Annotated in this window: 47 protein-coding genes and 1 pseudogene (1 of these 48 running past the window's edge); 21 read left to right on the top strand and 27 right to left on the bottom strand. The window is 68.9% G+C overall.

Annotated elements, in window-relative coordinates:
• Positions 1–603, bottom strand: a pseudogene (locus HNV26_RS11165) (hypothetical protein); the annotation flags it as partial.
• 48 nt (positions 604–651) lie between these two features.
• On the bottom strand, positions 652–1,257 hold the full coding sequence (locus HNV26_RS11170; RefSeq protein ID WP_140861577.1) for a hypothetical protein: 606 nt from the start codon (positions 1,255–1,257) through the stop codon (positions 652–654).
• A 158-nt stretch (positions 1,258–1,415) separates the two neighbouring features.
• Between HNV26_RS11170 and HNV26_RS38325 the strand changes: the two genes are divergently transcribed.
• From HNV26_RS38325 to HNV26_RS11190, 5 genes are all read left to right on the top strand, one after another.
• Entirely contained in the window at positions 1,416–1,619 is a 204-nt protein-coding gene (locus tag HNV26_RS38325; RefSeq protein WP_253816456.1) for a hypothetical protein, read from the top strand.
• A 272-nt stretch (positions 1,620–1,891) separates the two neighbouring features.
• Entirely contained in the window at positions 1,892–2,026 is a 135-nt protein-coding gene (locus HNV26_RS38940; protein ID WP_301338426.1) for a hypothetical protein, read from the top strand.
• Positions 2,027–2,167: 141 nt separating this feature from the next.
• The gene (locus tag HNV26_RS11180; protein ID WP_171439906.1) at positions 2,168–3,295 is read left to right on the top strand and encodes a GAF domain-containing sensor histidine kinase; all 1,128 of its coding nucleotides are present in this window, start codon (positions 2,168–2,170) and stop codon (positions 3,293–3,295) included.
• A gap of 148 nt (positions 3,296–3,443) precedes the next feature.
• A complete protein-coding gene (locus HNV26_RS11185; RefSeq protein WP_171439907.1) occupies positions 3,444–4,025 on the top strand; it encodes a hypothetical protein in 582 nt (193 codons plus the stop codon).
• 279 nt (positions 4,026–4,304) lie between these two features.
• On the top strand, positions 4,305–4,610 hold the full coding sequence (locus tag HNV26_RS11190; protein WP_366816842.1) for a polyphosphate kinase 2 family protein: 306 nt from the start codon (positions 4,305–4,307) through the stop codon (positions 4,608–4,610).
• On the opposite strand, the gene HNV26_RS39255 is transcribed toward HNV26_RS11190, so the two are convergent.
• Positions 4,556–5,323 carry a transposase zinc-binding domain-containing protein gene (locus HNV26_RS39255; protein ID WP_366816843.1) on the bottom strand — a complete coding sequence of 256 codons (768 nt, stop codon included), beginning with the start codon at positions 5,321–5,323 and terminating at the stop codon, positions 4,556–4,558. The genes HNV26_RS11190 and HNV26_RS39255 overlap by 55 nt on opposite strands.
• A gap of 351 nt (positions 5,324–5,674) precedes the next feature.
• Entirely contained in the window at positions 5,675–6,082 is a 408-nt protein-coding gene (locus HNV26_RS11210; protein ID WP_253816458.1) for a DUF6289 family protein, read from the bottom strand.
• Between the two features lie 68 nt (positions 6,083–6,150).
• On the opposite strand from HNV26_RS11210, the gene HNV26_RS11215 reads away from it, so the two are divergent.
• From HNV26_RS11215 to HNV26_RS11230, 4 genes are all read left to right on the top strand, one after another.
• Positions 6,151–7,062, top strand: a complete 912-nt coding sequence (locus HNV26_RS11215) for a LysR family transcriptional regulator (protein ID WP_171439908.1) — start codon at positions 6,151–6,153, stop codon at positions 7,060–7,062.
• Positions 7,063–7,302: 240 nt separating this feature from the next.
• Complete coding sequence (locus tag HNV26_RS11220) at positions 7,303–10,143, top strand: hypothetical protein (protein ID WP_171439909.1); 2,841 nt, start codon at positions 7,303–7,305, stop codon at positions 10,141–10,143.
• Between the two features lie 891 nt (positions 10,144–11,034).
• The gene (locus tag HNV26_RS11225) at positions 11,035–12,231 is read left to right on the top strand and encodes an RICIN domain-containing protein (RefSeq protein ID WP_171439910.1); all 1,197 of its coding nucleotides are present in this window, start codon (positions 11,035–11,037) and stop codon (positions 12,229–12,231) included.
• A gap of 1,006 nt (positions 12,232–13,237) precedes the next feature.
• Positions 13,238–14,233: a deoxyhypusine synthase family protein gene (locus HNV26_RS11230; RefSeq protein WP_171439911.1), complete on the top strand. Its 996-nt coding sequence runs from the start codon at positions 13,238–13,240 to the stop codon at positions 14,231–14,233.
• 148 nt (positions 14,234–14,381) lie between these two features.
• Here the strand turns inward: HNV26_RS11230 and HNV26_RS11235 are convergent, their stop codons facing one another.
• A complete protein-coding gene (locus tag HNV26_RS11235; protein ID WP_171439912.1) occupies positions 14,382–16,517 on the bottom strand; it encodes an endonuclease in 2,136 nt (711 codons plus the stop codon).
• 121 nt (positions 16,518–16,638) lie between these two features.
• The gene (locus HNV26_RS11240) at positions 16,639–17,853 is read right to left on the bottom strand and encodes a methyltransferase (protein ID WP_171439913.1); all 1,215 of its coding nucleotides are present in this window, start codon (positions 17,851–17,853) and stop codon (positions 16,639–16,641) included.
• Between the two features lie 511 nt (positions 17,854–18,364).
• Between HNV26_RS11240 and HNV26_RS11245 the strand changes: the two genes are divergently transcribed.
• Complete coding sequence (locus HNV26_RS11245; protein WP_171439914.1) at positions 18,365–18,916, top strand: TetR/AcrR family transcriptional regulator; 552 nt, start codon at positions 18,365–18,367, stop codon at positions 18,914–18,916.
• 211 nt (positions 18,917–19,127) lie between these two features.
• Here the strand turns inward: HNV26_RS11245 and HNV26_RS11250 are convergent, their stop codons facing one another.
• Positions 19,128–19,478, bottom strand: coding sequence for a BP74-related protein (locus HNV26_RS11250; RefSeq protein WP_171439915.1), 351 nt, complete (start codon positions 19,476–19,478; stop codon positions 19,128–19,130).
• Between the two features lie 333 nt (positions 19,479–19,811).
• Between HNV26_RS11250 and HNV26_RS11255 the strand changes: the two genes are divergently transcribed.
• Both HNV26_RS11255 and HNV26_RS11260 read left to right on the top strand, forming a co-directional pair.
• Positions 19,812–22,481: a DEAD/DEAH box helicase gene (locus HNV26_RS11255; RefSeq protein ID WP_366816844.1), complete on the top strand. Its 2,670-nt coding sequence runs from the start codon at positions 19,812–19,814 to the stop codon at positions 22,479–22,481.
• Between the two features lie 140 nt (positions 22,482–22,621).
• On the top strand, positions 22,622–24,727 hold the full coding sequence (locus tag HNV26_RS11260; protein ID WP_171439916.1) for a serine hydrolase: 2,106 nt from the start codon (positions 22,622–22,624) through the stop codon (positions 24,725–24,727).
• Between the two features lie 634 nt (positions 24,728–25,361).
• On the opposite strand, the gene HNV26_RS11270 is transcribed toward HNV26_RS11260, so the two are convergent.
• The 5 genes from HNV26_RS11270 to HNV26_RS11290 all read right to left on the bottom strand — a co-directional run bounded on the left by HNV26_RS11270 (position 25,362) and on the right by HNV26_RS11290 (position 31,938).
• On the bottom strand, positions 25,362–26,090 hold the full coding sequence (locus tag HNV26_RS11270; protein ID WP_171439917.1) for a hypothetical protein: 729 nt from the start codon (positions 26,088–26,090) through the stop codon (positions 25,362–25,364).
• Entirely contained in the window at positions 26,087–28,051 is a 1,965-nt protein-coding gene (locus HNV26_RS11275; protein WP_216612106.1) for a serine/threonine-protein kinase, read from the bottom strand. Before HNV26_RS11275 ends, HNV26_RS11270 begins: the two co-directional genes overlap by 4 nt.
• A gap of 47 nt (positions 28,052–28,098) precedes the next feature.
• Complete coding sequence (locus tag HNV26_RS38340; RefSeq protein ID WP_253816462.1) at positions 28,099–29,136, bottom strand: hypothetical protein; 1,038 nt, start codon at positions 29,134–29,136, stop codon at positions 28,099–28,101.
• Between the two features lie 108 nt (positions 29,137–29,244).
• Complete coding sequence (locus HNV26_RS11285) at positions 29,245–30,000, bottom strand: Dickkopf N-terminal cysteine-rich domain-containing protein (RefSeq protein ID WP_171439954.1); 756 nt, start codon at positions 29,998–30,000, stop codon at positions 29,245–29,247.
• A gap of 192 nt (positions 30,001–30,192) precedes the next feature.
• On the bottom strand, positions 30,193–31,938 hold the full coding sequence (locus HNV26_RS11290; protein ID WP_171439919.1) for a sigma 54-interacting transcriptional regulator: 1,746 nt from the start codon (positions 31,936–31,938) through the stop codon (positions 30,193–30,195).
• Between the two features lie 226 nt (positions 31,939–32,164).
• On the opposite strand from HNV26_RS11290, the gene HNV26_RS11295 reads away from it, so the two are divergent.
• Complete coding sequence (locus HNV26_RS11295; protein ID WP_253816463.1) at positions 32,165–34,984, top strand: carboxypeptidase regulatory-like domain-containing protein; 2,820 nt, start codon at positions 32,165–32,167, stop codon at positions 34,982–34,984.
• Between the two features lie 59 nt (positions 34,985–35,043).
• Here HNV26_RS11295 and HNV26_RS11300 read toward each other — a convergent pair whose 3' ends face one another.
• The 4 genes from HNV26_RS11300 to HNV26_RS11315 form a co-directional block, all read right to left on the bottom strand.
• Positions 35,044–36,201, bottom strand: a complete 1,158-nt coding sequence (locus HNV26_RS11300) for an ankyrin repeat domain-containing protein (RefSeq protein WP_171439920.1) — start codon at positions 36,199–36,201, stop codon at positions 35,044–35,046.
• 366 nt (positions 36,202–36,567) lie between these two features.
• The gene (locus tag HNV26_RS11305; protein ID WP_171439921.1) at positions 36,568–37,095 is read right to left on the bottom strand and encodes a DUF1993 domain-containing protein; all 528 of its coding nucleotides are present in this window, start codon (positions 37,093–37,095) and stop codon (positions 36,568–36,570) included.
• Positions 37,096–37,315: 220 nt separating this feature from the next.
• Complete coding sequence (locus tag HNV26_RS11310) at positions 37,316–37,906, bottom strand: MPN domain-containing protein (RefSeq protein ID WP_171439922.1); 591 nt, start codon at positions 37,904–37,906, stop codon at positions 37,316–37,318.
• Positions 37,903–38,868, bottom strand: coding sequence for a 3-hydroxyacyl-CoA dehydrogenase family protein (locus HNV26_RS11315; protein ID WP_171439923.1), 966 nt, complete (start codon positions 38,866–38,868; stop codon positions 37,903–37,905). The genes HNV26_RS11310 and HNV26_RS11315 overlap by 4 nt, the downstream gene beginning before the upstream one ends.
• Positions 38,869–39,112: 244 nt before the next feature.
• On the opposite strand from HNV26_RS11315, the gene HNV26_RS11320 reads away from it, so the two are divergent.
• Positions 39,113–39,289, top strand: a complete 177-nt coding sequence (locus tag HNV26_RS11320) for a hypothetical protein (protein ID WP_253816464.1) — start codon at positions 39,113–39,115, stop codon at positions 39,287–39,289.
• 69 nt (positions 39,290–39,358) lie between these two features.
• Here the strand turns inward: HNV26_RS11320 and HNV26_RS11325 are convergent, their stop codons facing one another.
• The 8 genes from HNV26_RS11325 to HNV26_RS11360 all read right to left on the bottom strand — a co-directional run bounded on the left by HNV26_RS11325 (position 39,359) and on the right by HNV26_RS11360 (position 48,162).
• On the bottom strand, positions 39,359–39,508 hold the full coding sequence (locus HNV26_RS11325) for an ATP-grasp domain-containing protein (protein ID WP_171439924.1): 150 nt from the start codon (positions 39,506–39,508) through the stop codon (positions 39,359–39,361).
• A gap of 61 nt (positions 39,509–39,569) precedes the next feature.
• Positions 39,570–40,880 (bottom strand): hypothetical protein, encoded by a 1,311-nt coding sequence (locus tag HNV26_RS11330; protein ID WP_253816465.1) that lies wholly within the window; start codon positions 40,878–40,880, stop codon positions 39,570–39,572.
• Positions 40,881–41,040: 160 nt separating this feature from the next.
• Positions 41,041–41,907, bottom strand: a complete 867-nt coding sequence (locus HNV26_RS11335) for a sigma-70 family RNA polymerase sigma factor (protein ID WP_171439925.1) — start codon at positions 41,905–41,907, stop codon at positions 41,041–41,043.
• A 1-nt stretch (position 41,908) separates the two neighbouring features.
• Positions 41,909–42,373 carry a carboxymuconolactone decarboxylase family protein gene (locus HNV26_RS11340; protein WP_171439926.1) on the bottom strand — a complete coding sequence of 155 codons (465 nt, stop codon included), beginning with the start codon at positions 42,371–42,373 and terminating at the stop codon, positions 41,909–41,911.
• A gap of 207 nt (positions 42,374–42,580) precedes the next feature.
• A complete protein-coding gene (locus HNV26_RS11345) occupies positions 42,581–44,296 on the bottom strand; it encodes a B12-binding domain-containing radical SAM protein (RefSeq protein ID WP_171439927.1) in 1,716 nt (571 codons plus the stop codon).
• A gap of 156 nt (positions 44,297–44,452) precedes the next feature.
• Positions 44,453–45,805: a thioredoxin family protein gene (locus tag HNV26_RS11350; protein WP_171439928.1), complete on the bottom strand. Its 1,353-nt coding sequence runs from the start codon at positions 45,803–45,805 to the stop codon at positions 44,453–44,455.
• Positions 45,806–45,993: 188 nt separating this feature from the next.
• Positions 45,994–47,376: a PQQ-dependent sugar dehydrogenase gene (locus HNV26_RS11355; protein ID WP_171439929.1), complete on the bottom strand. Its 1,383-nt coding sequence runs from the start codon at positions 47,374–47,376 to the stop codon at positions 45,994–45,996.
• Positions 47,377–47,670: 294 nt separating this feature from the next.
• Positions 47,671–48,162 (bottom strand): DoxX family protein, encoded by a 492-nt coding sequence (locus HNV26_RS11360; protein ID WP_171439930.1) that lies wholly within the window; start codon positions 48,160–48,162, stop codon positions 47,671–47,673.
• Positions 48,163–48,630: 468 nt separating this feature from the next.
• Here HNV26_RS11360 and HNV26_RS11365 point away from each other — a divergent pair, with 468 nt between their 5' ends.
• Complete coding sequence (locus HNV26_RS11365) at positions 48,631–48,969, top strand: hypothetical protein (RefSeq protein ID WP_171439931.1); 339 nt, start codon at positions 48,631–48,633, stop codon at positions 48,967–48,969.
• 78 nt (positions 48,970–49,047) lie between these two features.
• Here HNV26_RS11365 and HNV26_RS11370 read toward each other — a convergent pair whose 3' ends face one another.
• The 3 genes from HNV26_RS11370 to HNV26_RS11380 form a co-directional block, all read right to left on the bottom strand.
• A complete protein-coding gene (locus HNV26_RS11370) occupies positions 49,048–49,935 on the bottom strand; it encodes a hypothetical protein (RefSeq protein ID WP_253816466.1) in 888 nt (295 codons plus the stop codon).
• 89 nt (positions 49,936–50,024) lie between these two features.
• Positions 50,025–50,945 carry a lamin tail domain-containing protein gene (locus HNV26_RS11375; protein WP_171439933.1) on the bottom strand — a complete coding sequence of 307 codons (921 nt, stop codon included), beginning with the start codon at positions 50,943–50,945 and terminating at the stop codon, positions 50,025–50,027.
• Between the two features lie 102 nt (positions 50,946–51,047).
• On the bottom strand, positions 51,048–52,034 hold the full coding sequence (locus HNV26_RS11380) for an alpha/beta hydrolase (RefSeq protein ID WP_171439934.1): 987 nt from the start codon (positions 52,032–52,034) through the stop codon (positions 51,048–51,050).
• Between the two features lie 336 nt (positions 52,035–52,370).
• On the opposite strand from HNV26_RS11380, the gene HNV26_RS11385 reads away from it, so the two are divergent.
• The 6 genes from HNV26_RS11385 to HNV26_RS11410 all read left to right on the top strand — a co-directional run.
• Positions 52,371–53,894: a hypothetical protein gene (locus HNV26_RS11385; protein WP_366816845.1), complete on the top strand. Its 1,524-nt coding sequence runs from the start codon at positions 52,371–52,373 to the stop codon at positions 53,892–53,894.
• A 189-nt stretch (positions 53,895–54,083) separates the two neighbouring features.
• A complete protein-coding gene (locus HNV26_RS11390) occupies positions 54,084–54,248 on the top strand; it encodes a hypothetical protein (protein ID WP_171439936.1) in 165 nt (54 codons plus the stop codon).
• A 153-nt stretch (positions 54,249–54,401) separates the two neighbouring features.
• A complete protein-coding gene (locus HNV26_RS11395; protein WP_090489884.1) occupies positions 54,402–54,923 on the top strand; it encodes an RNA polymerase sigma factor in 522 nt (173 codons plus the stop codon).
• Positions 54,920–55,654 (top strand): hypothetical protein, encoded by a 735-nt coding sequence (locus HNV26_RS11400; protein ID WP_366816846.1) that lies wholly within the window; start codon positions 54,920–54,922, stop codon positions 55,652–55,654. Before HNV26_RS11395 ends, HNV26_RS11400 begins: the two co-directional genes overlap by 4 nt.
• 31 nt (positions 55,655–55,685) lie before the next feature.
• Complete coding sequence (locus HNV26_RS11405) at positions 55,686–56,225, top strand: hypothetical protein (RefSeq protein ID WP_253816468.1); 540 nt, start codon at positions 55,686–55,688, stop codon at positions 56,223–56,225.
• A gap of 58 nt (positions 56,226–56,283) precedes the next feature.
• Positions 56,284–57,671, top strand: the 5' portion of a protein-coding gene (locus HNV26_RS11410) for a CHAT domain-containing protein (RefSeq protein WP_301338427.1). Its footprint extends 1,471 nt past the window's final position; the window shows 1,388 of its 2,859 coding nt (coding positions 1–1,388); its start codon is at positions 56,284–56,286; the stop codon falls past the right edge of the window.

Raw genomic sequence — 57,671 nt, forward strand, 5'->3', positions numbered from 1 at the left:
CCCCGCCCCCCGCCAGCCGAAGCGGCCTCCCCATGCGAGGCCGTCCGAGAACCCCGTCGTCGTCAGCGCGGAGACGGACACCGTCGAGCGACCCGGCCACGGCGCCGCGCGAGTCGGTGGGGATGACTCCTCGGCTGGGACGTCCTCCTCCACCGTCGTGTCGGGCGCTTCGGGGAGCGGTGGTGCCTCCTCGGCGGGAGGCACGACCTCCGAGGGCACCGGGGCGGGCTCCCGGGGACGCAGGGCCTCCGGGTCGATCATCAATGCGAGGACCAGCACGAGCCGACGCTCAATGTCCGCGCACGCGGGCGTGGCGGAGTCGATGTCGCGGCTGCCCAGGACGGTACCCCGAGCGTCCACGAGCGTGAGCCTCGCGGACCACCCCGACGAGGACGCCGGCTCCAGCACGCCATGGATGAGCACATCCGGCAGGGCCCCGAACACGGAGCGTCCCAGGCGAGCCTCCACAGCGCGCGCCAGGGGCGCCGCCTGGATGCACTCCGAGGGCGCATTCCAATGCAGTCCCCACCGCGCCGACGAAGGCGCTGGCGACGCGGTGGCGAGGAGCGGGAGGACCACCCCCAGGAAGAGGGGTGGGGTCATGAGGACACGCGGGCGCACTGGAGGTGGCTCATCCGGGTGACCTCTGTATCAGAGGTCGATTCCCCGGTTCCCCATCAGCTTGTTCGGCGCGAGCTTCACATCCGTCCCGTTGAAGATGAAGAGGGGGAGTCCAATCGCCACCAGTGCGCCGCCACCAATCAGCGAGCCCATGCCCACCTTGCGCAAGGTGTTGTCCTTCGGAAGGGATGAGTCGGAGGACACCGTGCCGTCGAGGGCCATCAGCACCCCACCCGCCACCGCCAGGGAGACGCCGAAGATGGTGGCGAGCCAGCCGGTGGTTCGCAGTCCGGAGCTGCCCGGGTCGACCTTCAGGGACACATCCCGCCCGTGGTCCAACAGCGTGAAGCGCCGTGAGGGCGTGATGCCAGACCCCGCAATGAAGAAGTCCGTCGTCGGGTCGCGAAGGGTGACGTCGCAGGGCATCATGCACTCGCGCTGGTAGTGGACGATGCCCACGGTGCCCGTACCTCTCGTGGTGGCGACGGTGCCGTATCCCTCGCTCGTGACGCGGAAGAGGCTGACCTCGGGGGCGTCGGTCTCGATGCGAACCCGCACGGTCTCATCACGGGGCGAGGACGGCGATTGGGCAAGCGACGTGGGCGCGACGAGACTCAGGGCAAGCAGCAGGCTCAAGGTGTTCCTCCAGACGGCGTGGGCAGCGTCGCCAGATGAATGGAGGCCGGCGCTCCGGATTTTGAAAGGCATTTGTCCGCCCCTTTCCTTGGCAAACGGGGGACCCCTCCGTAGTCAACGCGAACACAAGCGGGGGCCCCACTTCCAAGGAGCTGCCGATGCGTCGTCACCCGACTGTCCTCGTCACCGCCGCCACGGGGCGACAGGGCGGAGCCACGGCCCGAGCGCTGCTGGCGGAGGGCAGCACCTCCGTGCGCGTCCTGGTCGGCAATCCGGAGGCGCCTGGGACGCATACGTATAGGCGGGATAGAGGCGCTGTTGAGGGTGAGGGCTGGAGCGGAGGGGCCGAGGAGGGCCGCTGACGGGGCCTCCCGAGCGATGCTCTCGGCCGGTGGAGAGACCGATTGAACCCCCTTGGGGTACACGCCTGCCCAGGCCGCGCTCCCATCAGGTGCGTGGCAGGGGCCGCCGACCTGGTGGCTGTCTTGCGCCTCAACACCCCGCGGCCTGGGGGGGCCCTCGTGCCGGGGCCCACCTCGCACAGGCCGTGGGCAAGCCCAGGTGCTCCAGAATCGCCCGCACCCCGGGGGCCCCCTTCACGTACGCCAAGACCCGCCGCCTGCCTCCACACCTCATGCAGGCGAACACGTCGAGGTCGAACGTCCTCCTGAGCAACTCGGCCCAGTCCACTCGCGGCGTCTTCTCCTTCATCGGCTCCGTGCTGGCCGCCGCCTCAAGCCCCGCGCTCGCCTCCTGCGCACCTGCTTGAGGGAGCGCATGCGCGCGGAGAAGGCCGTGCGCTTCCTATCCGACGCGAGCGCGCTGCTCGCCGGGTCGCTCGACTACCCGACCACGCTCCAGCGCCTGGCTCGCCTCGTCGCGCCAACGTTCGCCGACTGGTGCATCGTCGATGTGGCCGAAGCGGACGGCAGGATTCGCTGGGTGGCCGGGTTTCACTCCGACCCCGCGAAGCAGAGGGTCCTGCGCGAGCTGGAGGAGCGCTATCTGCCCCAATGGCGCTCGTTCCAGCCGGCCATCAGCGTCATGGTCCGGCAAGCCCTTCCTGCGCTCCGAGCTCTCGGAGCCCGATATGCACGACTACAGCCTCGACGCCGAGAATGCCCGGCTCATCCGCGAACTGGGGACCCGGAGCGGCATGGCCGTGCCGCTCATGGCGCGCGGACGGACGCTGGGGGCCATCTCCATGGGCCGCACGGACCCGAAGCGCCCCTTCGGGCCATCGGACCTGGCGCTCATGGAGGAACTGGCCCACCGGGCGGCCATGGCCATCGACAATGCCCACATCTACCAGGAGGCCCAGGAGGGCATCCGCGTCCGTGAGGAGTTCCTCGGTGTCGCGGCGCACGAGCTGAAGACGCCCATCCCCTCCATGAACATCGTGCTTCAGTCGGTGCTGCGGAGACGAAACGAGCGCCCCTCCGCAGAGCGGCTCATGCAGGCCCTCGAGTCGGCCGAGAAGCAGGTGCAGCGCCTCATGCGCCTAGTGGACGACGTGCTGGATGTCTCGCGGCTGCACGCCGGGCGGCTCAAGCTCCACCTGGAGCGCGTGGACTTCCTGGCCGTCGTGGGCGAGGTCATGGAGCGGTTCATCGAGACCGCCGCCCGAACCGGGTCGCGGGTGGACGTGCGCGCCGAAGGGCCCGTCGAGGGGATGTGGGACCGGAGCAGGCTGGACCAGGTGGTGGCGAACCTCCTCGGCAATGCCCTCAAGTTCGGCGAGGGCAGGCCCATCGAGATTTCGCTCTCACGCGGGGAGGGGACGGCCGAGCTCGTGGTGGAGGACCACGGCATTGGAATCCCGCCCGAGCGCCTGCTCCACATCTTCGAGCGGTTCGAGCGCGCGGTGCCCACCCGGCACTACGGCGGATTCGGGCTCGGCCTCTACATCGTTCGGAGCCTCACGGAGGCCATGGGCGGCACGGTGCGCGTGGACAGCACGCCGGGCCTGGGCTCGAGGTTCACGGTGGTGCTTCCGTGCCAGCCCCTGAATGAGGCCGCGGGAGAGTCGCAGGCGTGAGGAGACGCTGGCTTTCACGACATGAACGCATGCATGCCCCTCGGAAACACTGCCCGGCCCGGCTCCGTATGCCTATTTCCCCGCTGCTCTCAGGCGGGGCGCTACCTGGAGCGCAGGTCCTTCTCTCGCGCCAGCAGAAAGATACGTCATGACCGATTCCTTCATGAAGCTCCGGAGGCTCGCTTCTCTCGTCCTGTATTGCGCCGCGCTCGGCGTCTCGCCGCTCGCATCCGCGGAGCCGCCAGCCGCCGGCGAGCCCGCGGAGGCGGCGCCGCGCGTGGGCGAGCTCAACTACCGCTCCACGGGCCAGCGCCAGCCCCAAATCACCCAGCTGTCCGATGGCGGGCAGCAGATTCACCTCTCCTGCCTTCTGTCGCGTCCCGGCCAGATTCAGCGCTACGCCGTGAGCTGCCCGGGCACGAAGCAACTCGACGTCAAGGTGGCGGACTGCTGCATCCCAGGCGACCACTGGCAGGTGAAGGTGAAGTCCTGGGACTTCAAGCCCAACACGGCGGTGGCGACCTCGCCGGGCGGTGACGGTGACTTCAGCGCGCCCGCCCGCGTCTTCACCTACAGCAGCAGCCGGGACATGAACGCCCTCATCGAGTGCTCGTACCTGCACGGCGTCAACGTCTTCCCGGCGGAGTCCTTCCTCCTCGTGGAGAGCAGCGGCGGCGCATGTTCCGTGACGGACGTGGGCATCACCGAGGAGATTGACCGCTCACCGTGACAGGCCGGTCCGCAAGAGCCCTGTCCCCAGGGCTCTTGCCCCCTCGCGCAAGGTGACATGCTCCCAACTCCTTGAAAGGGGTGGGGTGGAGCGCCCGCTCCAACGCGAGGGAGGGGCGGGCACGTGAGGCGTCACCATCGCCTACAAAGCCGTGGACCCCTCGGATGGAGAGCGACTGCGCGCGGAGATCCACGAGACCGCCGGGAAGCTGACGCCGGGCCAGTGCCCGGGCATGGCTCCCCCATGGAGTGAAGCCCCCCCCCTCTTCTCCTCCGAGTGGTGGCCCTGCCGGTCCCCTCGGACCGGGAGAAGACCCAGATGTACCCGTGGACTCGCTGGTACGATTACTCTCAGGCGCGTGACATGATGTTGGCCGCGACGGATACGCCGTATGCGCCCTGGTTCATCTTGCGCTCCGACAACAAGAAGAAGGCGCGGCTCAACTGCATCCGCTTCCTGCTGGAGAAGATTCCTCACAAGAGGGTGAAGCGTCCCGAGGTGAAGCTGCCCCGCCGCTCCAAGCGGGGCGCCTATGACGACGAGGCTTCGCTCGCGGGGAAGAACTTCATACTCGAGAGGTATTGAGCCCGGAGCACCTTTCCGAAGCCGCGCTCGCGCCCCAGCGAGGGGGCCACGGCGCCCTCCCGCACCGCCTCGCGCCCGGAGTTGAGCACGGCCTTCACCGCGGCATCATTGCGGCGCACCAGCAGGACGAAGCCCCCGAAGTTCTCCATGGGCGCCTCGGCGATTTCATCCAGCTTCCCGTCATCCGATAGGCGATGCGGCCGTCCTCCGCTCGTGACAGCCGCTCCAGCGCCAGCGCACCGCGCGCCCCGTAGCGGCATCGCCGTTCCAGTCCCTGCCTGTCCACCGCGCACGCCCTGCCGCCGTGCCCTGCGACGTTGCAGGGCAAACACCGCTCGCAGGAAAAGGGTGAGGACGTCCGAGAGCAGCCCCCCCTCCACCAGGTGCACCGCCGTCACCTGCGCCCGCTTCGCGTTGCAGGAGGGGCACACCCCTCGCCCCTTGCACGAGAAGGCGACGAGCAGTTCGTCCTTACAGCTCTCGCAGCGCACCCTCGCGAATCCGTGCACCAGCACGCCGCACTCCAGGTACCTGGAGAAGTCCCGCTCCACATACCGGGGCAGGCCGCGCCCCACGTCGCTCGCCTCCGCCAGCAGCGTGGCAAGGTTCTCCCTCACCGCCTCGTACAGCACCGTCGCCTCCGGCTGCCTCCGCCGGTACGCCCACCCCCGCTCCTCCACCTGCCCCTCCCCAGCTCCTCCTCGCCAGGGCACACGCTACCGTCAGCCTCCCACGGGCTTCTCGTGAGCCCGCGAGATCGGGGAACTCGGGCCGCTCGCGTCCGTCAGCGGATTGACCCTGGTGGGCCGCATGTGCCCCCAGTGTGCCCCTCCAGCGAGGCTGAGAACGGGACAAGACGGGATGGGGCGGCACAACGAAACGACGTGAGCACAAGGCGATAGCGGGTATCAGCGCGTCCTGCTTGGGGTTTCCTATCGCCCTGCCAACGGGTTCAAGTCCCGTACTCCTCGCCAATGAGAAGGGCCCGGAATCGCAAGGCTCCGGGCCCTTCGTCTCCGCGGGGAGCGACTTCCGCCCCGGCCCTTGTTCAGCTCAATCCCTGCTCAGTTTTGATACGGACAGGGAACCACCTTGCACGGGAACTTGGTGCAATCGTAGCACTCGAACTGCTGGTAGACCCCGTTGTCACACGACATCATGATGCGCTTGTAATACCGGGTCGTGACACCCCATTCATCGTTCGAGCCGTCGCAGTACTGGGTCCGCTCACCCACCATCTCCGCGGGGTCGAACGCCGAGTTCGTGTAGTACCAGGTACGAACTTCATTGGCCGGAAGCGTCTGGGATTGCGAGTCAAGAGTGCTGCCCTCATCCCCGGGGCCAGCACCGGTGCCACAAGCCGCCAGCAGGCCGGAGACCACCACGGATGCCAACACGGACGGACGCATCATCATTGTTCCTCGGTTGAAGGAGTACCCACCTCGGGCGGGCCTCCGGATTGAGTCAGACATGTGCCTTCAGAGGGGTTGTTGCGTCCAACGCATTGATGGCATCCAAGTTCATGCAGTAGCCTCATGATATGTCCCAGGAGAGCACCCTCGAGGCGCGAGACCTCCGCCTCATCCAGGCCATCTTCGAGGAGGGCGGCGTGACGCGCGCGGCGCGGCGGCTGTACCTGAGCCAGTCGGCGATCAGCCACCAGCTTTCAGGGCTCGAAACGCGGCTCGGAGTCACCCTCTTCGAACGCGTGCGCAAGCGCATGGTCATCACGCCCGCGGGCCAACGGCTTGCGGCGCTCGCCGCCGAGGTGCTGCCGAGGCTCGCACGGGAACAGGCCCTGCTGCGCGCCGCGCTGACGCCCACGCCGCCACGTCCATTGCGCCTCGCCGCCCAGTGCTACACCTGCTACCAGTGGCTGCCGCGGGTGCTGACGGGGCTGTCCACAGCGCACCCGGAGGTGGACCTGCGGCTGGACGTGGAAGCCACTCGCTCGGCGGAAGCGGCCCTTCTTGAAGACCGGCTGGACGTGGCCCTCTGTTGCTACCCCGTGAGCACTCCCGGGCTCGTCTCCACGCCCCTCTTCCGCGATGAGCTCGTGGCCGTGCTGCCCGCGGGCCACCCGCTGGCCGCGCGCCCCTTCGTCAGCGGACCGGACCTGACAGAGCAGGCCGTCTACTTCTACCCGCTCCCCGCGGAGGACGAGGAGCGCTTGCGCCGAGAGCTCCTGCCACGGAGGCCCGATGCACTGCGCGTCCGCACGCTTCCTCTCACCGAGGCCATGGTGGAGCTGGTGCGGAGCGGGCACGGGGTGTCCCTCCTCGGGCGCTGGTCACTCGGGCCGTACCTGGCACAAGGGGGGCTCGTCACCCGCGGCCTCGGGCGCAAGGGCTACTGGCGACAGTGGAGCGCGGTGCACAAGCGTCACAGCCCACTCGCCCCGGCGCTCGCCACACTCGTGGACCTGCTGCGCAGCGCGGTGCTCTCCGCCTGAGCAGCCTGGGCGCGAGGGAGACCCCGGAGCATCAGGAAATGCTCCAATCATGACCCAACCATGATGCTCTGGCCGGCCAGATGGGCCTTTATCGGCGTCATTCCCTGACGCCGGAAGTCCGGAGGATGCCCGCCCTTGTCCGTTCGATTGTCATTCCTGGCCCCGCTCACCCTGCTCGCGCTCCACGGCTGTGACGCCGCTCCATCTGACCCCGCCCCTCTCCGCACACAGTCCGCGGAATTGGCGCCCGCCACGGGCCCGGTGACGCTCGTGACGGACCTCAACGTCACGCCCCTGGCACGCCAGCTCTCCCTCTCGGACCAGTTCACCCGCATGGGGGGCTCCGTTTACTTCTCGGCCACCGGGACGGGCGTGGGCCAGGAGCTGTGGCGCACGGATGGTACGCCCCAGGGCACCACCCTCGTGCGCGACATCATCCCGGGGCCCTGGGGCACAGACCCCTCCCAGCTCACGGTGTGGAAGGAGCGGCTGTACTTCGTCGTCTCCCTGCCGTGGGGTGGCATCACGCTCTACGTCAGTGACGGCACGGCCGCCGGCACGCTCCCGCACGCGGTCATCGCTCCCGAGGGCCAGGGGGGGGCGAAGTACGTGGACTCCGCCTTCCCCACGCGCAACGGGCTGTGCCTGTCGCTGGTGTCGGGCGGCTTCGGGGCGGCGGACGAGCTCCTGTGCGCGAAGGAGACGCCCCAGGAGCTGGTGCGCATCCCCGGGCCCTGGGAGCAGACGACCGGAAGCTCCGGCCTCGGCTACCACTTCTCCGTGGTGGACGGGGTGGCGTACTTCGACGCGGGCGCCAACGGAGCGCGCGAGGGCTGGCGGACGGACGGCACGCCCGAGGGCACGTCCCGCTTCTTCGTGGAGCTGCTGCCGGGGCTGTCGAGCGGGGCCCGCTCGCTGGCGTCCTTCCAGGGGACGCAGTACTTCCGGGGCGGCGATGCGGCCGAGGACCGAGCCAGCCTCTGGCGCACGGATGGCACGCCCGGCGGCACCGTCCGGGTGAAACAGCTCGCCGGGCAGGCCAACTGTGCCTGCGGGCTGTTCCCCGTGGGCGACACGCTCTGGCTGCCGCACTACACCCCGGAGACGGGCGTGGAGCTGTGGAAGTCGGACGGCACGGCGGAGGGCACCGTGTTCGTGAAGGACCTCGTGCCCGGCCCGACCAACTCGAGCCCCTTCGGCTTCGTGCGGCTCGGTGCAACCACTCTCTTCTGGGCGGGCTCACCCGAGGGCTTCGGCGTCTGGCGCACGGACGGCACCGCCGCCGGCACCGTGTTCGTGAAGGCGACGCCCACGCCCCGTGGCGGCCAGGTGGTCGGCGGCGCGTACTACTTCCAGCACCTGACGCCCGGCCTCGAGCAGGAGCTCTGGCGGACGGATGGAACAGCCGAGGGCACGCGGGTGGTGAAGCGACTGGGCCTCGGTGCGAACGTCGAGGCGGGCGTCTCCCTGGCGAACGCGGCCGAGGTGAATGGGACGCTTGTCTTCCGGGGGCGGGACGTCGAGGACCGCTTCGGCCCTTGGCGGAGCGACGGCACGGAGGCGGGCACCCTGCCGCTCGTGGATGCGCAGGGCACGAACAGCACGACGCCGAGGAACCTCGCCGTCATCGGCTCGCGCCTCTACTTCCTCGGGCGCGCTCCGGGGGCGCAGTACGGGGTGTGGACCACCGACGGCACCGCCGCCGGAACCGTGGCGCTGCACCCCACCGTCTCCCCGTTCGTCCCGCTGCCCGTCTTCGGCGGCGCGGAGGGCCGGGTGTTCTTCAGGCCCCTGAGCACCGAGGTGGGCCAGGAGCTGTGGGTCTCCGACGGGACGGCTGGCGGGACGCGGCTGGTGAAGGACATCGTGCCGGGAGCGGGGAGCTCGTGGCCGGAGCCGCTCATCTTCACGGGGGGCGCGCTCTACTTCAGGGCCACGGAGAAGGGGGCCAACGCGGGCGAGCTGTGGCGCACGGACGGCACCCCCGAGAACACGTGGCCGGTGCGGACGCTTTTGCCCGGGGGCGTCAGCGCGGCGTGGCCTCCCGCGCTGGCAGTGGGGAACACGGTGTACTTCCTGGCCACCACCGCGGACGCGGGGCAGGAGCCGTGGCTCACGGATGGAACGCCCGAGGGGACGCGCATGCTGGGCGACCTCGCGCCGGGGACCGCGTCGAGCGGCGCGTGGCCCCTGGCCGCCGTGGGGGACACGCTCTACCTCTTCGACGGGAGCCGGCTGTGGAAGTCCGACGGCACGGCGGAGGGCACGCGCCTCGTGAAGGACGTCGGCCGGGGCACGGCGATGAAGCCGGTGGTGGTGGGCTCCACGCTCTACTTCCTCTTGGGAGGCTCCGTGACGTACGGAGTCCCTCCGACGGGCTACCTCTGGAAGACGGATGGCACGCCCGAGGGCACGCTGCAGGTGCGCACCACGCGCCGGGTGGAGCAGCCCACGGCGATGGGGGGCGTGCTGTACTTCTTCGAGGAAGAGCCCCTGGACACCCACGTCCTGTGGCGCACGGACGGCACGGAGGCGGGGACGTGGCGGGTGAAGGAGCTGCCGCGAATCTGGTGGCTTGAGGGCTCGTCGCTGTCGGAGATGCTGGCCGTGGAGCCCGAGGGACGGCTCATTTTCGCGGCGGCGGACGCGTCCGGCGTGGAGCCGTGGGTGTCCGACGGCACGCCCGAGGGCACCCGGCCCCTTCAGGACCTGTACCCGGGAACGCCGGGCTCCTCCCCCCACGGCTTCTCGCGACTGGGCGGCTATGTGTATTTCGGAGCCACCGACGGGACGCTCGGCCTCGAGCTGTGGAAGGTGCCGGTCTCCGCGCTGGTGGCCCCGGGGCCTGACGGTACCGAGGCCGATGCGGGTACAGCGGTTGACGCGGGCACGCCCGACGACGCGGGCACAACCGACGACGCGGGCACTATGGCCGACGCCGGAGCCACCGACGCGGGCACGCCGACCCCGGCCCCCGACGCATCGGAGGGCGGCTGCGGCTGCGGCGCGACGAGCGTGGGCGCACCGTGGCTGATGCTGGTGTTCAGTGCGTGGATGGGGCGCCGTCGCCGGGACGTATAGGCGGGATAGAGGCCTAGTTGAGGGTGCGGGCTGGAGCGGAGGGGCCGAGGAGGGCCGCTGACGGGGCCTCCCGAGCGATGCTCTCGGCCGGTGGAGAGACCGATTGAACCCCCTGGGGGTACACGCCTGCCCAGGCCGCGCCCCCATCAGGTGCGTGGCAGGGGCCGCCGGCCTGGTGGCTGTCTTGCGCCTCAACACCCCGCGGCCTGGGGGGGGCCTCGTGCCGGGGCCCACCTCGCACAGGCCGTGGGCAAGCCCAGGTGCTCCAGAATCGCCCGCACCCCGGGGCCCCCTTCACGTACGCCACGAACCTTAAGCCTGCCTCCACACCTCACGCAGCCGAACACGCCGAAGTCGAACGTCCTCCTGCGCAAATCGGCCCAGTCTACTGGCGGTGTCCTCTCCTTCATCCGCTCCTTCCTGGCCGCTGCCGCAAGCCCCGCGCGCACCTCCTTCGCACCTGCTTGAGGGAGCCTCTCTTCGATTGACCGTGGAGGTCGTCCTTTCGCTGAGCCGCGCACCCGATTCTCTCAAGCCCAACGCGAGGGATGCGTCCGTCACCGAGTTGATTTGTGCGCTGTTCATGGAGGCGGTGGTTTGGGCAGCCGTCGCCTTCCTTTCATCCAGGACGGGAGCGGCGAGTACCAACCCGTGGTCACGCGGGCGTCAGAGATAGAGCACCGCCTCGGCGCATATGCGGTTCTGGGCCAACCGCACCAGCCGCGCAGGCTCGGGGCGTACAGCCGAGGAGGCGGTGGCACGGTCAACCACGCTGCTGGAAAAGAAGAGTAATGCCTGCATTGTTTTGGGTTTGAAGTGGCCTTTGTTTGCTGGTTTAGTCTGGGTCTTGCACTCCTCAGTCGACGTCGAGCATCCGACCGGAACAACTCCATGAATGAACCGAGCATTGACACACATTGCTCTCGCCTCACCATCGCGCTGCTGGGGATGGCGCTGGGCGTTGTCGCGGGCTGTGCCACGCCGGACGAGCCGGCCTCCGAGCAGCATGCAGTTGGGGGCGCGCGAAGTGAGCTGAGCTATCTCAATACGCTCAACTATTCGATCTTGACGGAGTTTGAGAGGGCCAGGGGCATGCAGCTTAGTGGAGATATTTCCTACCCGGTCTGCATCTTCTCGAACTACACCACGCCAATCTCAGCCAGTAAACGGGAGTCGTACCGGGCTTTGATGCAGCAGGTGGTCAACCGCTGGAACGATGCACTTGAGTCGCAGCCTGGCTGGGCTGTCTGGAACATCCGTTTGTATCTGGTCGGATCAAGCACCGCGTGTCCGGATACGGATGCGAGCCTGAAAGTCTACAAGGTGATGGGGGACCAGACCCGCGAGCGAGGCTACGCGCAGTTCTGGACCTTCCTCAACGTGGCGGGCAGGGGTGAGTTCGACAGTGAGAACTACAAGCGCGAGCTTCACGAGTATGGCCACCAGCTCGGCCTGGGGGACACCTACTCGGAAGCGACGTACCAGCTTCCTTTTGACCAGCCCCCCGGCATCATGAATCTGTACTGGGACGTGCCCGACCTGACCGACGACGACATCGCCTCGGTCCGGCATGTCTGGGCGCGTTTGAGCGGTCGTTCCGGCTCTCAGTGTCCCGCGGGTTTCATCCCTGGCACGGCACAGCCGAACCCTAACGGTCATATCTTCTGCGTCTACCCGCGCTACGACCTCACTTCAATGTGGCTCGGCACCGGGAAGTGTATCGAGCACGTCGACGGTGAGATGGCCATGAGGAACTGCGGCACCTCCCAAGCCCAGGAGTGGCGGATGATTCCAACGGACTGGCCGGGGTACGTCCGCCTCAAGAACCGGCAAGCCGGCTTCAATCGGTGTGTCGACATCATCAATAATGGCGACAAGGACAAGCTGCACCTGGCGGCTTGTGGTGACTACTCCGGCCAGTACTGGCAACTCGTGCCCACCGCGTGGCCTGGGTTCTTCCAGCTCAAGGCCATGTGGCTTGGCGACGGCAAGTGCCTTGGCATCATCAATGGCGGAGTCAATGATCAACTGCGAATGGTTGCCTGCGGCGACTACTCTGGCCAGTACTGGGAGAGGCGGCAGCACTGAGCATCCTTGCAACAAGTATAGGAGCGCGGGAGGCCCTGTTGAGGGTGTGGGCTGGAGCGGAGGGGCCGAGGAGGGCCGCTGACGGGGGCTGCCGAGCGATGCTCCCGGCCGGTGGACGAACACGTCAACATCGGGCGTCCTCCTCCGTAGCTTTGCCCAGTCCACGTAAGCGTTCACCGTGCCCTGTCGTGCTGGACTCCCTGGGGGTGTGAAACCTCCAGTCCTCATGAAATGGAGGCATTCATGGGGCTGGAGAAGGAGTTGGAGAGGTCCCGTTGCGCGGAGGCCGACGTGGCGGGACCTGCAGGCCGAGTCGGCGGTAGCCGGGTCTCACGTCAACGCGGAGGGCACCGGCGTTGGCGGGGGAGGCGGCGAAGGCGCTGTGCCGCTCATGCAGCGTGGCGGCTTTGGCATGGAACTGTGCACTGCGGCCACTCCGCCGCTGCGATGGCACGAGGTCGTAGAGGGCGCGCGTATCCGCTTACGTCCGGCCTCGCGCTCACCCCGAGTTGACCGGCGAACACATCGTCGAGAAGCGCGAACGCGAGTCCCTCTGACATGAGGGTGGCTTGGTGCGAGAGCCAGGCGAGGTGCCGCGCCGCATCAAAGGGATTCGGAGAGCCGATTCCGGGGTCCTCAAGCGCCGCGGCGCGTCTGTGCTCCCCGGTCAGAGAGGTGACTCGGCGAAGGGCAGGCCGTCGTGCCGACACCGCTCCAGCTTCGCGTTTCTCGGTCTTTTCCAGCGAGGAGCCCCTGCAGCCCGCCGCAACCTGGCATGGGCCGCAGGGGGGCTTGCACCATGGGGGTTCGTTTGATACGCGAAATCCTGCCGGTTCCAGACGGTGTGGCGCGTGATTGTCGCCTCCGCTGCCGGTGCTCCATCCGAATGTTCGGAAAAGCTGGCGGGCTCGCTCGTGCTGCAAGGCGCGGCGTTCCCTTCACTTCGTCCGTCCGTGCCGTCCCCGCCGGGGGCGGAGCGGGCGCCTTCTCCATTCGAGGACATGACATGACCATTTCCGTTCGATGCGTGCTGCGGCACCACTTCCGGCACTTCAACGCCCGGACCCTCGTGGATGCAGCGGACGCCTGGGCGGCGCACGCCGATGACGGTGGCAAGATGATGGTGACGCTCGCCGGTGCCATGAGCACGGCGGAGCTGGGGATCTCGCTCGCCGAGATGATCCGCCGCGACAAGGTCCACGCGATCACGACCACGGGCGCGAATCTGGAGGAGGACGTCTTCAACCTGGTGGCCCAGGAGCACTACGTGCGGGTGCCCGATCCCCGCAGCCTCACGGCGGAGCAGGAGGCCGAGTTGCGCGACAAGGGGCTCAATCGCGTGGCAGATACCTGCATCCCGGAAGAGGAGGCGATGCGCAAGGTCGAGCGCCCCCTCCTCGAGCTCTGGCAGAGGGCGGAGCGGGACGGGCGCCGCCACTTTCCCCACGAGTACCTCTACGAGCTGCTCCTCTCCGGCGCGCTGGCCGGCTCATACCAGGTGGATCCCCGTCATTCGTGGCTCCTGGCGGCTGCGGAGAAGCGCCTTCCGATCTTCGTACCGGGATGGGAGGACTCCACGCTGGGCAACGTGTTCGTCGCCAGCGTGATGCGCAAGGAGCTGGAAACCTGGAGTCCCATCCGCGGCGGCGCCGAGTACATGGCGGCCCTCGCCGACTGGTACCGGGAGACCTCCTCGTCCGCGAAGGTCGGCTTCTTCCAGATCGGCGGGGGAATCGCCGGCGACTTCCCGATCTGCGTGGTGCCGATGCTGCGCCTCGACTTGGAGGAGGAGGTCCCCTACTGGTCCTACTTCTGCCAGATCTCCGACAGCACGCCCTCGTTCGGCTCCTACAGCGGCGCACCGCCCAACGAGAAGATCACCTGGCACAAGGTCGACGTCGACACGCCCCGCTTCGTGATCGAGTCCGATGCGACGATCGTGGCGCCGCTGATCTTCTCGTACGTCCTCGACTGCTGGGGCGTGCGCCAGAAGAAGAACTGAAAAGAGCGGCTCTGGAGACCCTGCCGGCGAGGTGCTCCGGCTCGGGCTCCACAAGCTCTCCGTCATCGACTCGGGCGTGCGGGAGAGGCTCCGCCGCCCGGGTGCTGCCCGCCTGCACCCTGCGATGCACGGAAGGGCCCGGGCCAGATCAGCGGCCCAGTCCGCGGGCGAAGCGGACCCGCGCCGCCCACTCCGGGAAGTCGATGAAGGGGTTGCGGTTCTTCTGGATGGCGAAGATGGCCTGGTTCCGATGCAGCTCCCACTCGGAGGGGCGTTCTTGCTGGTGCCAGCGCAGCAGCGTCTCCAGCCGCTCCTCGGCGAGCTCCGCCGGGCTGTTGATGGCGTTGGGATAGCGGACGAGGAAGTAGAGCGTGGCGCGCGCGGCGGCGCCCTTCCCGGCGCCCGGCTCGAACCGGTTCCGCTCGGCCCGCCCGCAGTCTTGTTGGAAGGCTTCGGTGCTGGGGAACTCGAAGTAGGCATTGTTGCCGCGGAAGCTGTTGCAGCGCATCTCGCAGGCGAACAGGTGGTGCAGGTCTCCGCGCATCGGCTCACTGGCGTTGAACCAGGACTGGGGCACGACGTGCTCGCAGTTGTACGGCAGGGCGGACTCGAGCTGCTCCAGGAAGCCCTCGTCGAAACGCTCTGTCAGTGGCCGCTCCAGGAGCCGTAGCGCACGCTCCCTCTCCACCTCCAGATCCTTCTGGAGGATCTCCTGGAGTGTGAAGGAGTGGCCCGCCGCCGAGTACAGCGAGCGGAGGAGGAGGTCCTTCTGGCGGTCCACCCATGGGTAGAGCCAGCGGCTCGGCTTGTAGGAGGGGCGGTCCGTATGCGTCCGCTCGAGGAGTCTGTGCAGGCCGTCATAGAACGCGTCCTGGTCGGAGTCCGGCTGCACACCTTCGTAGTAGCGCTCCCGGTCCAGCGCATCCGCCTCGGCGTCGTAATAGGGGAGGTCCCGCGTCCGCTGGGCTTCCGCGACAGCCTCCGCGACGTCGACCTGTGTCAGGGACGGTGCCCCAGCCCCCACACCTCCCCCGGGTTGACCTGGCACTGGCGCGGGCACTGCCGGCCCGGGGGCGAGCGCGGTCTGGCCATTCCCCGCCAGGGTGGGCACCCCCAGGCGGAGGGTGATGTGGAGCGGAATGGTGAGCGCCAAGGACTCGCCGGGCGGCGCCGGGGCGAAGAGGACGGGAGAGGGCGGAGGAGGTGAGGGCGGCACCGCCGGGGGGCCCTCGTTGTCCTTCCAGGCGTTCGCCCATGGGAGCTGTCCTCCGACGTTCGTCTTCGTGAACAGCACCCCGGCATCGACCACGCGGGAGTCCCGGCTGAGGTCATGGGCGGACACCGCGTAGTTCGCTTCGAGGTACCGGCCCCCGAAGTGGAGCCCGAGCACCTTGCCCGAGCGCGCATCCAAGATGGCCGAGCCAGAGTTGCCTCCGAGCGTCGAGCTGTCGTGCGCGAGCGCCTCCACCATCCGGCCGAAGCTCGAGGTGCGCCGTGCGCCCATGAGCTTGCCCGGCTGCAGGCGCTTGACCTGGTAGACGCCCCGGAAGATGCGGTGCTGGAGCGCGGCATCGTTGCGTGGGTCCTGCGCGGGATACCCGATGACGACGACGTCCTGCTCGCGCACCTCGTCCACGTGGCGAGAATCCAGGGTGAGGGGCCGCAGTCCATCAACCCCCTCGACCTCCATCAGCGCCATGTCCCAGTAGGGATGAATCATCAGGACACGCCGCACGCGGAAGGGCGCGGACGCGCTCGAGCCGCGCTCCCGCTTGAAGTCCACCTGCACGTCGTCGAGCCCCGGCTGGAACCGCAGCCCCCGCATCCCCAGCCCCAGCGTGAACAGCTCGGCAACGTGGCGATTGGTCATCATCAGCCCGCGACCGACCACGAAACCCGTTCCAACGTACGGCAGCGTCGGGTGCTCGGGAACCTCCACGCGTCCGATGGCGGGAATGGCCGCCTCGATGGGCTTGCGGAACTCCGCGTCATCCAGGGCGCTCCAGGGTGCCCCTGGGCGCAGGTAGCTGCCGTTGATGATGTCGATGACCGGTCTGTTCCGAGGCAGGACGATGGCCTCGAGCGCCCACAGCTCCTCTGGCCGTAGCGGGGACTCCTGACCCCGGGTCACCGCGTGGACCGCCTTGATGGCATGCTCCAGGACCTCGGCACCTGGCTCGAGCGGGGCGCTGCCTTCCGCCGCGAGCGACTCGATTGGCTCGGCCAAGGGGGCGATCCGCTTCGCGTAGGTCAAGAGCCGCCGCTGCTTCTCCTGCTCGTTCACGCACCCTCTCCCGGGTCTGGCCACCGCATGGGTGGGCGCAAACCCCATCCATGCAGGCAAGGGAAGAGGAGACACCATCACCCTCCAGTGCGTGAGTTGCCCAGACGCCCAACGGGTGTGCTCAAGCGCTCCGCGATGCGATGAGTGCGAGGTTGCGCGGAGACAGGCGCGGCTCGAAGAGCTGGAGGAGCTCGACCTGGAAGCCCCATTCTTCCAGGAGGAGCGCGCGATCAAGCAGGAGCACGACCTCCAACGCCCTCGCGAAGCGGTCCCTCAGCAGATGGCAGAGCAAGAGATCCCGTGTCTCGGCGCGAACGGACACCTCGAAGGCATTCAGTTCGGCGTCCGTCATGCCGGGCTCAAGACCCAGTCGCTCCAGGCGGTCGCGCGCGTAGACGGCGAAGCGTTCGGCGTAAAGCGCTCGGGGCGCGTCCCCTGCTCTCACGAAGCCGCGTTCGGGAAAGCGCCGCCTCGATAGGAGATCGAACGCGAAGCGCCACGCATACACCCGCTTCATTCGCGCGAACTCCTCCTCGGTCTTGTGATGCCGTCCCCGCGTCGTCAGCGCCAGGGCATGTGGGGTGAAGGGCAGCGGATGCCCGCTCCCGATGCGGGAGACGGGATAATCCCGTGGGATCTCCAGCTTGTCGTAGCAGCAACCGATGTTCAGGATGAATCCCGCCCCTTGGCTCTTGCGGAGCTGCGTGAGGGCGAGCGGCCCGCAGGTGTGCAGGCCGATCGAGGCCCGGTCCTGGCCGGAGAAGAGCGGATCGAGCTGTGGTTGGAGCCCGTCCTCGACGGAGGATTGGATGAAACGCAGGGTGTCCCCGCCTGGGGACTGCGTTCGCGTCAGCCACCGCCGACCCTTGTCCTGCAACGCGGCGTCCCGATCGATGCTGTGGAAGGTCCACCCGAACGTTCGCGCACAGAGGCGGGCGAGGTGTCCCATGCCGCCGCCAATATCGACCGCCTGGTGGATGACGCGAGTCCTCGGCGCGAGCAGGGCGAGCACCCGCTCGAGCTCGTGGGTCTTCTTGGCGCTGAGGCCCTGCGTCTCCGCGACAGTCAGCGCGTGAAGGCCCTCGTGCCAGGGCAGCGCCGTCAGTTCCTGGAGCGCGTCCAGGAGCACGCTCAGGGCCGGAGGCGGGACACCCGCGAGCGCTCCCTGGTCCAGCCGCCGCTCGCCCGCTTCATCGAGCGACCTTGCGTAGGCCAGCCAGTCCTCGGGGTAGGCGGCGCCGGACCCCGGCCAGCCCTGGAGGATGGAGCGGGACCAGAGCGGGGACCAGGGCCGGAGATGGTGCGTGAGCGCTTCGAGTCGCGCCTGGAAGTCCATGTCGGCGCATCCTATGCGCCGCCGGTTCGTCATGACGGGGCCGAGCGCCCAGGGCTCGGAGATGATTCAATCATCTCGGACTTCCCCCATCAGCGGCCGCTCGCCCTCAACGGCGCCTCGAATTCTTCGAGGCGCCGCCCCCCCCGGAGGCATCTCGGATGGAGGATGTGGACCTCGGCGGCCAGTGCCGCATTCCGGGGGATGGCGACCAGGTCCGGCCCGTTCCCGCGCAGCTCGAAGCCAAGCAGGTTCGGGGCATCCCATCGGCCCCTCTCGAAGCTCCCATCCCAGTTCGTGGGATGCCGCGTGCTACCCGTCTGCGGCACGTAGCTGGAGACGCCGCTCGCCCTGGACACGGCATCGGAGCTGCGACGACTGGGCGGCAGGTCAGGCCATCTCGCGACGCTGGCGCGCCCAGGTCTCGAAGCGCATGGGCGAAAGGCCATAGGCGCGCGCGATACGGAGGGGCACCCCGTTTGTCAACACGGGTTCTCGTGAGGAGGCGGTCGCGGTGGAGCATGTGAAGCCGTTGCGAGCGGATGGGCGGCGCAACCGGGAGCGGATTGTCGCGGCCGCCACGGAATGGGTCGGCAGGGATGGTGCGCAGGTGTCGCTCGAGGAGATCGCGCGGCGGGCGGGGGGAGGCTCGGCGACCCTGCACCGGCACTTTCCCTCGCGGCAGTCGCTGTTGGAGGTGGTATTCCGCGATGGCGTCGCGCAACTTTGTGCACGGGCATCATCGCAACCGGGAGAGGATCCCGCCGCCGAGTTGGCCGCCTGGCTCGAGGACTTGGCGGTCTACACGGCGACCCACCGCGGGCTTGCCGCAGCGCTGTTGACTGGCCCGGATGGCCTTGCCGCTGAGGAGATCTGCTCCACCGACAAGCTGCTCGTTGTGTTGAGCGTTCTGGTGGCGCGGGCGTCATCGGCAGGCGCGATTCATGCCCGTGCCACGGCGGAGGACCTGCTGATGCTGGCGAACGCGATTGCCGTCGCCAACGAAGACGATCCGCTTACCGCGAGCCGGGTGCTGCGCCTCGCGCTCACCGGCATCCGGCCGTGAATGCAGGGAGCGCGGCGGCCCTGTCCGCGCTCCCATGCGGTGCGCAGCAGGGGCCTGGCTCGCCTGGCTGGGGCAGCTCGAGCCTCAACACCACGCGGCATGGGGCCAGCTCATTGAAGCCGCGCGCAAAGGGAAAGGTCAGGCGGTGGCGGCTTTGCGTGGCTTCTTCGGCCACGCAGGGCGCTCTGCTCGCGGACCTGTCTGAAGGGGATCAGGTGATTTCGCGCGTCAGCTTGGAGTCCCACGGGCACCAGTGTCCGCCCGGGAGGAATGCGCCGCCCGCCTCGTCGAGGTGGTCTTCCACATACGTCATGTTGGCATCGCAGACCTCGATGGCCATCTCGAAGAAGCGGATGGTGTTCGGGTCCAGGTGGAAGGAGAACCTCGGGTTGTAGGCCGCGGCCCGCTTGATGATGCGCCCGTGGACATGGACTTCGTTCTTCTCCTCGCCAGAGAGAATCTTCCGTGCGTGTGCAATCACCTTCTCGTCAGACAACTCGACGATGAACTCCAGGTTGGGCTGGGCGCTCTGCGTGAATGCGAAACGAACCGGGTTTGCCATTGCGAGGCTCCTTGGGGTGGGGGCCCCATATAGGAGATTCCCCTTGCTTGATTGCATCACCTGCCGGTAGCGGCGGTCTGTCTTGAATGCGGCGTCGTGAGGTGTGTCGTATGAGGCAGTCGCACGGGGGGGCCGCCTCGCGAGTAGGAGTTCGTGCTCGCGGCGTTGCCCTCCACCCTGAAGAGCTTGGTGCCGCTCGGCTGTCCGTTGCTCACCCAAAGCTCGTGGCCGTGCGCCTCATCCTGGCGCACACGGTTGCCTGCCTCCCCGGGGGCGGGCTTGCGCGGTCGAATCGCTTCCCCTGGACACCGCCCGTGCGTATCACTGGCCTTCGTGCGTACGCCCACCGACCGATACCTGCCGCCGCGCCCCGACGCTTCCTCCGCCGTCATGCCCCAGCGCGGGCGGGTGGTGGTCATCGCGCCCACGCGCGCCGCGTGCGAAACCATCGAGCTGGCGCTCGGGCTGGAGCTGCGCACGTACCTGGAGGAGCACCACGGCGCGCGCCTCCGCGAGCTGGCCCGGAGCGGGCAGGGGTTTGGCATCGTCGCGGGCACTGGCACTGGCAAGACGCTCGCCATCCGCGCCATCGCGGAGGAGCTCATGGGCCGGCGGCCCCTGCGGGTGGCGGTGGTCAACCGCGAGCGGGAGGCCACCGCGCAGACGCCGCTCGCGGACGTGGCCATCGTCACCACCGGCATCGCGCGGCGCTGGTTCCAGGGCGGTGCCATCCGGCGCGAGGACACGCTCATCGTGGATGAAATCCACCAGACCTCCGCTGAGCTGGAGCTGTGCCTGGCCCTGGGCAAGCGCACGGGCTGCCGCTTCATCTGGCTGTCCGCCACCGTGGACCCGGCCTTCTACGCGCGTTACCTGGACAGCGCGGACGTGCTCCAGGTGTCCTCCTTCGACCCGAAGAAGGCGGCCCGGGTGGAGGTGGAGCGCTGTCAGCCGCTGTCCTTCCTTGACGAGGACTTCCTGCGGGAGGTGCAGCAGCAGGGGCGCGGCGTGGGCGTGTTCCTGGCCACGCGGGCGGGCGTGGAGGAGGCGGCGGCCCACGTGCGCGCGAACGCGCCAGAGCTCCATGCGGCGCACTACCACGGCGGCGAACCGCTGCGCGCCATCCGGCCCTTCCTGGAGGGCACGGCGCCCCGGCCCTTCGTGCTCGCGATGACGGCGGCGGGGCAGAGCGCGCTCAACGTGCCGGGGCTGGACACGGTCGTCATCGACGACATGCGCTTCACGAACCTGGTGGAGCGCGGCCGCAACGTTCTCTCCCGCGTGCACCTGGGCAACAACGAACTCTTGCAGATGGCGGGGCGCGTGCACGGGCGGGTGGAGGGCGGGCGCGTCTTCATCCTGAGCGACAGGCCGCTGCACTTCGCCTCGCTCCGGCCCACTGAACCCGAGTTCCAACTCGCGGGCGAGCCGGAGCGGGTGGCGCTCACCGCCGCGGCCCTGGGCGTGCGGGCGGATGCGTTGGATTTGCCCGTGCCGCTGGACCGCAATGCCTATCGCCGGGCGCTCGCGACGTTGCAGGCGCGCGGCATCGTGGACGCGGAAGGACGGCTGTCCGACTACGGCCGCGCGATGGAGGCCCTGCCCGTGGAGCGTCCGTGGGCGGAGCTCATCGTCAACGCGGAGGAGGCGCTGCTGCCGGTGCTCGCGGTGTGCAGCTCGGTGGAGTCGCTGCACAGGATGACGCGCGAGGAGCGGAACCTGGACGGACTGCTCGTGCCGGGCAGCGACCACCTGACCGCGTACAACCTCTACGCCGAGGCCTTCCGTGAAGCGGGCACGGTGGGGGAGGTGCAGGGGCTGCCGCGCCACGTCTTCCATGCGGAGAAGCTCGTGGCCTGGGCGGAGGTGCGTGGGGTGCTGGTGAAGGCCCTGGAGGACGCGGCGCTCGCGATGGCGAGCGTGTTCCGGAGCGTGGGGCTGGTGCTGCCCGCGCGCATGCCCTTCGTGGACCCGCGCGTCCACCGGCGTTTCTGCGACCTGCTCGCACGCTTCATGCCCTTCGACCTGGTCATCGACGAGCGCACCTCCTGGGGCGAGGTCGCGCGCGTGTCGAAGACGAGCGTGTGTGGCAACCTGGGCGCGGTGGCGGGCACGCTGCGCTACTTCGCCGACCGCAACGGCGACTCGCAGGCGGGCATCGAGGGGACCCAGCTTCCCCAGTCCCTGCTGCGTCGCTACGCCCGCCGTCACGCGGCGGCGCCGGTGTACGACGTGCGCTTCCGCTCGGTCGTGCTCGAAAAGCGGGTGGAGTACTTCGGCTTCGAACTCGAACGGGAAGTGGAGGTACTGCGCGCCTGGGGGCCAGAGCTTGCCAAGGCGGCCCGGCACGCGCTCGCCGAGGCGCTGGCGCAGGGCGACGCCCCCCATCCCGCGGTGGACCGGCACCGGGTCGCCATCGCCGAGGTGCGCGAGCTGTGGCGACGCTCGGGAGGGACCACCGCGCCGCTGGGGTTGTCGGAGCTGACCGCGCTCTACGAGGCGCAGTTGGATGGGGTGGACACGCTCGACGACTTCAAGGCGCGCCCGCTGCGGCTCGAACTGGACGCGCTCGTGCCGCCCGCGACGCGTCAGGCGCTCCTGGCGCTCCCGGACGCCGTGGAGGTGCGCGAGCAGGCGGTGTCGCTCGGATACGACGTGGAGATGCTGTCGGACGGAGCCCCGCGAGGTGTGGTGCGGCTGCACCTGCCGGAGAAGCTCGCGCGCACGCTGGTGGAGGAGGAGCTCCCGCTGCTCGACCGTCCCCAGCGCTTCAGCGTGGCCCGGGGCCGGAGGGGTGTGCTCGAGGCTCGCTCGCTGCTCGAGCTCCAGGAACTGCTCGACCGGCCCTGGATGCCGGACGAGATCGCCGAGGCCACCCGTGAGCGTCCACTCCCGCGACAGGACCGGGAGCGCGGCGCCCCCAGGCCAGGGGGACACCGGGGCCCTCACGGCAGGGCACCTCGGAATGGAAGGCGGACGGGCGGCGGCGGACGGCGGCGCTGACCTGACGTATGGGCAGGGCGCTCACCACGCAGTGAGCGCGCCGTCCAGGGCCGCGCGTCCGGGATGCGGGTCGTCGCGCTTCTGCCGAATCAGGGGGCTCGTGGTCGGGCCCATCATTCGCTTCACCAGGGGCTCTCTTTTTGCTGTCCGCGGCTGAGGGGAAATGCACGCTGGATTCGTTTCCTGTGGGCGGTACCAACGTCAAGCAGGAGCTCTCGAGCATGAAACCTTTCAGAATGAGGCCGCTACTGGCGGTCCTGTCAGCGCTGGTCGTATCCCTCGTGGGATGCGGGGTGCCAGAGGAAGAGCCCCGCGACTCTTCCAGCGCTGAGTCCCAGGCACTGGCCGGCCCATATGATGCCTGGATTGCCCGCCACGGGCTCACCACCGCCCAATATCAGACGGAGTTCAATACGTGGGTGGGGCAGGGCTATCGTCTCTCCTACGTCAGCGGTTACGAAGAAGGGGGCAGTGCCCGTTACGCGGCCATCTGGGAGCAGACGAGCGGCCCGGCCTGGCGGGCCTTCCACGGGCTGACTTCCGCGCAGTACCAGACCACCGTCGTCAATCAAGATGCGCAGGGATACCGCCCGGTGGTGGTCAACGGGTACAGCGTCGGAGGCGTCGCCTACTTCGCGGTCATCTTCCACGTGGACAGTGGTGCCGCGTGGGTGGCCCGCCATGACCTGAGCGCGTCCCAGTACCAGACGGAGTTCAACACCTGGGCGGGGCAGGGCTACCGGCTCGTGCACGTGAGTGGCTACACGTCCGGTGGCGCGGAGCGCTACGCGGCCATCTGGGAGCAGACGAGCGGCCCGGCCTGGCGGGCCTACCACGGGCTGAGCGCGTCCCAGTACCAGTCCACGTTCAATACCAACGCGACCCAGGGGTACCAGCTCGCGAAGGTCAGCAGCTACAACGTGGGCGGCACGGACCGGTACGCGGCCATCTTCCAGGTTTCATCGGGGATTCCGACCGCCGCGCGTCATGGGCTCTCCGCCGCCGCGTATCAACAAGCCGTGACGGACCTCAAGAACCAGGGATATCGCCCCGTCCTGGTGGCGGCGCACAACAATGGGAGCCAGCCCGAGTTCGCCCTGATCTGGCAGAACCTGACGTTCAGCGCGGCCGACCTGCAGCACATTGACGACACCGTCCAGCAGGCGATGGCCAGCACAAACACCGTCGGCCTGTCGCTGGCCATCACCCGTCACGGGCGCCTCGTGTTCGCCAAGGGGTATGGCCTGGCGGACCGAACCAACAACACCCCGGTCAACACCTCCCACCGCTTCCGCGTCGCCAGTGTGTCCAAGCCGATGACTTCCATCGGCATCATGCGGCTGATTGAAAGCGGCCAGATCCGTCTGACGGACCGCGTCTTCGGTAGGGGCGGATTGCTCGGTGAGACGTTCGGCGCTCAGGGCACCTACGCGGACAGCCGCGTCCTGAACATCACGGTTCAGCACCTGCTCGAGCACACCGCGGGCGCATGGGACAATGACGGCGCCGACGGCACGGGCGACCCCATGTTCATGAACACGAGCATGACGCACGCCCAGCTCATCCAATGGGTGTTGCAGAACGTGCCGCTCGAGTTCGCGCCTGGGACGACGTACCAGTATTCGAACTTCGGCTACAGCGTCCTCGGCCGCATCATCGAGCGGGTCACGGGCATGACCTATGACGCCTATATGCGCGCCAACGTGTTCACGCCCAGCGGCGCCACCAGCTTCGCCGTGGGGGGCGATACGTTGAGCGCGCGTCTGACGAACGAACCCGTCTACTACCAGCTTGGCGCGGGTGCCTTCAGCCCGTACGGCATGCCGGTGCGTCGCATGGATGCGCACGGCGGCTGGGTCGCCACGCCCATCGATTTGCTGCGCGTCGCCGTGCGCGCGGATGGGTTCTCCACCGTTTCGGACCTGCTGAGCGCGAGCTCGCTCACCACGATGACCACACGCACGACGGCGGTCGACACCTTGGGCAACTCCGTCAACTACGCCAAGGGCTGGTCGGTGAACAGCCTCCCCAACTGGTGGCACGGCGGCTACATCCCGGGAACTCGGGCCCTGTTGGTGCGCACCGATGACCGCTATGGACCCAGCCGCTCCGAGGAGTTCACCTGGTCCGTCATGACCAATTCGAACAACAGCTCCGGATCGGGCACGCCCGACATCAACCTCGACAGCCTCATGTGGAGCGTCGTGAACGGCGTCAGCGCGTGGCCCGCGCACGACCTGTTCTAACCAGGGGCTCCACCGGATTTCCGGGAGGGTTGGTGGGACCGGCGGGGATCGCCAGAGCCTCCGCCGGTCCGAACCTATCAACGCGAACGAGGCCGTGAGTTCGAGAGGCTGGCTTTGTTTTGTGTGGCTTCGTCCCTATCTGCCAGGACGTCGTCGAAGACTCCGTAGGCAGCGCGTCACGTGCCTGGTCGAACGTGTGGCGCGCTTGAACCTTGCGTGGCCTTGCGAAGAGACAACTTAACAACGCCATGGACACCAATTCGGAACCGAGGAGTAAGCCCTGAACGCTCGAACATGAATCTCGCACGCGCTCAGGCGGTGCGCAGCGGATGGACCTTGCGGAGGACAGGACTGGCACGCCGCTGGGCGTCGCGAGCGTGCAGGTAGGCATGGACGCGCCGCAGGGCTTCTGGAGGGGCGGCCGCGATGATTGCGAGCGGCGTTGGCGTGGAGGTCCAGCCAGACGCGCTCAATGCGATTGGCTTCCGGGCAGTCAGGCGGCAGGAAGTGGAGGACAATCCGGTGAGACCACAACCCACCACCGCCATCTTGGCTGAACGAATCGGGTGCATGTGCAACCTCAGCTTGACGCCAGGTTGTACGGTAGCCCCGAAGCGTGAAGCCCGCCCATCCCTCAAGGAACCGGGCGAACCGGTGGAGCAGGCGTCAACACCAACCCATCCAGGACGCCATACGCATAGGCCACCGCGAAGACATAGGCTCCCACCAGGTACGTCACGTTGAGCGTCCGCGCGGTCCCCGCGTCGTTCGCACTATATCGGCCGTCCGGCCCGCGCAGCGAGAGCGCGGTCCCCAGGGAGACTCCCGCCGCTGCGAGTCCCAACCCCTGCGTCACCGCCAGCGCCGTGCCCATCCCTGAACGCCCGTGCTTGAAGTGCCCCACACCTAGGGGCGCCAGATACCAGGCACGGGTCAGCGTCGGCGAGGTGGGCACCTCGTCTGGGCGGATGGGGTCGACGATGGGGGAGGGCGCCGGAAACAGCCGAGGACTCCGCTCGGCGCGCAGTTCCCCGATGCGTGTCTGGTGTTGGGCACGCGCGCGCTCGACGAAGGCGAGGAAGTCCGGAGGATACAGCAGCGGATCCAGCGCCGAGTCACCGTGAACGGCCAGCCCTCGCACCACCTCGTCCTCCGCGCGGGCCAGTTCCTCCTGTGCGTGATAGGTGGCCGCGAGCAGCAGGTGCGCTTCTGCTTCCAACGCCTCTCCGTCGAGCCGCAGCGGATAGAGCAGGGACTCCAACTCGGCGCGGGCCTTGGGCAGCTCGCCGGATTGGTAGGCACCGCGCGCGCTGTCGAGCGGGGACGTCGCGAGCACCATCAGCATCAAGGCCGCGCCCATCATGGCGTCACGTCCAGCGCCACTTCGAGACGACGACCGGCGACCACGTCCACCTCTCGCACCAAGGGCGGTTCACCCGCGCGGCGTGCCGTCACCGTGTGGCGTCCATGGTCGACCATCACCGGACCGGACAGGGGGGCGACGCCCACTTCCCGTCCGTCCACGAAGAGCCGCGCGCCCGCGGGCGCGTGGATGCGCACCTCCGCCTTTCGCGGTGACAAGACCACGTCGCGCGTCACGGTCTCCCCCGGCGCGAGCGTCACCTCCTGCTCGACCTCGTCGCACAGCGGGTTGACGAAGCGCAGCCGGTAGGTCCCCGCTGGCAGCGAGAGTTCACGCACACGAGGTGTGTAGCCGTGGCTCTCGCCGTTCACGAACACCTCCGCCCACGGGCGCGCCGTCACCTTCAACATGGCGGGACGCGCGGGGAGGGTGGTTTCCACGTCCGGCCCTGGCGCCGGCGCCAAGGGCCGCGCGGCCCCTGTGGACTCGGCTCCCGCCGAGTGCCCTGTCGGCAAGGCTGATACGGCCCGCTTCGCGGAATCCATGCCACCCGAACGCCCTGTCGAAGCGGATGGTCGAGCCCGCTTCGCCCCGGCACCGTCCGCCGCGCGTTCTGTCGGCACGAATGCCCCGGCCAGATTCGGGGTGTCACTTTCAGCCGAAGGCCCCGGTTCCCGGGAGGCGTCCAGCATGCCGGGCTCCGTCCCCGGGGCGGCCCTCTCCTGGTCCGGGGGCGTGGGCGCATGAAGGCGTTCACCCGTGGAGGCGCCGTCAACGGATGTCGTTCGGGGGGACGTCTGCCCTGACGAGGGCTCCGCGCCACGCGGTGTCTTCACGCCTCCGACGCCCTGGTCCGGCCTCATCCACCAGCCCGCGGTCGCGCAGAGCACGAGCCCGGCGCCCACGGCGATAGCCCTCCACGTGGAGCGCCTCGGCCGTTGGCGCAGCAGCGCCACCACCTCGGCGGACGTCGGCTCCAGCGACAGCGCGGCGTTGAGGACCTTCGCGGCCCGCGCCCCCTCGCCGCGCGCCAGCAATCCGCGCCCCTCCTCCAGCAACCGCTCGAAGCGGGCCCGTCGCCATTGACCGGCACGGGGCACCGGGTCTCCCAAGAACTCCCGCGCTACGTCTGCAGGCGGGCCGACCTCTCGTTGGAGCAGCCCCTCCAACGCCAACGCCAGCGCGGCCCCGTCGCGAGGTCTGTCCCGTGCATCCTTCGCCAGGCACCGCGCGACCAGCGCGGACAAGGGCTCGGGCGTGCCCGGCACCACCTCCGTCAGCGGTGGCGCATCCTTCGTCATCACCGACGCGGCCAGATGCGCCGCGCCCTTGCCCGCGTGCGGCGTGGTGCCTGAGCACAGCTCGAACAGGATGACACCCACTGCGTACACATCCGAGGCAGGGGAGTACGCGCCTGTGTCGATGCGCTCGGGCGCCATGTATGGCAGCGAGCCTGTCACCGCCCCGGTGCTCGTGAGGCGCTCCTGGTCCTCCATCGCGGCGAGTCCAAAGTCCGCCAGCTTCAGCGGCCCGCCTTCCGCCACCAGCACGTTGTCGGGCTTCACGTCGCGGTGGACGATGCCGCGTGCGTGCGCCGCCGCCAGCGCCCGGGCGAGCTCCCAGCCCAACACCATTACCGCCTCGGGAGGCACCGGCGAGAGCCTCCCCGCCAGCGCGCGGAGGTCTTCGCCCCGCACCCACTCGCAGACGAGGAAGGGGCCATGGGCCTCATCCTCGCCATAGTCGTGGACCTCCAGGACGTTGGGATGATGGAGCGAGGCGGCCAGCTCGGCCTCCCGCCGGAAGCGCTCCGCGCGGCCCGTGCCGCCTCCCGGGTGCATCCGCTTCAGCGCGACCGGGCGCGACAGCCGCACGTCCGTGGCCAGGAAGACCGTGGCCATTCCCCCACGCCCCAACTCCCGCTCGAGTCGGTAGCGGCCCGCAAGCACTTCACCCGTCATCACCCGGGCATTCTCCGGGAGCGCGCTCCCGCGAGCAACCGGGCAAATTACAGCGACAGCCGACAGGCCTTCGTGTCTCCCACCTGCTCGCAGGCGCCCGTCGCCCCGCCGGGGCAGTCCCGGTCCAGTCGGCACGGCTGCCGGCATCGCAGCTCCGCCCCGGATGACAGGCACACGCTACAGGGCGCGCAGTCCAGCGAGTTCTCGCAGTCCTCTCCCACCGAGACCGGGGTGCCCGAGCACTCCTGTACGCACAGCCCGTCCGGAGCACATTGGTAGCCCGGCTCGCAGAGGCCGCTCCCCGGGTTGCACTTCTCCTCGCACCGCATTCGCTCCCTGGGGCAACTGGCGAAGTCGGAGCACTCGAATGTGTCCCTGCACGCCTCTCCAATCCGAGCCCCCACGACACAGCTCGCATTGGAGCACCGTCGCCCGTCGCGACACGTGAAGTCCGTCGAGCACGTCAGCGTGCACGTCCCGCCGACACAGGCCGCCGCCGCATCCGCGCACTCGCACGGCCGCGTGCATGCTCCTCCCACCTCCACCGTGCTCGCGCATCCGGCATCCGGCGCCCCGCATCCCGAGCCCGTACAGCCGGCATCCGGCACCTCGCATCCCGAGCCCGTACAGCCGGCGTCCGGCACCTCGCATCCCGAGCCGGTGCATCCCCCGTCCGTCGACGTCGTCACCGGCACACATGCGCTCAGGGGGCCGGACGCGTCGGGCACGTGCCCACATCCGTAGCCTGGCCGAGCACAGGCCTCGCCACAGGTTCGCAGACACTGCCCCAGCCCCGGCGCGCACACGCTTCCTGCCGGGCAGGGCGCCGCGTCGGAGCACGCCAGCAGACAATACCCGCCCGGAAAGCCCGTGCCACAGGTGCGCCCCGGCCCGCAGTCCGCATGCTCGCCGCAGGCATCCCCAATCCGCACCGTGTCGACGGGCTCGCAGTCACCTCGCACGCAGACCTGCCCCTGGGGACAGCCGTCGGGTTCGTCACAGCGGATTCGGATGTCGAGCGGACAGCCCGGCGCGACGAGCAGCACCAGCGCGGGCAACAACGAGAGCAGGAGGAGTCGGCGCATCACCAAGGCCCGGGCGACTCTAGGCGGAGGGAGGCTCGGAGAGCACCCCCCAACAACGCCAGAGGCCCCGTGCTCCTCGTGGAGGGAACACGGGGCCGTCTTCGCCAGCTACATGCAGGTGCCCATGACGCCCGGCGCGCCAAAGCACTGGCCGCTCTTGCAGTGGCTGTTCTCCGCGCACGGGAAGCCGAAGGCACCCGGGCTGCAGAACCCGAGGACCGCGCCGGAGAAGGGCTTCACGCAGCTCCACGCCGAGGGGCAGTTCGAGTTGTCACTGCAGAGCCCCTGCATGCAGAAGCGGCCCTTGTTGGGCAGGTAGCCGTCGTTGCACACCGCGCCGCCCAGGCCCGTGGGGCACACGCCATCCTCGGGGCAGGGCGCGAAGCTGGCGCAGTACGGCTGCTGCGAGCCCTCGTCCGCCGCGTCCAGGCACACCGCATAGGTGTCGCAGCCGTCCTTGAAGTCGCTGGTGTTCGGGTTGCACGAGGGCGGGTTGGGCGGAGGCGCCAGGCTGCACAGGCCCTCGATGCAGACCTGGTTGCTCAGGCACTGGCTGTTGGAGTTGCAGGTCGGCACCTTCTTGTTCTTGCAAAAGGAGACGGCCATGCCCGTGTCCTCGAGGTCGCAGTACTGGTCCGCCGCGCAGTCCCCGTTCGACTGACAGCCGATGGCACACAGGCCGTTGAAGCAGAACTGCCCGGAGGGACATGCCTTGCTCGCGCTGCACAGCCCCGCGCTCTGCTCGTTGGGGTTGCCGTCGGGCCCCTCACCGTCATCGTCCTTCGTGCTGCCGCAGCCCATGACCGTCAGCGCCAGGAACAATCCCATCACCACATGCTTCATCGTCGTCTCCGTCAGGTTCATCTGCACCGTGGCGGTTCTCCGCCTGCGTGCGATGGGCAACACCAGTGCAACGTGCGTGCCCAGGCCTGGCGAGACATCGAACTGCCCCGATTCCACGGGGTTGCATGACGCCCCTGGCCCTCCGAGCACCCGCCGCTGGGGGAAACGTGCCAGGACTGGCACGCGGACCAGCCCTCCAGAGGAGGCGGCCTGTCAGTCCCCCTCGCCGAGGTAGCGAAACAGCGAGCGAAGACCGATGCCCAGCGCCGCCGCCGCGTCCTTCTTGCTGCCGCCGCAGCGGGCAATGGCCTCGCGCACGTAGCGCTGGACGAACGCCTCCCGCGCCTCCTCCAGGGGAATCATGGGCGCGGTGTCGCCGCCCAGCTCCAGGTCCTCGGGGCTCAACAACTCGTCCGTCGCCAACACCGCCGCGCGGCGCACGCGCGATGCCAGCTCTCGCACGTTGCCAGGGAAGGGGTGCCCCCGCAGCGCCTCCGCGGCCTTCTGCGTGAAGCCTCGCGCCTTGCGCGCCTCTTGCGTCAGCACATGGTGGGCGATGAGCAGCACGTCCTCACCACGCGCTCTCAGCGGCGGTACGTCCACGCGCACCTCTTCCAGCCGGAAGCGCAGGTCCGCGCGGAAGGTGCCCCGCCGCACCGCCTCCTCCAGGGCCACATGGGTCGCGGACACCACGCGCACGTCCACCTTGCGCGGCTGGTGTTCGCCCAGGCGGGTGACCTCGCGCTCCTGCACCACGCGCAGCAAACGCGTCTGGAGCGACAGCGGCATGTCCCCAATCTCATCCAGGAAGAGGGTGCCGCCGTCAGCCGCTTCCACCAGTCCCGCCCGCTCCGTCCCCGCGCCAGTGAACGCGCCACGCGCATGGCCGAACAGCTCGCGCTCGATGAGGCTCTCCGGCAGCGCCGCGCAGTTGATGGCCACCAGCCGGCCGCGCCGGCCACTGCGCCGGTGGAGTGCCCGCGCCACCAGCTCCTTGCCCGTCCCTGTCTCGCCTGTGACGAGGACGTTGAGCGGCGTGGGCCCCAGTCGCTCCACCTGCCGGTACAGGGCGCGCATCGAAGGGGACTCGCCGATGAGGCCCTCGAACGTCGCGGCTTCGATGCGGCGGGTGAGGCCCTCCACCTGCGCGCGCAGCTCCGTCAATTCGCGCCGGGTCGACAGGAGCAGCGCCGTCAGCGCGGAGAGCGCCATGGCCTCCTCCAGCGCCACCGCTGAAAAGGCCGGAGCACCCAACCTCCGTCCCAGGTACACCACGGACAGCGGCACCGGCTCCACGCGCAGCGGCACCACCAGCGCGGAGCCCAGCCGCAGTGCTTCCATGCTGGGCGCCCGGGCCAGCGCCGCGTCCGCCGCTACGTCGGCCACACGCACCGGGGCACCCGAGGTCAGCACCCGGTCCACGAGGCTGTCCACCACCGCCGCGTCGGGTCGGGCGCCCGTGGAACACAGCACGCGCCGAGGTCCCTCCCGAGCGTCCGCGGCGACGAGGAAGCCCACGTCCGCGCCCACCACGTCGGCGAGCCCCCGCATCGCCACCTCCAGCAGCTCCAGGGGGGGGCGCTGCACCAGCAGCCGCGAGGACAGCTCCGCCAGCACCGCCACCAGCCGTCCGTCCTGTCGCCGGGGGGCCACCTCCGCCGCATCATCCGCGACGGACTCCACCGCTTCGATGAGCTCCAACTCCACCATGCCCACGCGGAAGCGGTCCCCAGGCTCCAGGGGCGCCAGGTCCACGCGCCGCCCTCGCACCTTGATGTCACAGCCCTTGCCCGCTGGTGACACGCTCCAGCCTCGTGCGTCGCGGAACAGCAGCGCGTGGCTCGGCTTCACGCCGGGCGCAAGGAGCACGGCGTCACAGGTGGCGTCGGAGCCCACGGAGATGACGGGCTTGTCCAAAGGGAGGCGGCGGCCGTCGGGGAGGACCAGAAGCTGGGGCATGGCGGGAGCGGACGACGCAGTCGCATATCAGGAATGCGGGGGCGTGCGCATGCGGGGCCCGGGAGGAGCGTGCCAGGGCGGAAGGCCGGCGCGGGCGCGGCGCATCCCACCACACGCCTGCCGCGGCCACGCCATTCCACGGAATCGTAGAATCCATGTACCGTCAGGCGCTGCGCCGTTCTCTGGCAGTCCTTCCCATTCCCGATTCCTCCGAGTGGCACACCCCATGCGCCTCATACGTCCTTCCTGGCTCTGGGCCCTCCTGCTGGCCCTCTCCGCCTGTTCCTCGACCTCCACGACCCCCTCCGACGCGGGGACCCAGCCCGATTCGGGGACGCAGGGCGGGCGCATCGAAGGCCAGGCCATCCTGGAGGGGGCCTCGTCCCACGCGGGCATCAGCGTCTCCGTGGAAGGCGCTTCGCTGAGCACCACCACGGCCACTGACGGCCGCTTCACCCTGGAGAACGTCGCCCCGGGCACGCACATCGTGGTGGCGAAAATGCCCGGCTACTCGGAGGCTCGACAGTCCGTCACGGTCGCCACGGGAGCGTCGGCCTCCGTGAGGCTCGACCTCGTGCGTGGACGGGGTTCAATCCTCGGCAATGTCAAGGTGGAGGGCGTCCTGGATGCCTCGGGCGTCAACGTCACCCTGGTGGAGACGGGCGCCAAGACGACGACGGACGCGACGGGGCTCTTCACCTTCTCCGACCTGTCCCAGGGCACCTACACGGTGGCGCTCCAGAAGACGAACTTCCTGGCGACGCAGCAGACGGTGGAGGTGCGAGGTACGGGCTCAACCCTGGTCAACCTCTCCCTGTCACGCGAGCGGAGCAGCGTGACCGGCGTCATCCAACTCGAAGGCTCGAGCAACCACGCCGGCGCCGTCGTCACCCTGGTGGAAGCGTCCCTCAACGCGACCACGAATGCCGAGGGACAGTTCAACATCGAGAACGTGATGACGGGCACGTACACCCTGCGGGTGCGGCGGGAGAGCTACGTGGACGCGCAGCAGACCGTGGAGGTCCGCGTGAACCAGCCGAGCCAGGTCAACCTGACGTTGTTGCTCGTACGCGGGGACGTGGCGGGCACCGTCCAACTGTCGGACGGAGCCACCCCCTCGGGCGTCACCATCACCGTGACGCAGACGGGCGCCAACACGACGACGAACGCCCAAGGCCAGTTCACCTTCACCGGGCTTCCGCTGGGCACCTACACCCTGACCGCCCAGAAGGAGGGCTACGCGGTGGTGCAGCAATCCGTCACGGTGCGCACGGGCGCTGCTGCCACGGTCGCCTTCACGCTGGTACGGGCCCAGGGCCGCGTGGTGGGCACGGCCGTGCTCGAAGGCGCGAGCAGCCACGGCGGCATCACCGTCACGCTGGCGGAGACGGGGGCCACCACGACCACGAACAGCCAGGGCAGCTTCACCTTCAACAACGTGGCCGCGGGCACGTACACGGTGGAAGCGCGGTTGAGCGGCTACGCCGTGGCGCGCGAGTCCGTCCAGGTGCAGGAGAACCAGGCGGCCAGCGTCTCGCTCTCGCTGACGCGCGAGCGGGGCAACGTGGCCGGTGTCATTCAACTCGAGGGCGGGATCTCACCGGTGGACATCAACGTCACCCTGGCGGGGACGGCCTTCAGCGCGCGCACGAACACCGCGGGCCAGTTCACCCTCACCGGCGTCCCCACGGGCTCCTACACCTTGGAGGCCCAGAAGGACGGCTTCGCCACGGGCCAACGTACCGTGGAGGTTCGCGCCGGCGAGCAGGCGCAGGTCAGCCTGACGCTGTCCCGCGTTCGCGGGAACATCTCGGGCGTGGTCCTGCTGGAGGACGCCAACACCACATCGGGCATCTCGGTGGCGCTGGTGGAGAGCAACGCCTCCGTATTGACGGACGCCCAGGGCCGCTTCTCCTTCAATGGCCTCATCGTGGGGACGTACACGCTGTCCGCCTATTGGACGGGCTATGAGATTCAAGAGCGGAGCGTGGTGGTGCGGAATCAGGAGACCACGGTGGTCAACATCACGCTGCGGCGCAGGCCCGGCGTGGTGGTGGGCACCATCCAGCTCGAAGGCGAAAGCCGCCACGAGGGGGTCACCGTGTCGCTCTCTGGCCATGGCGCCACCGCGACGACGGATGCCCAGGGGTACTTCGTCCTCGAGGGCGTGCCCCAGGGGCGCCACACCCTGGCGGCCAGCAAGGCGAACTACGCGAAGGCGGAGGCCGCGCTGGACGTGCGCGAAGGCGGGCCCCAGCCGGTCAGCCTGTCCCTGTCGCGGCTGGGCGCGCTCGAGGTCTCCGCGTCCAAGCTGGCGGTCCAGGGGGGACACCTAACCTTGACGGGCTCCGGCTTCGGCGCCGAGCGCGGCCCCTTCACCGTCACGGTGGGAGGAGAAGCCGTCACCGACTTCATCTCCTGGTCCGACACGGAGGTGGTGGCGCGGGTGGCGCACCACGTCGCTCCGGGCGAGCGCGACGTCGTCGTGACGCCGGGCGTTCCCTGGCGGCGGCACACCACCACCACCACCGTGTGGGTGGTGCCCCAGGAGACCGTCGCCTACGGGGCGCATTGGGGCGTGGGTGTCCTTACTTCCAATCACGTCTCCGTCTGGGGTGGGCCCTCCCTGGCCGACATCCACCCGGTTCCGGCGGGGCTCACCGACGTGGTGAGCGTGGCCACGTCGCGAAGGACCGCCTTCGCCCTCCAGGCGGATGGCACCGTGGTGGCATGGGGCGGTGACCTTCCCTCGGACCTGAGTGTCCCCGCCGACCTCACGGAGGTCGTGGCCATCGCGGGAGGCGATTCCTTCGTCCTGGCTTTGAAGGCGGATGGCACCGTCGTGGCCTGGGGCGAAAGCGCCAGCGCCCCGTCCTCCGACGTGAGGGACGTGGTAGGCATTGCCGTCACGAGCAACGCGAGCCAGGCCTTCCTCGCCGATGGCACCGTGGTGACGTGGGGGCAGGACAACGAAGGACAGGCAATGCCTGCTGAGCAGCTCTACCTGCCGCCGCACGACCTGGGCCTGCGCGTCCCGGCTCGCTAGTCCCGCACACCATGGGCGACGACAGACGTCGCCCATGGTGCTGGTATTGGTGCGGTTGCTCAGTCGTCCGTCCGCCCCTTGCGCGCCGTCTCCAGCAACTTGCGGATGGCGCCGGCGTGCTTGCCATCGGTTGGCGCCCAGTCGACCGGCATGCGGCCGGCGCGGTCGCGAATGAACGGATCGGCACCGGCTTCGAGCAATGCCTGTACGAGCGCCGGCATCGCATGCGCCAGCGCGCGCTGGAGCGGTCGTTGTCCTTCATCGTCGGGGACGTTGGGATCGGCCCCCGCGGCCAAGAGGCTGCGAATGATGGGGCCGTGCACGCGGGCCGACGGTTTGAACAGCGCCATGTGCAGCGCGGTGAGTCCCTTGTCCGTGCGGTGGTTCACCTTGGCTCTGCGTGCGAGCAGGAGGTCCACCGCACCCAGTTCGCCGCTGCGCGCGGCCAGCATCAGCGCCGTCGGGTTGCCCTTGAACTGGATCCAGTCGGGGTCGAGGCCGGCGTCCAGCATCCGCCCCACCAGTTCGAGGTTGCCGGTAGCGGCCACCGAAGGGAAGTCCTGGGTCGCCCACTGGCTGCGTGCCATGCCGCCGGAGAACGTCCATTCGGGTTCGGCGGCGGCACCACGGACGCCCGTGCCCGTGGCCCTGTCGACAACCTGTGCGCGCCGCGCCTCCGCCGCCTGCCGCGCGCGCTTCTTGCTGCCGCGCCAGAAGGAATGCGTGGCCGGGTAGCTCGCTGGATCGCTCAGGTAGTTCGACAGCGCGACATGGCCATTCTCCAACGCCACGATGGAGGGCAGCTTTCCGTCGTTGTCCGCCTGCTCGCGATCCGCGCCGGCTTCCACCAGGCATCGTGCGATGTCGGCAAAGCCATTCGCGGCGGCCGTCCACAGCGCGCTGGCGCCGGTTTCGTCCCCCACGTTCACATCCGCGCCGGCCTTCACCAGCAAGCTCACAAGAGCGGCAAAGCCATGTTCAGTGGCCGCGACCAACGGCGGCTGGAAGGCCGCTGCATCCGGCGCGGCCTTCGCGTCCAGCAGCGCGCGCACGGCGGCCTCGTCACCGTGACTGCAGGCATACGCCAACGGCGTGGCCTGATACCCGTCGAGGTCGACTTCATCGGGATCGGCCCCCTTGGCCAGCAGGTCCTCCACCGCGAAGACATCGCACTGCTCGATGGCTGCGAACAGGTTGTCGGGCTTGTCGAGCTTCATGAGCGCAATCTGATGGATGCGTGGTGTTGGGCTGGGCGCCGCAGCATCGCAGCCTACCTCCTCAAGCATCCATGTGCGCGCAATGCCTTGCCCCGTCGTACGGCCAACTGCCCCAGCGCGACAGCACGCGCGACCCAGAAGAACGCATGGCAGCTCATGCAGCGCGCAACCAAGGGGGTAGCGGCAGCATGGGAGCTTCGAACCAGCCATCACTCCTGAGCACGGCGTCGAACGTATTTCCGGAGGCCAGGGGCCCGCACCGATGGAGGGCTCCACAGTGCGGACAGCCAATGACTGCGTCGGGACCCGGGAGAATGACGTTGAATTCCAAGTCTTCTGCAGTCATTGAGCGCCGACGCTCTCGGCTCAGGCCGCTGGCTGGCGCAGGTAGGCGAACATGTGCGGGACGTAGTCGGCCTTGCCAAGCTGCACACCGTTGTGCCGCAGAATGCTGTAGGCCGTGACCAGGTGAAAGTAGAACTGCGGTGTCACCCAGTTCCGCGCGTATTCGCTGCCGGTCATGTCGAAGGCCATGCCATTGGGCAACTCGATGGACAGTTGGCGTTGTGCACCTTCCTCTATCCGCGCCCGGTCAGCACCCGACAGCAGTTGTAGCGTTCGCTCAATCAAGGCGTTCGCTTGTTCCATGTCATCCGGCGCGTCTAGCGCTGACAGCGGCTGCTGGCCCAGCCGCAGCACTGCCTCCTGAGCCTGGGTACAGGCGAACTGCACCTGGCTGGCCAGATTGTGCATGTCAGGTGCAAGTCGCGACTGGAGCAGGTTCTTCGAGTCGCAGCCCAGCGCGCGAGCATGCGCCTCCCCCTTCTTCAGGAGACCTTGCAACGCGCGCAGCATCTGCGCGAAGCAGGGAACGGTCATTTCGTAGATCGACATCGGTGCCACCTCGTTGAATGACTCAACCCTAGCAGGCTTGATGCGTCCTGCCAGGCGTCCTGCCAGGCCCCTGTACCTGCTGCGCTCGTCCCCACGGGAGACATGCTCGAAGCGCTCGGCATGCGTGGTGGGGAGAGCCCGGCTTACCGGGCCGGCGTTACGGCACCAAGGGCGATCCGAGAACTCAAGCGCGTCTCGTCCACCTTCAAAGGGTTACGGTTCACCGCTCCGGAGTCTCCATGCGGATGGCCAGCGCGCGACAGCCCGCGCCGGCCTCCTGGTCATCGGGCGGAGCCCACGCTCCAACCGAGTGATAGAGCCGACCCTCGCGCCTCTCCAGGTAGAGAATCATGTTGAGCGGCCAGCCGCTGCCCTGGAAGAGGTGGCGATCCATGGGCGTGGGCTCCTGGCTGACGCGCAGGCCGCGCTCGTGGGGCGGGCCAATGCGGTGCCAGTCCGGGTGCAGGTGGATGGAGCCGAGCACTTCCAGTCCCTGGGCCTCGGCCTCGGTGGTGATTCGCAACAACTCACGCGGCTCGCACCAGAAGCCACGACGCCCGTTGGCGTAGCAGGCGCCGAAGCGGGGGATGATGGTGGTGTCGAACTCCTGGAGCACGCCCTCATCCGTCTCGCGGACGTTGGTGGCGAAGTGAACACGCTCCACGCGCATGGCGTCGCCGGCGACGCGTCCCAGCAGCACGGCCCAGCTCCGGGGCGGGAGCTCCGGGGTGCACGTGGTGTACTCGCGGATGGCGTCCACCAGGAAGTCTGACAGCACCGCCGAATCCAGCAGGACGGTCTCCGTCCTCATTCCGCCAGCTCCGCCGTGGGAGTGCGGAGGCGGCCCGCCGCCCGGTCCTCACGAAGCTGGGTGGCGAGGTGGCGGGCCATGCGCTCCTCGTAGGCGGCGGTGGATTCGGGCGTCCAGGTGTAGAAGCCCTGGCCCGTCTTCTGGCCCAGCTCGCCCCGCTCCACCTTCTGCGCGAGCACGGGCGGTACGGGGCGGCCGGTGCCACGGAGGAGGGCCGTCATGAAGTCCAGCCCCACCAGGTCCAGCCGGTCGAAGACACCCGACGCGCCCAGGCGCCGTCCGACGCCCTGGGTGAGCACGCGGTCCACCATCTCCGGCGTGGCCACGCCCTCCTGCACCAGCCGGATGGCCTCGCCGATGAGGGCCTGCTGCAGGCGCGGGCCCACCGAGCCCGGCACGTCCCTGGAGAACACCACCGGCGATTTGCCCAGCTCTTCGAGGAACCGCCGCACCGTCTCGACCGCGTCGGGGGACGTCTTTTCGCCGGGGATGATGTCCACCAGCGGGATGAGGTGCGCGGGCAGGTAGTAGTGGGCAGAGAGGACGCGCTCGGGCCGCGTGCAGTCCCGGGCGATGGCCGTCACGCTCAGCGCGGTGGTGTTGGTGGCGAGCACGGTGTCGGGGGCCGCGAGCCGGTCCAGTTCGCCGAAGAGCTGCTGCTTGAGGGCGAGGTCCTCGGGGATGGACTCGATGACCAGGTCCTGCTCCACGGCGGCCTCGGCGAGCACGGTGGTGCGGCGGATGCGTCCGAGCGCGGCGGGTGCCTGTTCTGGGGCGAGCAGGCCCGTCTCCACCAGCAGCGCCACGTCTCGCTCCAGCTTTGTGCGCGCCCGCTCGCTGCTGTCGGCGCGCGTGTTGTAGAGCACCACCTGCCTGCCGGCGATGGCGAGCTCGAGCGCGATACCGCACCCCATGGCGCCTCCGCCCACCATGCCAATCCTCTTCAGCCGCTTGTCTGTCATGGGGCACAGCCTTGCCAGCCCGCACGACAGAGACAACCTCTTGATGTGTTGCTGTAATTGTTCATGGCGCATGTGTGATTGATGCACCGGGCCATGCCGGGGGTCTGCGGACTCGTCGACCTGTCCACGGGCGCGCTGCTCGCACACGTGCAGGGGCGCGTGGCGGAATCACGAGCGAGCCGAGGAACAGATGACCCGCGGGCGCGACAGCGGATTCTTCAGCTCGTTGACGCACTGGGCTTCGATGCCATCGACGCAGGCCCCTTATCGGAGTCCTGGCGGAGCAGCCGGCACGGCGGTGTACTGCACCGACCTCGACGCCGAGAAGCTCCCAGAGGCCCTGGCCGCTGCCGACGCGACGAAGGTCGCCGAGGTCCGTCGGCAGAACGACCTGAGCGTCAAGGCCATGTTCAGCCGCTGAGGCCCCCGCGTTCAACGCGACCCGCAGACCGGCTTGTAGGCCACGCGTCGCCCCTGGAAGTGAGGCGGCTCAGGCGCGCGTGGCTTCGGCGATACAGCGGGCGGCTTCGGCCGCGTCGCAGCCGTTGAGCCCAGCGCCCCACGCGGCGTTGGCTTCCAGGAGCACCCAGCCCCGGCCCTCCACCCAGGCCGCGTCCAGCACGCACGTGCGAGGCCGCATGGGCGTGTCTGGCGCGAGGCAGGGGTGGTGCGGGCCTACAACGCCTGACCCGGAGCGCGCGTCACGGCACGAGCTGTTCGACCGAGGGCGCGTGCGAAATGTGGATGGCTGGGATGTCCAGGACATCATCCTGCTTCACGCGGGTCCCCACGATGACCTGGTAGGGCGGTTCATCGAGCACGGGGGCACGCCCGTAGACGACGAAGTACTTGTCGTTGGCATAGGCCACGTTGCCGGACACGAGCTGGCGAGCCGCCGCGCCCCGGGAGATGGCGAAGCCGTGGCGGTCACGGACGTCCCCGTTCAGCTTCACCCGGGCGCCACGGACGCGTCCGGTGTCGGCCGTCAGCGCGCTCCAGGTGACGAGCACCTGGTGGCCCTCGGAGGCGACCTTGGGCGTGATGTCGTTCGTGTTCGAGGTGGCGATGGGGATGCCGCTGGGGTCCAGGACGTTCGCCGTCCCGTCCTTCACGCGGGCGCCGTAGATGTCGGGGGTGCCATTGCGTGCGTCACTCCAGGCGACGAAGAAGCCCTGCTTCGTCGCCGTCACCGCCGAGAAGTTCTGATTGCCCGGCGCCGCGGAGATGACGAAGCCGTCCGGGTCGAGCACCGCGCCCGTGCGCCGGATTCTCGCGGCGAAGATGTCCTGGCCGCCGAAGCGAGCGTCCGTCCAGGTCGCCAGGTACCGGTCATGGGACCATGCCACCGAGACGCCATAGGAGTTGATGGCGGACAACTGGTTGGAGATGAAGACCTCCTGGACGTCGAAGCCCGGCTTCGACGTGTTCAGGGTGATGCCGCGGACCGCGCCACTGGCGGTTCCGCCGAAGCCAATCCATGCCACCAGGCACTTGCGGTCGTGGCAGGCGATGCCGGGGGAGCCCGCGGGCCAGTGGTCGGTGGGGGTGAAGAGCGTGACTGGCGGGCCGTCCAATGTCCCGTTCCGGTTGACACGCGTCAGGAAGATGGAGTTGTCCCCGGTCCAGACGACGAGGAACTGACGGCCATCGAACGCGGTCGCATGGTAGTAGGCGTCGGGGCGAAGCCCGGGGTTGAGGGAGATGGCATCCGGGTCCAGCAGCCGGCCATTCTTCGAGACGCGCGCCGCGTAGAAGCGGCCGGGGCGGCCGTCGTTCCAGGCCACGAAGAACTGGTTTCCGTCCTCGGCCACCTGGGCATTATTCGCGAAGGTCGGTGTCGCCCAGTTCGGGTAGGGCCCCTGGCTCCCCGGACCATGAAGCCCGGCCTCGGCGTCCTCGCTCGAAGGGGAGTTGCCCTCGAACAGCTCCGCTTCACCGCCGCACGCCAGGGTGAGTAGCCCCCCGAGGAGCAAAGCGCCCCAGCCACGAGTTTGCTTTGACAGTCCACGCATGAATTGCCCCCTTGCAACATTCGTCCGGCGGCAGGGTCCACGGCGGGGACGGGTGGTCGCAACGCGCTCTTCCTGCGGACGCGAGCGAATGGACAGACGCCGGGCGCATCCATGCGTGCTTCGTCACGCCTTGAACGAACGCCTGAAACCGTGGCCCATGTCAGGGCGACAGCTTGTCTCCCACGAGCCTGCGGATACCCTGGAGCTTGTCGGGGTTGCGAGTGACGTAGATAGTGACGACTCGGCCATCTTCGATGCCCAGGGCCGTCGTCTGGAGCGTGCCGTCCTTTTCCACTGTGACGAAGGCGGGCAGTCCGTCGATGAATCCCTCGTGCACCAGTTGCGAGGAGTTCACGCCCCTGATGCGCAGCAATCCCTCGAAGAGGCGCAGCGTCTTCTCCTGGCCATAGATTGGGTTGAGGGCGGCCTTCGCCTTGCCGCCGCCGTCGGAGTACAGGACGACATCCTGGGCCAGGAGCCCCTGGAGCGCGCCCATGTCCCCGCTCCGGGACGCGGCGTAGAAGGCCGAGGCCAGCTCATGGCCCTTCGCCTCTGACACGGGGAAGCGGGGCCGCGCCTCGCGCACGTGGGGCCGTGCGCGACTGGCGAGCTGGCGGCATGCTGCCGGCTCGCGGTCGATGGCCTTCGCCACCTCCTCGAAGTTCATGCCGAACACGTCGTGCAGGAGGAAGGCGGCTCGCTCCAGGGGGGACAGCCGCTCCAGGGCCATCATCAGGGTCAGCGTCAAGTCATCATCCTCCACTGCACCGACGATGGGCTCCGGAAGCCAGGTGCCCACGTATTCCTCGCGGCGTACGCGGGCGGACTTCAAGACATCCAGGCACAACCGAGTCACCGTGCGGACAAGCACGGCCTCGGCGTCGCGCACGGCGGCGCGGTCGGTCTGGTGCCAGCGCAAGTACGCCTCCTGCACCACGTCTTCGGCCTCCGCGACGATGCCCAGCATGCGGTAGGCAATGCGGAGCAGGCGGGGGCGCAGCGGGTCGAAGGCGTCAGCGGGATTCACGTCAGGCGGTCTCGGTGCGGGGAGCGGTGACGGGGTGAATGGAGCGGAACCCCACGGCGATGCGGTTCCAGGTGTTGATCATCCCGATGAGCAGGGTGAGGTGCACGATTTCCTGCTCCGAGAAGTGCGGTTTGAGGGCAGCGTAGACCTCATCGGGCGCGTGCGTCTGGGAAACGTGCGTCAGGGCCTCCGTCCAGGCCAGGGCCGCTCGCTCGCGCTCGGTGTACAGAGGCGACTCGCGCCAAGCGTCCAACAGGTAGATGCGCTCCTCGGTCTCCCCATGCGCGCGGGCGTCCCGGGTGTGCATGTGGATGCAGAACGCGCAGCCGTTGATCTGCGAGGCGCGGATCTTTACGAACTCCAGGATGCTCTTCTCCAGGCCCAACTCCAGCAGCATCTGGCCGTAATCGAGCGTCAGCTTCATCGCATCGGGGGCGGCGGCGTACGGGTTTAGCCGGGGCTTCATGGGCGGCTCCTGAGTGTCGTGCAGGACGAAAGTGCCTGCGTTCAACTTCAGGACGACGCAGCCGGGGCCGGATGTGACATGGGCTTTTCCGGCCGGTTTATTCGCCCCGCCATTCCCGGGGCGAGGAATCCGGCGAGCCCCGTCTTGCTGCGCCCCTGCTGCCGGGGGGCGTGAAGACGCGTGAAGCCGCCCCCGCGGTGCGAAAGCTCACGCCGGCTGGAGGAAGCGTCCGTCCACCAGGTGGTCGATGACCTCTCGCGCGGAATGCGGGTCGAGCCGTGCCTGCGCGCCGAGCTTCGACACGGCGCTGGAGACAGTCGTGGGGTGCTCGAAGGCGGCCAGGGCGGCCAGGAGGATGGCGCCGTCCTCGCCCTGCGTGAGCGTGGGGTCGGAGAACCGTCTCGGGCTGACAGCAGGGGCGCAGCTCATCGTGATGCCATCCACGGAGCGGAGGACCGTCACTGCCTCACCCGCGAGGTTCGCGGGGGCGCGGTGGCTGCCCAGCCACTCCCCCAGGGTGAAGCGCTGGGTCCAGGGCGCGGTGTTGCGCAGCCGCGTCCTGCCCTGGATGGCGACGCTCTTGCGCGTGTCGCGGTGCTTCCAGGCCAGCGCGTCCACCCGGTCAGAGGTGTCCTGGACCGCCGCCTCCAGGCCCGCGTCGCGGAAGCGAATCATCGGCACGGACACATCACCGGGCTCGCGGCGCTCGAAGTAGTCGAGGAACTCCGTGAAGGTCTTCGCCTCCGTCACCATGTCGAAGCGCGCCGGGTGCTGCGTCACCAGCGCCCCGGGCTGCGCCTCGAGCCGCTGGTAGCCCACCACGCAGTCCAGGCCGATGATGCGCTCCACGAGCCGCAATTCCTCCGCCAGGGTGGCCTTGCTCGCGAAGGGCAGGCCGCCGATGCCGGAGATTTCGATGTCCAGGTGGGGGTACTTGCGGCAGGCGTCGATGACTTCCAGCAGCTCGCGGTCCTTCGCGCAGGGCTTGAGCAGCCCCCGGCCCATCTGCTCCAGCCGCTGCTGTTCGGAGAAGCAACCGATGTCGATGACCATGTAGACGCGCTGGAACGTCGCGGCCAGCGCCGCCACCAGCTCCACCCGGGGCACGCCCCACAGGAAGTACGTGCAGCAGTGGTGGGACAGGTCCACGCCCGCCCAGGTGCTGCTCAGGAAACCGGCGGTGCTGCCCGCGAAGTCGTAGCGCATCTGCCACGTCCGGCCGGCAATCTCCTGGTGGTCGCGGCGCACGTTCTCCTCGGCGCGCAGGAAGGGCTTCGCGCGCCCGAAGTCCGCCTTCTGGTTGCCTCGCGCCCCGCCGCAATACAGGCAGTTCTCACCGCACCCCTTGCCGGGCGCGACCCAGCCGGAGAACGAGTGCTGGTCCATCTGGCTGAGGAAGATGTCGTTGAAGTGCGAGTAATAGATGTCGTCCGTGTTCGTGGCGCGCTGCACGTACTCCAGCGGCAGCCGGCGCGGACGGCCGTCTGGACTCCTCGTTACGACGTTGGGCGGCGCCTCCTCGCCATTGCACAGCGCCAGCAGTGGCACCTCGCCGTCGCCCAGCACGATGTGGTCGATGCTGTCGTAGCCGCTCAGCTCCTTCCACCAGTACGACGCGGAGTTGCCACCCACGACGATGCGGATGGAGGGGTCGAGCCGCCGCACCGTCCTCGCGATGAGCAGCGCGCGGTCCACGTGGTGGAACCACTTGAGGCTGATGCCCACGAGCTTCGGGCGTACGCGGCGCAGGAGGCTCTCGAAGGTGCGCGTCACCTCGGCTTCGGTCTCATCCCCGTCGTACAGCCGCACGAAGGACTCGATGCCGCCGCGCCGCAGGTAGCCCGCCAGGTACAGGATGCCGCACGTGGCCTCCCCCGTTCCCGCGCCGACGAGGAGGACTGGAGAGAGGACACGACCACCCATACGACGGACACCGGCCTTTCAGGAGACGGCGGGCAGCGTAGGCGAAACAGGCCAGGCTCGGGCGAAATGGTGGGGCCCGTCCGCCTGGCCGCCTGTCCCCAGCCCGTGAAGGCGGAGCCTTTCAGCGCCGAGTCATGGCGGCCTCCCGTTCGCCGTTCACTTCGGCGACGCACCATTGCTCGCGCGGAGCCTCGCGAGGGTTCGCTCGAGGACCTTTCGCTGGAGATGGTCCTGGGGAATGCCTGGCGTCTGGTCCATCTCGCGCAAGGCCTCGGTCAGCAGTCGCTCCGCGTGAGCTTGCTCACCCTGTGCCATGAGGATGCGCGCGTGGCCCGCGAGCACGGTGCCTCGGGAGACTCCCTTGGCCAGGGCCAGGGCCCGCTTGCTCGCCGTCAGCGCCTCATCCTTCCTCCCGGCCATCAGGTACAGCGTCGCGAGCCGGGCCGGCGGGTTGTAGTCCCCGGGCAGCTCCCGCTCGCTGCGCTCCAGGAGGGGAATGGCGGCGTCCGGCTCGCCCAGGAGCGCGGTGGCCATCACCCGATGCGAATCGAGCGCCGCGCGCTCCTCGGCCCCGTTCGCGTGCGTGGCCTGGAGTCGGAGGAACGCCCACCAGCTCCGCGCCTGCTCACGCAGCCCCGCGTCGTCCCCGGTCGCCTCACGGGCCTCGCAAGCCAGCTCGTAGAGCGACGAGCGTTGCAGCGGAGTCAGCTCGGTCTCGGGCGCGCCCAGGGCCCGGTTTGCCTCCTCGGCGAACTGGCCGCGCACCGCTCGCGCCTCATCGGTGTTCGTGTCCAGCGCGCAGCCCATGCCCACGTACAGCAGCCTCGTGCGATCGTCCACGCGCGAGAGCTTCGGCAGTTCCCTCGCGGCCACCCGCATGCAGTCCGCGGAGGCGCCCGTGGCGGCCAGCGATTTGCTCCAGGACACGAGGGCGCCCGCGCGGCGCGCGTCCTCGGGGGCCAACTGCGCCAGGGCCCGTTGATAGGCCACCGCGGCTTCGCCGTGCTGACCGGAGAGGGCGAGCGCATCCGCCCGGACCAGCGCCTCCGTGCCCAGGCGGCCTTGTTGGAAGGTCCGCTCGGATTGCTCGAGCAAGCCCATGAACTGGGGGAGGGACACCGCACCCAACGAGCGCGCGAGGACGGCACCCGTTTCTGGCTCCAGGACGAAGAAGGTGGGCCACGTGTCCACCGGGTATCGCTGGAGGAAGGCCATGCTGGTGTCGGCGTCCGTGTCCACCGCGAGCCAGACGAAGCGGTCCGCCCACTCAGCCAGGGCGGGGGACGCCAGCACCGTGGCCCGCATGGACCGGCACGACTGGCACCAGGGGGCCCAGGTCTCCACGAGGACGGGCCGCCGCCCCTCCCGCCCCGCTCGGAGCGCTTCCTCCCAGTCATTCTCCAGGAAGACGGGGCCTGCCTGCGCGGGCAGGGGGCGCCGCGGGGCGGCGGGAGGCGTCGCGCACCCCCAGAGCAGCAGCAGGGCGCCGACGGCGAGTCTCATCGTCATGGATCCTCCGGGGTTGTGGGCTCGACGCGGGCCCCAGACACCCCGGGGGCTGGTGCGGTTCCGGAAGGCGGACGGATTGGACGGAGCGGGGCCGTGTTGAGAGGGCAGGGCGTGAGCCGCAGCCCCGCGCCCCCCGAGGACCGAGTCGCTCGGGGAGCGTGGCGCGCATGCGGTGGCCGGCGGTGACTTCAGCGCGGCGTGACCTTGAGCAGCTTTCCGTTGGTGGCGTCGGTGAGCAGGTAGAGGGCTCCGTCGGGGCCCTGCACCACCTCGCGGATGCGCGCGCCCAGGTCCTTGAGGAGATGCTCCTCGCCCACCACGTGGTCATTCCGCATCATGAGCCGCACCAGCGCCTGGCTGGACAGGCCTCCGATGAAGACGTTGTTCCGCCACTCGGGGAACAGGGTCCCCGAGTAGATGGTCATCCCCGAGGGCGAAATGACCGGGTCCCAGTAGTACACGGGCTGCTCCATGCCTGGGCCCCGAGGGCTCTCGTGGATGGGCGCGCCGGAGTACTCCTCGCCATACCCGATGGTGGGCCAGCCGTAGTCCTTGCCGGCCTCGGGGCGATTGAGCTCGTCACCCCCGCGCGGCCCCATTTCGACCGTCCACAGCCGGTGCTGGCTGTCGAGCGCCGCCGACAGGACGTTGCGGTGGCCCACCGACCAGATTTCCGGCTTCGCCCCCTCGGTGTTCACGAAGGGGTTGTCCTGGGGCACGGAGCCGTCGGGGTTGATGCGGACCACCTTGCCGAAGTGGCTGTTCACGTTCTGAGCCTGCACCCGGCCCGCGAGGATGGAGCGCTCCCCGAGCGTGACGAACAGCTTGCCGTCGGGGGTGAACACCATCCGTCCCCCCGAGTGCAGCGTCGACTCGAGCGTGGGCATCATGCGGAAGATGACCTGGACGTCCTCCACGCGAGGCTGCGCGCCGTCCACGAGCTTCGCACGCGCCACCGCGAGCCCGTTGCCGCCCTGGCGTGGCTCGGAATAGGTCCAGTAGATGAGGTGGCTCTGCGCGTAGTCGGGGCCGACCTCCACGTCGAGCAGGCCTCCCTGGCCACGGCCATCCACGGGAGGCAGCCCCGCGACGGCGGGAGACTTCGCGCCCTGCGGCGTGACGATGTAGAGCGAGCCGGTGGGCTTCTCCGTCACCAGCATGCGCTGGTCGGGCAGGAAGGCGATGGCCCAGGGATTCCTGAAGCCCGAGGCAATCTCGGTGACCTGGATGGGCGTCTGCGTCTGGATGGCTGGGACGCGTGTCTGCCCGGGGAAGGCCGGATCGAACTCGGGCACGTTGGGTGGGCCCTGCGGGACCGGGGGGCCGGTGGGAAGCGGCTCTTCTGGCGGAACACCCGCGTCGTCCGGCGGGGTGCCCGCGTCATCTGGCGGGGTGCCCGCGTCATCTGGCGGGACGCCCGAGTCTTCCGGCGGGACGCCCGAGTCCTGCTGCGGGACGCCCGAGTCCTGCTGCGGGACGCCCGAGTCCTGGGGCGTTGGCGTGGGGTCTGGGGTCTGGCTGCAGCCAGATAGGAGGGCGGCGACGATGAGGGGCAATGACAGGGTTCGCATGCGACTCTCTCCTGGGCGATAGAATGGAAATGAACATCGCGTGCCTTGAGTCGAGTGGAAAGCCCGCGCTTCAACCGGCGGCCGGACCGTGCCGGACATCGGACAGAGGCTCGCCTCGCGGGCGGAGTTCAGCACGCCATCGCCAATCGCCATGCAGCGAGGCACCAATTGTATGGAGTGGCCGTAGCATCCCGTTCACGGCGAAGAGGACTTGACCGGGCTTCCTGCCGCACGAGCCCTGGGGCCGTTCTTCTCTCGGAACCAGGCAGCCTGGGGCCTGGCGGGATGAGCGGGCTACGGTTCCGCGCCAGGTCGGCCTGAAGACTCTGGCGACGTGGCCCGGCCCGGCAGGACGGCGCGGAGCCGCGCGTCGCGCAGCCAGAGCCCCAGCCAGAGCAGCGTCGCGATGTAGACGGGGAAGAGCATGTGGGAGAAGAGCGGGTTGCCGACCCGGACGTGGGTGGCGACCGCGCCTCCGAGATAGCCCGTCCACAGGATGGCCCCCAGCACGGAGAGCCGGGGCGTGAGGTACACCGCCAGGCACGCCAGTTGAGTGATTCCCAAGCCGAAGAGCACGCTCACGGGGTAGCCGAGCTCCACCGTTCCCTGCTGGGCCTCTGGAATCTGGAGCAATTTCCCGGTGGCATCGAACAGCAGGAAGAGGACGGCGATGCCGCTCAGGACGCGTCCCGTCCACAGGGCCTTCTTCGAGGAGGACTGCGTGCCTGACTGCAGGCGGGTGGCCGGGGCGGCGTGCTGGAGTTCGGTGTGGGGCGTCGTGGTCATGGGGCCTCCGTGAAGGGGTTTTGAGGGTTGGACCGCCATGGCCGCCGAAAATCATCGGTCGGTCGGAAGAAAGATCGCGGGCCCTCCGCGCCTGACGGACCGCGGCTCAGTTGGGCGGGCAGGGTGGAGGAACGAAGTCCTCGCAGGGGCAGGCCTCCCTCGTTTCAGCGCGCTTCGGGCCGGTGCGCCATCCGCCATCGCTGTGCAGTGGGGCTCCCAGCGGGTGCAGGCGCGGACGTCATGCGCAGCCGTCAACCCGACGCATCCGGCAATGTGGTTTCCGCCGGACGTGGCGTCGCCAATTGGAAGTCCCATGTGAGGCTGAAACTCGTCACGACGCGGCACGCCTCCCCGTCAATTGACAGTCTCGAGCGGAGTGCTTCGCGTTGTTGCGACATTCCTACGTGGATGGCTTTCCCCCTGACCCGCAGTGTCCAGTCGCGGGGGGGAGGTCTAGGATGCCGCGCCATGGGAATGTTCGTCATCGGGTCTTTCTTTCTGGCGCTCCTTGGCGGGGGCGTGCTCGGGGTCGTGTCACTCCTCATCCACCTGTTCGCGGTGCGGAAGGGGCGCGGCTCGTGGAAGTGGTTCCTGCTGTTTTCCGGAGCCGCCACGGTGGTAGTAGGCGTGTCCGCCTATTTGTGGATGTTCAGTGCCCCCGAAGCGTCGGGCGCACCGACAGGGGATGACTACGCGCGGGCCGTCCTGGGGGCAGCGCTCCTGGGAGGCTCGCCTGGGGTCGGGCTGCTCGCCGGACTGCTGACCTTGCTCAAGGGCAACGCACCTGCCCCCGTCTCGCCGACATGAGGGCGCCTGACAGGGGGCCCATGCCGCACGCGAAGGGGCCTCCGAAGGCGAGACGCGCTACGGCATGCGCTTCTTCCCCTACTGAGGACGCACTGGCGAAACGGTCGGGTTCTCACACTGAGTCAGCCGTTGCGCGGACGCCGCGAGAATCCCTGTTGCCATGTACCAACCCAGGACAGGACCGGCCCCCGCTCCCATGACGGGTACCGGGAAGTCACCGAGCATCGGCACGCAGAGGGTCGCGGCGATGTAGACGAAGAGACTGGTCGCGAGCGGTTGGCCACGGCCATCGCTTGTCTTCCATCGGGCGGAGCCTGGCGCCGCGGGCAGAAGGAGAAGGCCCAGCGCGGCCACTGCCACGATGCCGAGCGCGGGCGCCAGACTGGCGGCGAGTTGGAGGATGCGCTCGACGTGGGGGACCGCGAGGAGTGGGTCCGGCTGGAGCCACGCCCCGAAGCCAATGAAGAGAACGACGGTGCAACTGAAGGCCCGCTGGAGCCAGGGCGTCGAGTGCGCACGGGCGAGCAGCGTGCTCGCCGCCAGCGCGAAGGCCGTCCCCTGACCTGCGTCGGGTTGCGCGGCATGGACGGCCGATAACCCCACGGCAAGGACTGAAGCGGCGAAGAAGCGCCGGTGCAGCGCATGACTCACCCCGAGGAGCACCCACGGCACCGCCACGGCGGAAGCGTGGAGACGAACCGGCCCCAGCTCAATCCACCGATGAACTTCGTCGAGCCCCGGAAAAAGGAGCGTCGAGGCGGTGAGCAGCGCCGCGATGACGGAGAGGGGGCCGGAGACTCGCAGGAGTGTCTCGCTCGAGAGGCGCCCTACCATGGCCGCCATGCCAGCACCCAGTGCCGCCGCCGTCGCATTGATGGCGAATGCGGCGACGGGTGCGCCACTTCGCCAGGCGACGAAGGCGCCCAGCAGCATGGCGGGAACTGGCAGGAGCAGAAGCCACGACAACGCAGGTTTCCGCGCCTCGGTTGGAGTCATGCGAGGAGCATAATCCGAGCAACGGTGCCCTCGCCTGGCGGTGCCCGGCCCCGACCTCGTTAGTAGGTGCCCCAGCGCGAGGGCAGGGGGCCGCTCCACTGCGACCGAGTCCCGGGCGTCGTCAGTGGTGAGTCTCCGGCGATGCGCATGACGTTTACGTCCGCGTTCATGTTGGACCAGTCCACAGCGATGTTGCGGCAGTACCGGTCACGGGCGAACCCTGTCTGGAGGTCATGCACACAAGGCGTCGGGTCCCAGACCCGGTCTGCCTGGAGGCGCTGGACCGCGGCGACGATGTTGGACGGCATCTCCCCGGAGGCTCGGACGAATGGAACGCCGTCAATGGGGGTGCCATCCGAAGCGAAGAGTTCGAAGACCTTGCCGGAGTAGCTCAGCGCGCCCGGCATGCTGAAGTCCCATGCCCCGGCGGTGAATGGGGCGGCCTGTCCACAGGAGGCCGGGTTCCCAGGGGCATCCGTGCAGGCGCCGCGAAGGTGGAGGACCAACACCGCGCCCGCCTCCACCGTGTAGCCCTGGGGGAAGGTGAAGGCGAAGTCGGAGTTGGTGAGCTCCTTGAGGGAGATGCCCGTCAGCGAACCGCCGGTGACGGCCACCAGTTCGATGAGTTCCTGCTGGACGTACGGGTTGATTTCCGTGATGCGCAGCGAGGCCTCCGGCGCGGAACTCCCAGCATCCGTGCTTGAGTCCGGAGCGCCGGCATCGCCCGAGCCTGCGTCCACGCCACCGTCATCCGAGCCCGGGTCCGTCGAACCCGCGTCCACCCCGGAGTCTCCCGGTCCTGCGTCTACGGTTCCCGAGTCGGGCAAGGACGCCTGAACGCAAGTCTCCTCCACACAGACGATGTCCGGTCCACGGGATGCGCAGTCGCGGTCATCCATGCATTCGGGAGAGGAACAGGCGGAGAGGACTGGGAGCAGGGCGAAGGCCAGGACTCGTGGGACGCGGTGCGCATGGAGCATGGGGAAATTCCTGGAAGCGAGAGGGAAGACGTAGGGCAGCGATGATGGAGTGTCAGGTGCTTCGGACGCAGGGCCCGCCAGCGGTCGGTTGAGGCAACTTCATTACGGGGGACTCACGCGCATGGCGGCGCGGGCAAACATCCGCGCGAGCCACGCGTCGCGTGCCGCGATGCATGCGCGCGCCAGGTCGGACTGCGGGGCGATGTCGTAGAAGCCATGGAAGGCTCCGCCCCAGACGTGCAACTCGCACTCACCGCCCGCCGCCAGGATTCCGCGGGCGTAGGCGACCGCTTCATCTCGGAACGTCTCCGCTCCGCCGACGTCGATGAAGGTGGGCGGCAGTCCGCTCAAATCCGATGCTCGCGCGGGCGCGGAATACGGAGACACCTCGGGGCCTCCGCAGCGGTCTCCCAACACGGCTCTCCAGGCGGTCAGATTGCTGGTGCGGTCCCAGACGCCGACGCCATCGTACTGGTGCGCGGATTCCGTCTCGTTCCGGTCATCCAGCATCGGGCATTGCAGAAGTTGGCCCAGCAGCCGAGGTCCCTGCCGATCCCGAGCCAGAAGCGTGGTGCCCGCCGCGAGCCCTCCGCCGCCGCTCCCGCCGAAGACGACCAGTTGATGGGGATCGAACCGGAGCATGTCCGCGTGCGCCGCCATCCACGCCAGCCCGGCGTAGCAGTCCTCCACCAGGGTGGGTGCTGGATGCTCGGGCGCCAGCCGGTACTCGACGGTGACACAGATCGCATCATGGCGGAGCGCCCACTCCACGAGCGGCTTCGCCCCCGCGAAGCGGGTGCCCATCACCATGCCGCCACCATGGATGTGATAGACGGCGGGACCGGGAACCGAGTGGCCTTGCCGGGCGATGACCGAGACCACGATTTCGGCGCCCTGGTATCCGGGGATGCTGTAGTCAACGCAGCTGACCTGCGCGTCGCCAATCAGCGCTTCCCGGGTCACGTGGCTCAACCGGCGAAAGTGCTCGAGCTGCTCCAACGTCATCTGCAAGGGCACATACCCCTTCAACGGCGGGAGGAGGGGAGCCAGTTGTGGATCGAAGTCCGTCGATGAGGTCGGGCGCGTCATGCGGGTTCCATACCGGATGGGTGTGACACCCGCAAAGCGGCTGTCAGGCAACTGGCGGATGGGCACGTTCGCGTGGGTCTCCCCATTGCCCCACATGCGTGCGTTGCGAGTGCTGCTGGCGTTCAGGGGGGAACGCCCCAATGCCTCACCCCATTACGGCACAGGGCGCTCCGCCCGATGTCGGGCCCGAAACGCTCAATGAACACCTTCACCAGGAAATCCACGAAGGGTGGGCCAGCGCCGGTAGATGCGATTTCTTGAGAGAGGGCCTATCGCCCCCCGGGCCGGCCTCTTAATCCACCGGAGACAATGAGAGCGCATTCGCCCGGGGGATTCGTGACGAGCATTGGTGAGCGTCTGCCTTCTATCTCCGCGTCCAAGGTCCGGACCGCGGCGGACCTGAGCTCCGCCCGTGCGTTCGTGGACCTGCTCGGCTCGGTGATTCCGGCCCAGCGTGCCGCGCCGGTCGCTGCTGCCCGCCACTACAACATCGAGTCCCTGGGCCCCTCCAACGCCATGCAGCAGGCGGCCCATGCGAGGGAGGTACTCCCCTCCCTGCTGGGCCTGCTGACCGATGAGCGCATGGCGCGCTGCGTCGACGAGGCCTACCGGGAAATCTTCCAGGGAGACCGGTGGCCGCGCGGACCGGAGCGGTCCAAGTGGCTGGGCTTCGCGCGTGAGCTTCGCGCCAACGACCCCAAAATCACCGCCGAGCAGGTGCGCGCTGCCATCGCGAACGAGCTGCGGCTCGAGCGGGACGGGCTGGATGTCGCGACGGTCGAGAACATCGACCTGTACATCTCCGGAGCCATCGGCTGGGTGACCTGGTGCTACGAGGGGGTGTCGCGTGACGCCACCGAAGAAGACATGCACCAGTGGCGCGCCTTCGCCGCCGAGAAGAAGCGGGAGAACCCCGATATCCAGCCGGACGAACTCAGGTACGCCATTATCGACGCGGTGCGGGCGAAGGTGATGATGCTGGACTCGACGTCACCGGAGAACGTCGACAAGTTCATCGATGACGCCGTGAAGTGGGTCACGCTCTGCTACCAGGGCAAGGAGCGTCATGCTTCCCCTGCGGAGATGACGTACTGGCGCGCCTTCGCGGCGGAGAAGCTGCGGGAGGACCCGGAGATGTCTCCCGTGGCGCTCAAGTACGCCATCACCGATACCCTCCGCGCGAAGATGACAGGCACGGACTCCGCGTCGCCCGCGAACATCGAACGGTTCATCGAAGACGCCATCGGGTGGGTCTCGATGTGTTACGAGGGCAAGACGCGTCACGCCTCCCCGGCGGAGATGGCGCACTGGCGTGCCTTCGCCACCGCGAAGCTCGCCGAGAACCCGAAGATGACGCCGGAAGAGCTCAGGCACGCCATCACCGACGCCATCCGGGCACAGGCGTTGGGGATGGACACCCTGTCTCCCGCGAACATCGATGACTTCATCATGGAGGCCATCGGCTGGGTGTCGCTGTGCTACCTGGGAGCGGCCCGCGCCCCCACGCCCGAGGAGATGCAGTCCTGGCGCGCCTTCTCGGTGGAGAAGCGGCGGGAGAACCCGGACATCACCCCGGAGGAGCTCAAGTACGCCATCCGGGATGCTGTGCGTATCGAGCTGACGGGCATGAGCAAGCCCGCGGCGCTCAACATCGAGCGCTTCATCCGGGAGGCCTACGAATTCATGTTCCACGCCTACCGGGGGATGCCGGCGAACATGAAGCGCGAGCCGACGCCGCGAGAACTGCACGAGTGGCAGCAGTTCGCCCGGGCCCGACTCCGGGAGGAGCCGAAGCTGTCGAGCGAGGAGCTCAACTCTTACCTGCTCGACAGCCTGCGAACGGCGCTGGCCAACCAGTGACGGAGGCCACTGCCTCGCGACCAGCGGTTTTCGTCCTCCTCGCCGGGGGCGTCCGCGTCAAGAGCCCCTGTTGGTGCCGGCGCGCATGACGGCGGCCGCGGCCCGGTGGGTTTGCCACTCCTGGCGTTACCACCGGGCCTTGCCGTAGCGCCCGACCCAGAAGCCCTCGCCGGAAATCGTACGGGTGAAGTGAGGGGAAAAAATCCCGCCCTCCGTTCGGGTGGCAAGACGCCCACGACGGCCCGTTCCAATGCCACGCTCACTTGGGGACTCGACTCCGCCATGCGCCGGATGCGCCTCACCGACGCCGACACGCGGCTGCGCATCATCGTCTGGGGTGCAGCCCTGCCGTAGTCGTCCGGCCTCCCTGAATCGCGGAGCGCATGGCCTCCCAGGGGGGCGCCTCACGTTCGCCACCTCACTTGCCGCGGGAGGGACCTTTCGATGACCATGAATGCACCTCGGAGGAACTTCCACGTGGAGCCACGACACAGGCCGGCACAGGCCATGGTCTCTCTCCCCTCGGACGTGCTGGAGCGGCTGCGAGAGGACCTGGCCCGTGCGGTGGCCCGGGTGTGTCCGCCTCGGATGGCCGATCGCCGCGATGACCTGGTGCAGACGGCCATGATGCGCGTCATGGAGTTGCAGCGGCGCGAGCCGGACCGCAGCCGGTTGACCTCCGCATACCTGTACCGCGTCGCATACACGGCGCTGGTGGACGAGTTGCGCAACGTCTCACGCCGCCGTGAGGTCCAACTGGAAGAGGTGGAGTCGCTGCCCGAGCCGCCGGTGGCGTCGGGTGACCCGGAGAAGGCCGCGGGCGGCTCCCAGATTGCCCAGGCCGTGCGCGACTGTCTGCGCAAGCTGGTCCAGGACCGCCGGCTGGCGGTGACGCTGTTCCTGCAAGGCCACAGCGTGCCGGAGTCCGCGCGGCTGTTGGGCTGGGACGACAAGCGCACCGAGAACCTCATCTACCGCGGCCTGGCCGCGCTGCGCCTGTGCCTCTCCACGAAGGGATTCGAGCCGTGAGCGAGCGAGGACGCGACGAGATGAATCCCGATGAGGCCACCGTCGAACGTCTGCGCGCCGCCGTGCGTGCGGAGGAGCCGGTGGAGCGCGCGGAGGCGCCGGTGGATGCGGACCTCGTCTGGCGCGCGGTGAGCGGCGAGCTGCCCGCGGAGGAGCGCCGCGCGGTCGTCGAGCGTGTGGCGGCGGACCCGGCCTGGGCGGCGGCCTGGCGGCTCGCGAATGAACTGACTCGCTCCGCCGCGGAGGCCACACCTTCCGAGGAACCCTCAGCGGACAGTTCGCGCAGCCGGCGACGAGACGGTGACGCGCGGCAGAAGCGCCGCTTCCGCTTCGCGTGGAGCCAACCCCTGTGGGGCGCGGCGGCGACCGCGGCCCTGGCCCTCATCGTCGTGGGCGTGGTGATGCACGAAGAGCCCGAGCCGCCGCGGCTGCGTGGCGGCGACACGGCGGCGGTCGCCTCCCAGGTACCGGAGGCGGTGCCTCTCAAGCGCGACGCCTGTGTGCTGCGCTGGAGCGGCGGCCCCGAGGGAACCCGTTGGTCGGTGCGGTTGTCCACGGAGGACCTGAGTTGGGTCCACCGCGTGGACTCGCTGGAGACGCGTGAGTACCGGGTGCCCGCCGAGGTGCTGGCGCCGTTGCATCCGGGAACGACGTTGCTGTGGCAGGTGGAAGCGCGTTTGCCGGACGGGCAGGTGCTTCGCGGCGCCACGTTCGTCAACCGGTTGGAGTGAAGCGCGCGGTCCGAAGTCCAAGTGGGACCTCATGAGAACGGAGCTGGGCATGAAGACACGGCGGTGGATGCGAGCAGGGCTGGTGGCGCTCCTGATGGGGGTGGTCGGTGGGGCAGGGCAGGCCTGGAGCCAGCCGGCTCCTGTCACCCGCGCGGTGAAGACGTCCTTCAGCTACGGCGAGGCGGGGGACCTGGTGGTGGCCTCGGTAGTGGAGACGGGAGTCCGCACGGGCCAAAGCCAGTCCGTGACGCTCCAGCTCCTCGACCACTCCGGTGCCGTCGTCGCGCAGACCACGGGAGTGGTGGGCCAGGAGACTCCCCTGCGCCTGACCTACCGGGCCCCCACCGCGACCCCGGTGTTCGCGCGCGCCATCGCCACGGTGAGCGCGGAAACCCTCTCCGCGGCGGCGGTGACGGTGGAGCGTTGGTCCGTTGCGGAGCCGGCCTCCTGGACCGGAGCCCTCGTTTGCTATTTCGAGCTGGTTCCGATGCCCAGGCCTCCGCCTCCTCCCCCGGGGCCGGTGACGCTCAAGTGCGAGCCCGTCGACCCGCCGCCTCCGCCCACTCGCTGACGTGCCGCTCCGGACGCACCGGTCCGAATGCAGCAACAGAAGGCTCCTCTCCTTCCTGATGGGGGCCATTCTCTCGGTGTGTCCGGCCCTGGCCTTCTCCGCGGCGTCAGGCCGTCCCCAGCCTCCCTCGCTCGAGTCATGCCGGGAGCGCTTCGCCTCGCGGCCAGAGGGCCGGGAGGCGGCGATGTGCTTCTACCAGTGTGCCCAGGTCGCTTCTGCTCGTGACGCGGTGGTGCGCGAGCTGACGGCCTTGATGGAGCGTCACCCCGAGCAGGGCTGGCTGCCCCTGGTGCTCGGGCATGTCGGGATGCTGTCCAGCGGCAAGGAGGCGGAAGGTCCCTATCTTCGCGCGGCGCAGACGTTCCGCCGACTCCAGGACGCGGAGGGCGAGGTGTTGGCGGCCATCAACCTGCGCGCCATCCTCCTGGCTCAAAAACGAACCGAGGAGGCCTGGGATTGGACGCGGCGCGTGGTGGAGGTGGCGAGCGCCTCGGGCCGGCCGGAGCTCCACGCACGCGCGCTCATCATCGAGGCCAGCCAGCTTTATGAGGTAGAGCTCGACCTGGGCCGGGCCTTCCGTGTGCTCAAGCGCGCCGAGCCGCTCGTTTTCCCGGACGGCGCGGAAGGGCTGAAGAAGCAGTACCTGTCCGTCATGAGCACGGTGAGCGAGCGGCTGGGCCGGTTGGAGGAGGCCTTGGACGTCAATGCCCGGCTGGTGGAGTTGACCCGGAGCACGGGCGACCTCTTCCTGGAAGCGCATGCGCGCTTCACGCTCGCCAACGTCGCGCTCCGGCGGCTCGAGCGTGACCATGCGCCGGCGGACCGGGGGCGAGCGTTGGAGTTGGCGCGGCAGGCCCTGGCCGCCGCGGAGAGGGCGGGGAACCCGACGCTGGTGGCCCGGGCGGTGCGTCTCACGGCGGACCTGTTGGGAGACACCCCGGAGGAGCGCCGTGAGGCGGACGCGCTCCTGGAGCGCTGCATGGCGCTCGCGGAGTCGCTGGATTCGGACGAGCGGCGGCTGGCGTGTCTCTGGACGCGCGCGGAGCGGCGGGCAGGCGTGGACCCGGCCGGAGCCATTCAGGACTCGGAGGCGTCACTGCGACTGGTCTCCGAAGGAAACGACCCGCTGTTCCATGCGCTGGCCCTTCGAGGCCGCAGCACGGTGGCATACCGGACACAGCCTTTGCCGCAGGCCCTGGAGCATGCCGAGCGCGCCCTGGACGCGCTGGAGGCCCTGCGCCAGACGCAGCGTGACGCCTCCAGCCAGGCGGAGCTGTTCGCCACGTGGGCCCGCGACTACCACCGGCTCGCGGGGTGGACGTTGGAGGCTGGCGGGGCGACGGGCAAGCCCGCCACGCTTCCCTTCAGGGAGGCTGTGTCGCGGGCCTTCGCCGTGAGCGAACGGCTCCGGGCGAGGACGCTGCTCGATGCCCTGGTCGCCTTCCG

The sequence above is a fragment of the Myxococcus xanthus genome (assembly GCF_013116825.1).
Lineage (GTDB): Bacteria > Myxococcota > Myxococcia > Myxococcales > Myxococcaceae > Myxococcus > Myxococcus xanthus_B.

Coding starts and splice junctions, on each gene's coding strand:
- HNV26_RS11395 (WP_090489884.1), top strand. CDS start 54,402: ATGGTCTCTCTCCCCTCGGACGTGCTGGAGCGGCTGCGAGAGGACCTG.
- HNV26_RS11285 (WP_171439954.1), bottom strand. CDS start 30,000: ATGAACCTGACGGAGACGACGATGAAGCATGTGGTGATGGGATTGTTC.
- HNV26_RS11215 (WP_171439908.1), top strand. CDS start 6,151: ATGTCCCAGGAGAGCACCCTCGAGGCGCGAGACCTCCGCCTCATCCAG.
- HNV26_RS11315 (WP_171439923.1), bottom strand. CDS start 38,868: ATGACAGACAAGCGGCTGAAGAGGATTGGCATGGTGGGCGGAGGCGCC.
- HNV26_RS38340 (WP_253816462.1), bottom strand. CDS start 29,136: ATGCGCCGACTCCTCCTGCTCTCGTTGTTGCCCGCGCTGGTGCTGCTC.
- HNV26_RS11360 (WP_171439930.1), bottom strand. CDS start 48,162: ATGACCACGACGCCCCACACCGAACTCCAGCACGCCGCCCCGGCCACC.
- HNV26_RS11225 (WP_171439910.1), top strand. CDS start 11,035: ATGAATGAACCGAGCATTGACACACATTGCTCTCGCCTCACCATCGCG.
- HNV26_RS11345 (WP_171439927.1), bottom strand. CDS start 44,296: ATGGGTGGTCGTGTCCTCTCTCCAGTCCTCCTCGTCGGCGCGGGAACG.
- HNV26_RS11250 (WP_171439915.1), bottom strand. CDS start 19,478: ATGGCAAACCCGGTTCGTTTCGCATTCACGCAGAGCGCCCAGCCCAAC.
- HNV26_RS11350 (WP_171439928.1), bottom strand. CDS start 45,805: ATGACGATGAGACTCGCCGTCGGCGCCCTGCTGCTGCTCTGGGGGTGC.
- HNV26_RS11275 (WP_216612106.1), bottom strand. CDS start 28,051: ATGACGGGTGAAGTGCTTGCGGGCCGCTACCGACTCGAGCGGGAGTTG.
- HNV26_RS11305 (WP_171439921.1), bottom strand. CDS start 37,095: ATGTCGATCTACGAAATGACCGTTCCCTGCTTCGCGCAGATGCTGCGC.
- HNV26_RS11295 (WP_253816463.1), top strand. CDS start 32,165: ATGCGCCTCATACGTCCTTCCTGGCTCTGGGCCCTCCTGCTGGCCCTC.
- HNV26_RS11300 (WP_171439920.1), bottom strand. CDS start 36,201: ATGAAGCTCGACAAGCCCGACAACCTGTTCGCAGCCATCGAGCAGTGC.
- HNV26_RS11355 (WP_171439929.1), bottom strand. CDS start 47,376: ATGCGAACCCTGTCATTGCCCCTCATCGTCGCCGCCCTCCTATCTGGC.
- HNV26_RS11290 (WP_171439919.1), bottom strand. CDS start 31,938: ATGCCCCAGCTTCTGGTCCTCCCCGACGGCCGCCGCCTCCCTTTGGAC.
- HNV26_RS11380 (WP_171439934.1), bottom strand. CDS start 52,034: ATGACGCGCCCGACCTCATCGACGGACTTCGATCCACAACTGGCTCCC.
- HNV26_RS11230 (WP_171439911.1), top strand. CDS start 13,238: ATGACCATTTCCGTTCGATGCGTGCTGCGGCACCACTTCCGGCACTTC.
- HNV26_RS11365 (WP_171439931.1), top strand. CDS start 48,631: ATGGGAATGTTCGTCATCGGGTCTTTCTTTCTGGCGCTCCTTGGCGGG.
- HNV26_RS38325 (WP_253816456.1), top strand. CDS start 1,416: ATGCGTCGTCACCCGACTGTCCTCGTCACCGCCGCCACGGGGCGACAG.
- HNV26_RS11310 (WP_171439922.1), bottom strand. CDS start 37,906: ATGAGGACGGAGACCGTCCTGCTGGATTCGGCGGTGCTGTCAGACTTC.
- HNV26_RS11325 (WP_171439924.1), bottom strand. CDS start 39,508: ATGCGGCCTCGCACGTGCGTGCTGGACGCGGCCTGGGTGGAGGGCCGG.
- HNV26_RS38940 (WP_301338426.1), top strand. CDS start 1,892: ATGCAGGCGAACACGTCGAGGTCGAACGTCCTCCTGAGCAACTCGGCC.
- HNV26_RS11185 (WP_171439907.1), top strand. CDS start 3,444: ATGACCGATTCCTTCATGAAGCTCCGGAGGCTCGCTTCTCTCGTCCTG.
- HNV26_RS11210 (WP_253816458.1), bottom strand. CDS start 6,082: ATGTCTGACTCAATCCGGAGGCCCGCCCGAGGTGGGTACTCCTTCAAC.
- HNV26_RS11270 (WP_171439917.1), bottom strand. CDS start 26,090: ATGATGGGCGCGGCCTTGATGCTGATGGTGCTCGCGACGTCCCCGCTC.
- HNV26_RS11340 (WP_171439926.1), bottom strand. CDS start 42,373: ATGAAGCCCCGGCTAAACCCGTACGCCGCCGCCCCCGATGCGATGAAG.
- HNV26_RS11405 (WP_253816468.1), top strand. CDS start 55,686: ATGAGAACGGAGCTGGGCATGAAGACACGGCGGTGGATGCGAGCAGGG.
- HNV26_RS11180 (WP_171439906.1), top strand. CDS start 2,168: ATGTGGCCGAAGCGGACGGCAGGATTCGCTGGGTGGCCGGGTTTCACT.
- HNV26_RS11240 (WP_171439913.1), bottom strand. CDS start 17,853: ATGGACTTCCAGGCGCGACTCGAAGCGCTCACGCACCATCTCCGGCCC.
- HNV26_RS11320 (WP_253816464.1), top strand. CDS start 39,113: ATGCCATCGACGCAGGCCCCTTATCGGAGTCCTGGCGGAGCAGCCGGC.
- HNV26_RS11375 (WP_171439933.1), bottom strand. CDS start 50,945: ATGCTCCATGCGCACCGCGTCCCACGAGTCCTGGCCTTCGCCCTGCTC.
- HNV26_RS11330 (WP_253816465.1), bottom strand. CDS start 40,880: ATGCGTGGACTGTCAAAGCAAACTCGTGGCTGGGGCGCTTTGCTCCTC.